The 57,671-nt window shown below is 46.4% G+C and carries 48 protein-coding genes and 1 pseudogene (2 of these 49 running past the window's edge); 40 read left to right on the top strand and 9 right to left on the bottom strand.

Annotated features, from left to right (window positions below; all coding sequences use genetic code 11):
• The 20 genes from MHB49_RS21850 to MHB49_RS21755 form a co-directional block, all read left to right on the top strand.
• A protein-coding gene (locus MHB49_RS21850; protein WP_405152992.1) for an N-acetylmuramoyl-L-alanine amidase crosses the window boundary here: on the top strand, nt 1-459 show its end. 948 nt of this gene lie to the left of the window's left edge; 459 of the gene's 1,407 nt are visible here — the last part of the coding sequence; its start codon lies beyond the left edge, outside the window; its stop codon occupies nt 457-459.
• A 258-nt stretch (nt 460-717) separates the two neighbouring features.
• Nucleotides 718-2,130 (top strand): N-acetylmuramoyl-L-alanine amidase, encoded by a 1,413-nt coding sequence (locus MHB49_RS21845; RefSeq protein WP_405152991.1) that lies wholly within the window; start codon nt 718-720, stop codon nt 2,128-2,130.
• A gap of 35 nt (nt 2,131-2,165) precedes the next feature.
• A complete protein-coding gene (locus tag MHB49_RS21840) occupies nt 2,166-2,849 on the top strand; it encodes a GerMN domain-containing protein (RefSeq protein ID WP_405152990.1) in 684 nt (227 codons plus the stop codon).
• A gap of 72 nt (nt 2,850-2,921) precedes the next feature.
• Nucleotides 2,922-5,660 carry an S-layer homology domain-containing protein gene (locus tag MHB49_RS21835; RefSeq protein ID WP_405152989.1) on the top strand — a complete coding sequence of 913 codons (2,739 nt, stop codon included), beginning with the start codon at nt 2,922-2,924 and terminating at the stop codon, nt 5,658-5,660.
• A gap of 163 nt (nt 5,661-5,823) precedes the next feature.
• Entirely contained in the window at nt 5,824-6,519 is a 696-nt protein-coding gene (gene nth / locus MHB49_RS21830) for an endonuclease III (RefSeq protein WP_405152988.1), read from the top strand.
• 23 nt (nt 6,520-6,542) lie between these two features.
• Nucleotides 6,543-6,815 carry an NAD/NADP transhydrogenase alpha subunit gene (locus MHB49_RS21825; protein WP_090900431.1) on the top strand — a complete coding sequence of 91 codons (273 nt, stop codon included), beginning with the start codon at nt 6,543-6,545 and terminating at the stop codon, nt 6,813-6,815.
• Between the two features lie 257 nt (nt 6,816-7,072).
• Nucleotides 7,073-10,744: a dynamin family protein gene (locus tag MHB49_RS21820; RefSeq protein ID WP_405152987.1), complete on the top strand. Its 3,672-nt coding sequence runs from the start codon at nt 7,073-7,075 to the stop codon at nt 10,742-10,744.
• Nucleotides 10,745-11,065: 321 nt separating this feature from the next.
• Nucleotides 11,066-12,838: an ABC transporter ATP-binding protein gene (locus MHB49_RS21815; protein ID WP_405152986.1), complete on the top strand. Its 1,773-nt coding sequence runs from the start codon at nt 11,066-11,068 to the stop codon at nt 12,836-12,838.
• Entirely contained in the window at nt 12,835-14,685 is a 1,851-nt protein-coding gene (locus tag MHB49_RS21810) for an ABC transporter ATP-binding protein (RefSeq protein WP_405152985.1), read from the top strand. The genes MHB49_RS21815 and MHB49_RS21810 overlap by 4 nt, the downstream gene beginning before the upstream one ends.
• Before the next feature lie 136 nt (nt 14,686-14,821).
• Nucleotides 14,822-16,009 (top strand): formate-dependent phosphoribosylglycinamide formyltransferase, encoded by a 1,188-nt coding sequence (purT, locus tag MHB49_RS21805; protein WP_064636942.1) that lies wholly within the window; start codon nt 14,822-14,824, stop codon nt 16,007-16,009.
• A complete protein-coding gene (locus MHB49_RS21800; protein ID WP_405152984.1) occupies nt 15,999-16,457 on the top strand; it encodes a GNAT family N-acetyltransferase in 459 nt (152 codons plus the stop codon). The genes purT and MHB49_RS21800 overlap by 11 nt, the downstream gene beginning before the upstream one ends.
• 348 nt (nt 16,458-16,805) lie before the next feature.
• A complete protein-coding gene (locus MHB49_RS21795; protein ID WP_405152983.1) occupies nt 16,806-17,591 on the top strand; it encodes a CAP domain-containing protein in 786 nt (261 codons plus the stop codon).
• A gap of 244 nt (nt 17,592-17,835) precedes the next feature.
• Nucleotides 17,836-18,702: a GDSL-type esterase/lipase family protein gene (locus MHB49_RS21790; RefSeq protein WP_405152982.1), complete on the top strand. Its 867-nt coding sequence runs from the start codon at nt 17,836-17,838 to the stop codon at nt 18,700-18,702.
• Nucleotides 18,703-19,680 (top strand): ABC transporter ATP-binding protein, encoded by a 978-nt coding sequence (locus tag MHB49_RS21785; RefSeq protein ID WP_247898153.1) that lies wholly within the window; start codon nt 18,703-18,705, stop codon nt 19,678-19,680.
• Nucleotides 19,673-20,662 (top strand): ABC transporter permease, encoded by a 990-nt coding sequence (locus MHB49_RS21780; RefSeq protein ID WP_091000306.1) that lies wholly within the window; start codon nt 19,673-19,675, stop codon nt 20,660-20,662. The genes MHB49_RS21785 and MHB49_RS21780 overlap by 8 nt, the downstream gene beginning before the upstream one ends.
• A gap of 76 nt (nt 20,663-20,738) precedes the next feature.
• A complete protein-coding gene (parE, locus tag MHB49_RS21775; RefSeq protein ID WP_247898151.1) occupies nt 20,739-22,718 on the top strand; it encodes a DNA topoisomerase IV subunit B in 1,980 nt (659 codons plus the stop codon).
• Between the two features lie 12 nt (nt 22,719-22,730).
• The gene (gene gyrA, locus MHB49_RS21770; RefSeq protein ID WP_247898150.1) at nt 22,731-25,190 is read left to right on the top strand and encodes a DNA gyrase subunit A; all 2,460 of its coding nucleotides are present in this window, start codon (nt 22,731-22,733) and stop codon (nt 25,188-25,190) included.
• A gap of 231 nt (nt 25,191-25,421) precedes the next feature.
• Nucleotides 25,422-25,859, top strand: a complete 438-nt coding sequence (locus MHB49_RS21765) for a MarR family winged helix-turn-helix transcriptional regulator (protein WP_405152981.1) — start codon at nt 25,422-25,424, stop codon at nt 25,857-25,859.
• A 246-nt stretch (nt 25,860-26,105) separates the two neighbouring features.
• The gene (locus tag MHB49_RS21760) at nt 26,106-26,552 is read left to right on the top strand and encodes a MarR family winged helix-turn-helix transcriptional regulator (RefSeq protein ID WP_247898148.1); all 447 of its coding nucleotides are present in this window, start codon (nt 26,106-26,108) and stop codon (nt 26,550-26,552) included.
• Nucleotides 26,549-28,060 (top strand): DHA2 family efflux MFS transporter permease subunit, encoded by a 1,512-nt coding sequence (locus MHB49_RS21755; RefSeq protein ID WP_247898147.1) that lies wholly within the window; start codon nt 26,549-26,551, stop codon nt 28,058-28,060. Before MHB49_RS21760 ends, MHB49_RS21755 begins: the two co-directional genes overlap by 4 nt.
• A gap of 115 nt (nt 28,061-28,175) precedes the next feature.
• Here the strand turns inward: MHB49_RS21755 and MHB49_RS21750 are convergent, their stop codons facing one another.
• The 3 genes from MHB49_RS21750 to MHB49_RS21740 form a co-directional block, all read right to left on the bottom strand.
• Nucleotides 28,176-28,520 (bottom strand): MGMT family protein, encoded by a 345-nt coding sequence (locus MHB49_RS21750; RefSeq protein ID WP_405152980.1) that lies wholly within the window; start codon nt 28,518-28,520, stop codon nt 28,176-28,178.
• 120 nt (nt 28,521-28,640) lie between these two features.
• Nucleotides 28,641-29,375, bottom strand: coding sequence for an RluA family pseudouridine synthase (locus MHB49_RS21745; protein WP_405152979.1), 735 nt, complete (start codon nt 29,373-29,375; stop codon nt 28,641-28,643).
• The gene (locus MHB49_RS21740) at nt 29,375-30,238 is read right to left on the bottom strand and encodes a class I SAM-dependent methyltransferase (protein WP_024630567.1); all 864 of its coding nucleotides are present in this window, start codon (nt 30,236-30,238) and stop codon (nt 29,375-29,377) included. Before MHB49_RS21740 ends, MHB49_RS21745 begins: the two co-directional genes overlap by 1 nt.
• Nucleotides 30,239-30,500: 262 nt before the next feature.
• Here MHB49_RS21740 and MHB49_RS21735 point away from each other — a divergent pair, with 262 nt between their 5' ends.
• From MHB49_RS21735 to MHB49_RS21725, 3 genes are read left to right on the top strand one after another with little or no spacing between them, the layout of a single operon-like run.
• Nucleotides 30,501-30,953 carry a flavodoxin gene (locus MHB49_RS21735; RefSeq protein WP_247898144.1) on the top strand — a complete coding sequence of 151 codons (453 nt, stop codon included), beginning with the start codon at nt 30,501-30,503 and terminating at the stop codon, nt 30,951-30,953.
• A gap of 6 nt (nt 30,954-30,959) precedes the next feature.
• On the top strand, nt 30,960-31,763 hold the full coding sequence (locus MHB49_RS21730) for a hypothetical protein (RefSeq protein ID WP_405152978.1): 804 nt from the start codon (nt 30,960-30,962) through the stop codon (nt 31,761-31,763).
• A 52-nt stretch (nt 31,764-31,815) separates the two neighbouring features.
• Nucleotides 31,816-32,382: a nitroreductase family protein gene (locus MHB49_RS21725; RefSeq protein ID WP_405152977.1), complete on the top strand. Its 567-nt coding sequence runs from the start codon at nt 31,816-31,818 to the stop codon at nt 32,380-32,382.
• 22 nt (nt 32,383-32,404) lie between these two features.
• Here the strand turns inward: MHB49_RS21725 and MHB49_RS21720 are convergent, their stop codons facing one another.
• On the bottom strand, nt 32,405-33,862 hold the full coding sequence (locus MHB49_RS21720; RefSeq protein ID WP_405152976.1) for a 4-hydroxyphenylacetate 3-hydroxylase family protein: 1,458 nt from the start codon (nt 33,860-33,862) through the stop codon (nt 32,405-32,407).
• 193 nt (nt 33,863-34,055) lie between these two features.
• Complete coding sequence (locus MHB49_RS21715) at nt 34,056-34,208, bottom strand: DUF1540 domain-containing protein (RefSeq protein ID WP_090807335.1); 153 nt, start codon at nt 34,206-34,208, stop codon at nt 34,056-34,058.
• Between the two features lie 359 nt (nt 34,209-34,567).
• Between MHB49_RS21715 and MHB49_RS21710 the strand changes: the two genes are divergently transcribed.
• Nucleotides 34,568-35,380 carry an AAA family ATPase gene (locus MHB49_RS21710; RefSeq protein ID WP_405152975.1) on the top strand — a complete coding sequence of 271 codons (813 nt, stop codon included), beginning with the start codon at nt 34,568-34,570 and terminating at the stop codon, nt 35,378-35,380.
• A gap of 166 nt (nt 35,381-35,546) precedes the next feature.
• Here the strand turns inward: MHB49_RS21710 and MHB49_RS21705 are convergent, their stop codons facing one another.
• Nucleotides 35,547-37,007 carry an ATP-binding protein gene (locus tag MHB49_RS21705; protein WP_405152974.1) on the bottom strand — a complete coding sequence of 487 codons (1,461 nt, stop codon included), beginning with the start codon at nt 37,005-37,007 and terminating at the stop codon, nt 35,547-35,549.
• Entirely contained in the window at nt 36,992-37,678 is a 687-nt protein-coding gene (locus tag MHB49_RS21700; protein ID WP_247898138.1) for a response regulator transcription factor, read from the bottom strand. The genes MHB49_RS21705 and MHB49_RS21700 overlap by 16 nt, the downstream gene beginning before the upstream one ends.
• A gap of 192 nt (nt 37,679-37,870) precedes the next feature.
• Between MHB49_RS21700 and MHB49_RS21695 the strand changes: the two genes are divergently transcribed.
• The 9 genes from MHB49_RS21695 to MHB49_RS21655 all read left to right on the top strand — a co-directional run bounded on the left by MHB49_RS21695 (nt 37,871) and on the right by MHB49_RS21655 (nt 51,443).
• Complete coding sequence (locus MHB49_RS21695) at nt 37,871-38,590, top strand: YceI family protein (protein WP_405152973.1); 720 nt, start codon at nt 37,871-37,873, stop codon at nt 38,588-38,590.
• A gap of 246 nt (nt 38,591-38,836) precedes the next feature.
• Nucleotides 38,837-43,198, top strand: a complete 4,362-nt coding sequence (locus MHB49_RS21690) for a glycosyl hydrolase 53 family protein (RefSeq protein WP_405152972.1) — start codon at nt 38,837-38,839, stop codon at nt 43,196-43,198.
• Nucleotides 43,199-43,358: 160 nt separating this feature from the next.
• The gene (locus MHB49_RS21685) at nt 43,359-44,375 is read left to right on the top strand and encodes an iron-hydroxamate ABC transporter substrate-binding protein (RefSeq protein WP_405152971.1); all 1,017 of its coding nucleotides are present in this window, start codon (nt 43,359-43,361) and stop codon (nt 44,373-44,375) included.
• Nucleotides 44,376-44,631: 256 nt separating this feature from the next.
• A complete protein-coding gene (locus MHB49_RS21680; RefSeq protein WP_405152970.1) occupies nt 44,632-45,672 on the top strand; it encodes an SPFH domain-containing protein in 1,041 nt (346 codons plus the stop codon).
• The gene (locus MHB49_RS21675; RefSeq protein WP_405152969.1) at nt 45,669-46,772 is read left to right on the top strand and encodes a sugar kinase; all 1,104 of its coding nucleotides are present in this window, start codon (nt 45,669-45,671) and stop codon (nt 46,770-46,772) included. Before MHB49_RS21680 ends, MHB49_RS21675 begins: the two co-directional genes overlap by 4 nt.
• Before the next feature lie 82 nt (nt 46,773-46,854).
• On the top strand, nt 46,855-47,565 hold the full coding sequence (locus tag MHB49_RS21670; protein ID WP_405152968.1) for a response regulator transcription factor: 711 nt from the start codon (nt 46,855-46,857) through the stop codon (nt 47,563-47,565).
• A complete protein-coding gene (locus tag MHB49_RS21665) occupies nt 47,565-48,557 on the top strand; it encodes a sensor histidine kinase (RefSeq protein WP_405152967.1) in 993 nt (330 codons plus the stop codon). Before MHB49_RS21670 ends, MHB49_RS21665 begins: the two co-directional genes overlap by 1 nt.
• 191 nt (nt 48,558-48,748) lie before the next feature.
• A complete protein-coding gene (locus MHB49_RS21660) occupies nt 48,749-49,519 on the top strand; it encodes an ABC transporter ATP-binding protein (RefSeq protein WP_405152966.1) in 771 nt (256 codons plus the stop codon).
• Nucleotides 49,494-51,443, top strand: a complete 1,950-nt coding sequence (locus MHB49_RS21655; protein ID WP_405152965.1) for an FtsX-like permease family protein — start codon at nt 49,494-49,496, stop codon at nt 51,441-51,443. The genes MHB49_RS21660 and MHB49_RS21655 overlap by 26 nt, the downstream gene beginning before the upstream one ends.
• On the opposite strand, the gene MHB49_RS21650 is transcribed toward MHB49_RS21655, so the two are convergent.
• Together MHB49_RS21650 and MHB49_RS21645 are read right to left on the bottom strand one after the other, a co-directional pair.
• Nucleotides 51,386-51,565 carry a hypothetical protein gene (locus MHB49_RS21650; protein ID WP_405152964.1) on the bottom strand — a complete coding sequence of 60 codons (180 nt, stop codon included), beginning with the start codon at nt 51,563-51,565 and terminating at the stop codon, nt 51,386-51,388. The genes MHB49_RS21655 and MHB49_RS21650 overlap by 58 nt on opposite strands.
• A gap of 108 nt (nt 51,566-51,673) precedes the next feature.
• Nucleotides 51,674-52,375 carry a Crp/Fnr family transcriptional regulator gene (locus tag MHB49_RS21645; RefSeq protein ID WP_405152963.1) on the bottom strand — a complete coding sequence of 234 codons (702 nt, stop codon included), beginning with the start codon at nt 52,373-52,375 and terminating at the stop codon, nt 51,674-51,676.
• Between the two features lie 310 nt (nt 52,376-52,685).
• Between MHB49_RS21645 and MHB49_RS21640 the strand changes: the two are divergent.
• The 7 genes and pseudogenes from MHB49_RS21640 to MHB49_RS21610 all read left to right on the top strand — a co-directional run.
• Nucleotides 52,686-52,784 (top strand): annotated as a pseudogene (locus tag MHB49_RS21640) (ZIP family metal transporter); the annotation flags it as partial.
• A gap of 332 nt (nt 52,785-53,116) precedes the next feature.
• Nucleotides 53,117-53,725 (top strand): hypothetical protein, encoded by a 609-nt coding sequence (locus MHB49_RS21635; RefSeq protein ID WP_405152962.1) that lies wholly within the window; start codon nt 53,117-53,119, stop codon nt 53,723-53,725.
• Nucleotides 53,726-53,758: 33 nt separating this feature from the next.
• On the top strand, nt 53,759-54,409 hold the full coding sequence (locus MHB49_RS21630) for a hypothetical protein (protein ID WP_405152961.1): 651 nt from the start codon (nt 53,759-53,761) through the stop codon (nt 54,407-54,409).
• On the top strand, nt 54,406-54,966 hold the full coding sequence (locus tag MHB49_RS21625; protein WP_405152960.1) for a hypothetical protein: 561 nt from the start codon (nt 54,406-54,408) through the stop codon (nt 54,964-54,966). The genes MHB49_RS21630 and MHB49_RS21625 overlap by 4 nt, the downstream gene beginning before the upstream one ends.
• A gap of 99 nt (nt 54,967-55,065) precedes the next feature.
• Entirely contained in the window at nt 55,066-55,818 is a 753-nt protein-coding gene (locus tag MHB49_RS21620; RefSeq protein ID WP_405152959.1) for an SMI1/KNR4 family protein, read from the top strand.
• A gap of 2 nt (nt 55,819-55,820) precedes the next feature.
• On the top strand, nt 55,821-57,122 hold the full coding sequence (locus MHB49_RS21615; protein WP_405152958.1) for a hypothetical protein: 1,302 nt from the start codon (nt 55,821-55,823) through the stop codon (nt 57,120-57,122).
• Nucleotides 57,123-57,159: 37 nt separating this feature from the next.
• Nucleotides 57,160-57,671 carry the 5' portion of an SMI1/KNR4 family protein gene (locus MHB49_RS21610; protein WP_405152957.1) on the top strand. Its footprint extends 202 nt past the window's final position, so the window shows 512 of its 714 coding nt (coding positions 1-512); the start codon lies at nt 57,160-57,162; the stop codon falls past the right edge of the window.

Raw genomic sequence — 57,671 nt, 5'->3', positions numbered from 1 at the left:
AAGGATTTTAATTTGGCAGTGGGACTCAAAGTTCAGACACTTTTGCAGCAGCATACGGAGATTCAAACGGTAATTACAAGACAGGACGATACGGAACTATCATTGCAGCAGCGTGTGGACATCGCCCAACTGAATCAGGCGGATATTTTTGTGTCGATTCATGGAAACAAGTTTACAACGCCTGTACCTAATGGAATTGAAACGTTGTACAGTCGTAAGGAAAGCAAGGATTTGGCCGACATTTTGCACAAGCATGTGCTGCCAATTACAGGCTTTAAAGATCGGGGAGTCAAAACGGCAAGTCTGCATGTAACTCGTGAAACAACGATGCCCGCGGTTTTACTTGAACTCGGATTTCTGAGTAATCCTGCGGATGAAGCAATGATGCTTACCGAAGATTATCAGAACAAATGTGCACAGGCCATTGTAGACGGAATTGTAGAATATTTGGGTCTTTAATGTGGGTTGTGCGCAAATATGAAGGTCAGGGTAGTGCGTTGTTTCGAGATGCATATTTGATAATTAAGGAAAAATTCAGACAATAAAATGTAGAAAAAGCTTGATTTGACAACGTTTTTTTTCTGTTATGTTGGAATATATTCGCAACTTTTGAGAATACGAGGCGTCTAATAGGTGTCTGGTAATGCCTCAGTGGTCAGTCGGAGCTGAAGCTTCACAACATGCGGCAAAAAAATATGAGAATGGTAGGGGTGAAGGATGAAGAAGTTCGGTTTTTTGGTACTGTTATTTGTCTTTGGGCTCGTTTTCCCGGGCTATAGTCATGCAGCAGCAGATACGCACATTATCCTAGATGGAAAAGAAATTGTGCAGCCTTCGGATGCCAAAGCGGAAATCATCAATAGCAAAGTGATGGTTCCGATTCGGGTTATTTCGGAGAGCCTGGGATATGGTGTGGACTGGAAACAGGCAACAAGCACCGTGACTATTAGCAAAGACAACACTGCCATGCAGATGATTGTTGGACAGAAGACGGCAACGGTGAACGGCAGTAACGTGAACCTGGATGCCCCGCCACTCGTGAAAAACGGAACCACACTTGTACCTTTAAGGTTCATTGGTGAACAAATGGGTCTTAAGGTGGGTTGGAACAATACAACGAAGACGGTAACATTAGTTACCCAGAATTCAGGTTCCGGAAACGGGACAACCACTCCTCCGAACTCTGGCAATGATGGTGGAGGATCGGATCAGGAGGGTCTTGTACTGGTGAACGGCATCAGCTTTAGTGATAACCGCTTTTTGATTGCAACAAGCGGAAACACGAAGCCGAACGTCTTCACGATGACAGGACCGGATCGAATCGTTATAGACTTGCCAAATACCGCTTTCGCTGATTCTTTCAGTGAAGGACAAGCTTTGGACAGTAACCAGAATGGACAGCTGGTAGTAAGTGGGTATCCGGATGTTTCAAAGATCCGTTATTCTCTCTACAGCAATAGTCCTTCGACCCTTCGTTTTGTCATTGACTTGAGTAATGCCAAAGGTTATGACGTGCAAAGTGACTCCGGTCTCGTTATGATTGATTTGAACAAAGAAGGCACTACAACACCGCAACCTCCTGTTGGAAACAACGGCAAAAAAGTAGTTGTTGTAGACGCTGGACACGGTGATCAGGACCCAGGAGCCACCGGTGTAACCGGCAAGAAGGAAAAAGACTTCAATCTGGCAATGGCTCTGAAAGTGGAAGCATTGCTGAAAAAAGAATCTAACATTGACGTTGTGCTGACGCGCAGCGATGATACATTTTTGGCTTTGAGTGAACGAGTAAAGATCGCAGAAAAATTGAAGGCGGATATCTTTATTTCCATTCATGCGAACAGTGGGTCTGCAGCGGCAAACGGTGTGGAGACTTACTACACCCGTTCGAATAGCAAGGCATTGGCTACGGTGATGCACAAGTATCTTCTGCAATCATCTGGCCTGAAGGACCGCGGAGTAAAAACGGCAAGTCTCCACGTAACCCGTGAAACAACGATGCCGGCTGTTTTGCTGGAAGCTGGTTTCCTTAGCAACAAGAGCGATGAAGCTGCATTGTTTACTGAAAGTTTTCAGAACAGTGTAGCCAAAGGAATTGTTGCAGGGATCAAGGAGTATCTGGGAATTAAATAAGGGTTCAACCCTTATGATCAGGAGGCGGAGTTAGAATGAACAAAAAATTATGGATTGCAGCGCTGCTGGTAACGGTTATGACAGTTGCTGCTGGATGTGGAAGCAAGCCAACAGCTGCTCCAGCTCCAAATCAGACTCAAGGTGCGGGAACAGAGAATAATGCGTCTGAAGATCAGAATGAGACGGATATTACTGAACCTGTAACCGTGGACCCGGAGGATACAACGACAATGACACCGGGTACGACAGTAGACAGCACGGAGGGTACAACGACTCCATCGGGTGGAACTACATCGGAGAAACCTGGAACTTCCGAAAGCAATGAGAAGAAAACCATTGATGTGTACTACACAGATCTGGAAGAGTTGGAATTACACAAAGCAACGGCAGATATCACTTACGCTTCGGATGATGCCAAGTACAAGGCTGCATTTGCAGCACTGCAACAAAGCAAGGACGACAAGCTCGTTCCGCTTTGGGCGAAAGAAATTGAATTGAAATCTGTTCAGTTCAAAGACGGTGCGCTTACGCTGGATATCCATATGCCGGACACGGCACGTCTTGGTGCAGGTGGTGAAGTATTTGCCATTGATGCTTTGAAGCAAACGTTCTTCCAGTTTGATGAAGTCAAATCGCTTGATTTGCTGGTAGACGGCCAGAAATCCGAGAGTTTGATGGGACATGTGGATCTTGAGCATCCAATGACACGATCCGAATAGGCTGTACAGCATGTTGTTTTACCGTGAATCTGCGGAATATCGGCCGTTTTACATGAGAGAGGGGAATCACAGGTGACTTTTAAATATAACAATCCATCACACTCTAAAAAAGTAGTTTCAGCCGTGCTTGCAGGCATGATGGCCCTTAGCGCCGGCGGAGCTGCCATGGCAGCAGAATCAACAGATACGGGGCAAGGCCAGACTGCAACTGTAAGCAATACAGCTGCACCAACCGGTTTGTTCAGTGATATCAAGGTCGGATACTGGGCTGAGAAACATGTGTACAAGCTGGCCTATCAAGGCATTCTTCTCGGTAATAACGGCTTGTTCCGTCCGGGAGACGCGGTAACGCAGCAGGAAGCTGTGACGATGGCGATCCGTTTTATGAACAAGGAGGACCAGTTGAACGGCAGCACGGCTACGGCATTACCGACAAATATGGAAGTGGGAAACTATTTCAAGCCATATGTCGCTTTGGCGCTTCAACTGGGACTGATTGATAAAACGGAAGAATCCACTGTGGATGTGTCCAAAACATCCTGGGGACAGAAACAGGCATCACGTGAATGGATTACAAAATTGCTGATCCGTTCGTTGAACAAAGATGCTGAAGCGAAGGCGCAAAACAATCAATCTACCGGATTTGCTGATAATGATAGCATTTCCGAAAGTGGTAAAGGTTACATCAATCTGGCTGTAAGCCTGGATCTGGCCAAAGGCGTAGATGGTAACAAATTTAATCCAACCGGTTCTGTAACGCGTGCCCAACTCGCTACATTCTTCAGCCGTGGCGAAATGTTAACGGATACGAAGTATGCGAACACATTCACGGGTTATGTAACTGGATTAAAGGATGGGCAGATTACGCTTGTTGTGGACGGAAAAGCTGTCAACTTTGCAGTGAACAGTAGTACGCCTTACTTTACAAAAGACAGTGAATCCCGTGCATCGTCTGCGGATGTGAAGCTGTATACAAAAGTTCAGATTGTAGGTACTACCGGTACGGCTTCGTATGTCGAAGTGGTTGATGCTACACCACAGGTAGAAAGCGTTGAAGGTACGTTTGCCCGTTCATTGTCAGGGAATAAAATTGGCTTGTTTGTAGGCGAGAATTATGAAACGTACGGCTATGATGAGGCAACGGCATTTATCGATCAAAACGGAAATGCAATCAAACTGTCTGATATAACAGCAGACAGCACCATTGAAGTACAGCGTGAGACGTTCTCTGCTGACAAAAAGACAGTTGTTATTCGTGTGAAGTCCGGTATTGTCAACAAAAGTGATAGTGGCGTTGTTGCGGAAGTAACGACTGCTGCCAAAACGATCAAGCTTACGAATGCTGCCGGAACTACAGAGCAATATACCTACAACGATAATCTGATGATTCGTTACCAGGACCGAATCCTTTCCCTGGCCGAGCTCAAAGCGGGAAGTGCAGTGAAGTATACGGTGAAAGACAGCATCCTGCAAACGATCGAATTGTCGCAAGGTGTAGAGCAGTCTTTACGCGGTACACTGGTGGAGATCGGTGGTAACCAATCGACACTGACGTTTAAACGTGAAGGTGGATCACTGGAAGCGAAGCTGCTTGCAGAAAAGCCGGAAGTCATTATTAACGGAATCCAGGATGCTGCGCTGAATGATCTGATTACGGACGCAACCAATGGAGATCAGGTTGAACTTACGCTAAACTCTGAAGATCGTGTGACGCGCATTCAAGTGATTGGACGTCAGATGGAGCCAATGAACGGGGTTTCCGTTGTATCCTACAACGGTAAAACAAAAGTATTGACGGTTCTCGACAGCAATAAAAAACCGTTTGTGTTCACGCTCGATGATAAAACGAAGCTGGACTACAACACATCGAAGCCTACACTTGCTGGATTGGAGTCTTTGTTGAATGATGGTCGCAAATTGGATCTGACGTATGTGGGAACTCGTGCGTTATCCGTTAAAGTGATCTACAAATACGAAGGCACAATCAGCAGTATTGATACCTCGGGCAGAAAAATCAGTTTGTTGTCTGGAAACCAAACGATCACGGTACCGTACTCTACAGTTCCAACCATCGAGATCTACAACAAATCTGGAGCAAGTCTTAGTGATCTGAAGATCGGAGATAATGTCACAGTTACGCTGGGTTCGAATCAGGACTATGTGCAAAAAGTGGCTTTGAACACCGTGGCTCAATTTGAAGTAGTTTCTGTAGAGACTAATGGTCGTGTTCGTGTGAAATCGGATTCGCTGACAAGTCAGTTCTACGTTGATCAAGCGGTACTGACAGGAGAAAGCGGTCAGACTATTACCGCTTCACAATTGACAGCCGGCAACCTGATTAACGTTACATTTGAGGGAACGACGCCTAAAGCGGTCCAAGTTGTTAAACGTACGCTTGCGGAGGTTACATCTGTTGATGCTTCGTCCGTTACACTGAAACTGTTTAATGGTCAAAGTGAAACGGTTCCTGTTAGTGGTTCTGTAAAAGTGGTCAAATCGGGATCTACGTTAACCACTCTTGGCAGTCTTACTGTAGGTGACCGTGTTGAGATGACGAAGGACACGGATAATTCCACCCGTTTCAGAGTGTTGACAGTGATGAGCAAACAATTCTGGTCTTATGATGGAGTTGGCAACCAAATTTTGGTTAAACGTGAGTCCACATCGGACACGAATTATCGTTTTGCACTGGGTACAGGCGCATTTGTTCACCAGGGTGACAACACTTTAAGCGTGCAATCTCTCAAAGATAATGATAATATTGTATTGTATCTCCTGAACAATGTTGTACTGGAGATCCAAAAACAGTAATCGTTTCTTTTCGAGGATCAAAAGAATGACCGTCTTGATGCGGGATCTTTCCCGTATCAGGACGTTTTTTTTGCAAGATTTTTGGGGTCCCCGCAAAGTACTCGAAAGAAGCTACGAAGTAAGGCTCCACCGCGTGGAGTCATTTTGTGGGAGGTAGCTCTTCATGAATGCAGCCACTGTTAGGCATATACTCGATACAATGGAAGCAATGTTTCCTGATGCACATTGCGAATTAAATCACAGCAACGCGTTTGAATTGACTGTAGCCGTCCTGTTGTCTGCCCAGTGCACCGACGAAACGGTAAACAAGGTAACTGCAGACTTGTTCAAAAAGTACACCAGTCCTGCCGATTATCTGTCCGTTCCTCTCGAAGAGCTGGAGCAGGATATCCGGCGGATCGGCTTGTACCGAAACAAGGCCAAGCATATTCAGAACATGTGCCGAATTTTAATAGAGCAGTATGGCGGTGATGTACCTCAGGAACATGATCAGCTTGTGACCCTCCCTGGTGTCGGGCGGAAAACTGCAAATGTCGTTGTATCCAATGCATTTGGAGTCCCGGCAATTGCGGTGGATACGCATGTTGAACGAGTATCCAAAAGGTTGGGACTGGCAGGTTGGGATGATTCCGTACTTGAGGTCGAGAAAAAACTAATGAAGCGCGTACCCCGGGATGAGTGGACTTTAACTCATCATCGGATCATATTTTTTGGACGCTACCATTGCAAGGCACAAAACCCGGGGTGTCATGTTTGTCCATTGCTGGACAGATGCAGAGAAGGGAAAAAGCGTATGAAAACGTCCCAAATCAGGAAAGATAAGGAACGTGCCACAACCCCAAAACGAAAAATAAATTAATGAGCAGAAGAGGATGAGTAATTATGAAATGCATTTCCGTGTACACTGACAATTTTGAGGCCTTCTCCGATATTTTCGAACAAATCGTTGAACAGGAAATGGCTGAAAACGAAGAAAAAGAAGTAGAAGGCATCACTGTAAGCCATTCTGGCGATGTGCCGGAACATTATCTGGAGCGTATGTCCACGAAACCAGAAGTGGTTGTTATGAGAGACAAAGGTCGTAACATTACGATTTTGCAGCATGGACAAGTATTTGAAATTTTGCTGCCTTCGATGGAGAACGCTGTTTCTTAAGAGATTCGCAATAATAAGATATGCTGCTTCTATGTCACAGGCTTTACCTTTTGAAGGTGATTCCATGGGGCATGGACGCAGCAAGCTTATGGAATTCAATCGTTTCACAGATAAAACCGACAGCATCGGTTTTATTTTTTTATGTGGAAAATAGCAAACCGTTCAATTTCAAACTTGATAATGGTAAAATAAATGAATTATAAGATAAAGACATCGGAACAGATGTCAAATTAGAGGAGCCAGGGGGAAGGCCAGTCATGTCCAGAACAGATTACCCAGTAGAGATGGCTATACCTCTGCTTCCACTGCGAGAAGCGATGGAGCAGACAGGGGACCATACAGCTGTACAGGCTTTAACGGATTTGATCAGTAAGGCGGAAATGAAACAGTTAACGATTGCGTTTTGTGGACACTTCTCTGCAGGCAAATCGAGTCTAATTAATAGTTTATGTGGCAAGCGTGTTTTGCCTTCGAGTCCTGTACCTACAAGTGCGAATGTTGTATCGATCCGTAACGGTGAGCCGAGAGCACTCATTTATACGTCATCGAACGTAAGCGCTGACAATTCCGCGGGAGTTCTTGAGGTTTCGCCCGAACAATTGGAGGAGTATTGCAAGAATGGTGGGGCATACACCTCCATTGAAGTATGGGATGACATTCCCCTACTGAAAGATGATGCGGTATTACTGGATACGCCAGGCGTGGATTCGACCGATCAGGGCCACAGCCTTGCAACACATTCAGCACTGCATCTTGCCGATGTGGTGTTCTATGTGATGGATTATAATCATGTGCAATCGGAAAGCAATCTTTCCTTTGCCAAAAGTCTATCGGATTGGGGCAAACCGTTGTTTCTGATCGTAAACCAGATTGATAAACATCGGGAACGGGAGCTTTCGTTTGACCAATATGTTGAAGGTGTAGAAGCTATTTTTGCAGCCTGGGAAGTTCGGTATGATGGTCTGCTGTTTACTTCGCTTCGTGACAAGGAGCATCGTTACAGCCAGTGGGCGCAGCTTCCTCAACTGATTGAACATATGATGAAGGAGAAGGAAGGGTTAATCAAGCACAGCCTTGCAAGCTCTGCGAGCCATGTGACGGAGCAGCATCTGACAAGACAGGCAGAAGAACGCGAAGAGGAAGAGACAGTGCTCCTGAAGGAAGTTGGGGGCAAGGAAGGTATCGAACGTCTGGAACGGGAGCTGGGTCTCTTGGATCAAAAGGAAGCAGAACTTCGTTCCAAACCCTCGCGTGAACGTGAAAAGTTCCGGGCAGAGTTGGAACCCCTTTTGGCGAATGCGAACCTGACCCCTGCCGATATTCGTACCTCAGCCGCGGCCTATTTGGAGAGCCGTAAATCTGGTTTCCGTGTAGGCTTATTGTTCTCTGGTGGCAAGACCGAACAGGAGAAACAGCGTCGTGCTGCTGAACTTGTTAGACTTTTGCAGGATCAGGTTTCGGGACAAGTCGAGGTTCATATCCGTACGATGCTCAGACAGCTGGGTGAAGCCCATCAGCTATGGAGCGCTGAGTGGGAGCAGGCGCTGAACGCGGAGCTGCCTGTGATAGATGAAGCACTGCTGGAGATGAAGCGGAGCGCCAGCGCAGAGGTATCTCCCGAGTATGTGCTTCAATTCAGCAAAGATGTACGGGGCGAGATTGAGGCCCGTTACCGCAGGTCGGCCATGATGCTGGCCGACCGCTTGCTTGAGGCGCTTGGCGGGCAGGGCGAAGCCGCGCTCCAGGCGCTGGACGCCAGCCGCGCAGCGCTGCTGGCGCAATCCGCGTCGGCGGCGCGCTACACGGCGCTCCAGCGCGCCGCCGACGCCGAGGCAGCAGGGCTGCGCAGCCTGCTGCCTCCTGCGGGCCCCCTCACCTCCGGGCTGTTGCCGGAGGTGCAGGGCCCGCCCGTGCCCGCGCACGAGCCGGGTGAAACACCCGGCCCGCACACGGGCACGGCAGAGTCTGTGGCTGCGCAACCACAGACTCCAGGGGCACCGCCGCCGCGCACAGCGGCGGTGCACGGGCAGCCGGCGGCTGGCGCACAGCGCCGCCGGCGCCTGGACGCAGCGGCGGCACGGCTGGAAGCCGCTGCTGCGCTGGTAGAGCCGTACCCCGCCATGGGGTCGGCGGTACGGGATCTGCGTGCACGCGCGGCTTCGCTTGCGGGCGGCACGTTTACACTGGCGCTGTTCGGAGCGTTCAGCGCCGGCAAGTCCTCCTTCGCCAACGCGCTGCTGGGCGAAGCTGTGTTACCGGTCTCGCCGCATCCAACGACAGCGGCAATTAACCGGATCATGGCTCCGTCCGGTGGCACGGAGCATGGAACTGCCCGTGTCCGGATGAAGACCCTGGATGCCTTCCAGGAGGATCTCGCGTATTCCTTCCGGTTGCTTGGACTGGGCGAGCCTGGGGCAGACTGGCAAAAACGGGTCAGAGCCCTTTCTCCACAGGATGTGCATCCGGCGGGGCGTCCACATTACAGCTTTTTGCAGGCAGCCGCAGCAGGCTGGGAGAGTACCGCCAATCAACTGGGCCAGGATGTGCTGGTGGATCTGAACGGATATCGTAACTTTGTCGCCAATGAGAAAAAGTCTTGCTTTGTCGACAGTATCGACCTGTACTACAGTTGTGATGTGACAGAACAAGGCATTGTCCTTGTAGATACACCAGGGGCAGACTCCGTGAATGCCCGTCATACGGGCGTAACTTTCAATTATATGAAGAATGCGGATGCACTCATTTTCGTAACGTACTACAACCATGCCTTCTCTCAGGGAGACCGACAGTTCCTGAATCAATTGGGACGGGTGAAAGACAGCTCGGCAATGGATCAGATGTTCTTTGTCGTTAATGCGAGTGACTTGTCTTCCTCTGATGAAGAGTTGGAGCAGGTACTGGACCATGTGAGCACACAACTGCGCAGTAATGGCATTCGGGCACCACGCCTCTTTCCTGTATCGAGCATGCTGGCAATGGAAGGCAAGACAGGCAACGATGCGAAATTGCTGGAGCAATCCGGCTTTATTCAGTTCGAGGAAGAATTTAACCGGTTTGCAGGAAGAGAGCTTGCGGATCTTGCGGTCGGTGGAGCTTCTGAAGAGATCGTACGGGTGATGAAACGTCTTAAGACACGTGCCGAGGATGCAGCCCAGGGAGAAGAGGTACTACAGCGACGTCGGGATGAGCTGGGCTCAATCCAGGAACAGTCTCTTCAGAGGGTACATTTGCTCGCAAAACGGTCCATGAAGGCAGAGTTGGCTCAGGAAACGGCTGAATTGCTGTTCCATGTGCGACAGCGCCTGGGTTATCGTTTTGGCTTGTTTATGGCAGAAGCGTTCCATCCATCCGTTCTTCGTGAGGATCGCGGAAACCTGAAAGCAGCCTTCGCTGCATGCGGTCGCGAACTGCTGCGCATGATTGCCATCGAACTGGAACAGGAACTGCTTGCGACTACACTCCGACTCGAACAGGCGGGTCAGTCTTGGCTGCTCAAGCAAGTGACCGAATGTGTAGATGAATTGAAACGATTATCCGGAGGCATGGATCTGTCGTTGCCGCTGGACGAACGCTGGAGTACACCTGTTTTGGAAGAGGTGCGTTTGGAAGAACCTTCGGGTTGGAAAGCGTATCTGAGTTATTTCCGTAATCCAAAACAGTTCTTTGAAGGAGATGGACGACAGCGGCTGCAGGAGGCACTTGACCCCGTTATTAAACAGATGGTGATCGATGTTCTGCCTGCTGCGGAGAATAAGCTGGTCCAGTTCTATGACAATAAGCTTGGGCAGTCTTTGCAGCATAAATCCCGTCAATTGGAAGAGAGACTCGAGGAGGCTTTGGGTGCCCTTCAGGAGACACTGACCAGTGGAATTCCTGCCGAAGAATGGGAGAGTCTGGCTGTACAACTGGGGCAAATTGGACGTGAATAAAAGGTATTCAAACCCATGTCTGTATGTAAACGGTTGTAAAACGAAATGAGTTATATAGCGATATTCTGAAATGTTGTCGTTGTACCCAAAAAGGCTCCTGCCTCTAAAGGCATACAGGGAGCCTTTTTTGGTCCGAACAACCTGAAAGGAAGAGAATATTCAAACATTTGATTGATAGGAGGGTATCTACCTCCGTTATTGACGCATTAAGGTGAAAGTAGCCTGAATATGGTCGCTTATTCGCTTTGCCGCGAATGGGGGACGGTGATAAACTTCATAAATGTTCATACTGTTTTTGAACGATATAAGAGGAGGAGAGACATGGATGTTCTCAGGCAATTGCAGATCTTTTTCTGGGAGAAACGCGCGTATTTATTTTTATCGATCTTATGCCTCGCCATAGCGACCGCGCTTGGACTGGTGTATCCGAACCTGCTAAGGATACTGATTGATGACGTCATTACTCCGCGTAATTTTGAAGACGTTCCCAAACTGGCTTTGACAGTGTTAGGTGTCGTTATTCTGAAAGCGGGAATGCAATTTTTACACGGTCTTTTTGGAGGTCGCCTCGGAAATTTCCTGGCGTACCGACTTCGTAACGCTTGTTACGAAAAGCTTCAATTTTTGTCCTTCCGGTATTATGATACGGCCAAAACGGGAGATTTGATGTCCCGCCTCACGGGAGATCTCGAAGCGATCCGTAACTTTATCGGATTTGGCTTCGCTCAAATTCTCAACATGGTTCTGATGGTCGTATTCGGCGCAATCATGATGATGACCATGAGTTGGAAGCTTACCTTGCTAACGCTCATATGTATTCCTCTGCTTGCCTTCGTTGCGCTGAGATTCGAATCCCGAATTCACCCCGCGTTCCAGGAAATGCGGCTGGCGCTCAGCTCTCTGACGACAGCAGTACAGGAGAATATTACAGGAGTGCGTACTGTAAAGTCATTTGCACGTGAGCCTCACGAAGTGGAGAAGTTTTCCGTCCGCAACGAGCGCTACAAAACGAACCAGATTCATGCAGCAACATTATGGAGTCACTATTTTCCGATCATGGAGATTCTCGCTTCTGTCAGCGTAGTTCTGCTGCTCCTAATTGGTGGAAACATGGTTATTAACAACTCGCTAACACTTGGTCAACTCGTTGCCTTTTTCAGTTTGATCTGGTACATAATCGGTCCAATGTGGAACCTTGGTTTCCATATCAACAACTATACGCAATCCAAAGCATCGGGTGAACGGGTGTTGGAACTGTTGAATACGCCGGTAGATGTGCAAGAGACAGAAGATCCAGTCATTGTGGAGGCTGATCAAGTCAAAGGGCATGTGACCTTTGAGTCCGTTACCTTTGCTTACGGCAATAAAATGCCGGCCGTAACCGATATTAACTTTGATGCGCCACCAGGCTCCGTTATCGGCTTCCTGGGAGGAACAGGCTCAGGTAAATCAACGATTATCCAGCTCCTGATGCGTGCATATAACGTGAACTCGGGCTCCATCAAGCTGGATGGCAAAAATATTAAGGACATTGGAATTCGCAGCCTTCGGAGTCAGATTGCTTCTGTGTTCCAGGAAACGTTCCTGTTTTCTTCCAGCATTCGTAACAATATTTCTTATGGACTCAAAAATGTAACCATGGACGAAATTATCCGCGCAGCCAAACTGGCTAAAGCTCATGAGTTCATCATGGAATTCCCTGAAGGATACGATACGGTTGTAGGTGAGAGGGGAATGGGCCTGTCGGGAGGACAGAAACAGCGGATTGCAATTGCTAGAGCTCTGCTGAAAAACCCGAAAATTCTCGTTCTGGATGACGCAACCAGTGCAGTCGATATGGAAACCGAGCATGAAATTCAATCCGGATTCCAGGAAGTTATGCGTGGAAGAACGACGTTTATCATTGCGCATCGGATTTCTTCCCTGCGTCACGCAGATGAGATTCTGGTATTGGATGAAGGACGTGTCGTTCAACGTGGCACACATAAAGATCTCATTGAACAGTCTGGGCCTTACCGGGACGTATATGAGATTCAATACGCAGATTATATTGCCCGCGGTAAGCGGGAGGCTGGGGAGCAGGTGAATTCATGAGTGCCGAAACGGTAGCCGATAGGCGCGAGGTCAAAGAGACCTCTGACAAGAAAATGAATGAACGTTTTGTATATCAGGACGACGAAATAATTGAAAAACCGTTTAACTGGCGTGAGTTTGGACGTTTGTTCTCGTACATGAAGCCTTACGCAAGACAACTCTTGCCACTCATTATTCTAATGATGATACTGGGTACCATAACGAAATTATCCGTGCCATTTTTGATCAGTTTGGCGATTGATAAAGCGATTGCACCTGCAACAGGGTTGCCAAGCTTGACGATGCTTTATATTATTGCTGGTTCTGTGCTTGTATTGTACCTGATTCAATGGGCGGCTAATACGTATCGAATCAAATTGACGAACATTATCGGGCAAAGGGTCATTTATGATCTTCGCTCGGATCTGTTCAAACATATTCAGAAGCTGTCCTTTAACTTCTTTGACAAAAGACCTGCAGGCTCGGTGCTGGTGCGTGTCACCAATGATATCAACTCCCTGCAGGATCTGTTCACCAACGGTGCGGTCAATGTCATGATTGACTGTGTGCAGCTGCTCGGGATTATCGTCATTTTGCTGTTGATCAACTGGAAACTGGGCCTTGCGGTCATTATTACCGTTCCGCTCATGTTTATTATTTCGACCAAACTGCGTGTGTTGATCCGCCGTGCCTGGCAGGATGTACGCATGAAGAACTCACGCATCAACTCCCATTTGAATGAATCCATTCAGGGGATTCGTGTGACTCAGGCCTATACGCAGGAAAAAGAAAACATGAAGTATTTTGACAACATGAATCTGTCTAGCAAAAAATCATGGGACAGAGCATCGGCCATGAACCAAGGCTTTGGTCCTCTGATTGAAATTACGGGCGGCTTCGGAACGTTAATCCTGTTCTGGTTTGGTGCTTACCTGATTCAACAGGATCAACTTACAATTGGATTGCTCGTAGCTTTTGCCAACTATGTCGGGAACTTCTGGGACCCGATTAACCGACTGGGACAGATGTATAATCAGTTGCTCGTTGCCATGGCTTCCTCTGAACGGATCTTCGAGTTTATGGATGAGGAGCCAAGTATTGCTGATAAACCTGGAGCCAAGCCACTTTCTTCAATTAAAGGAGATATTGTATTCGACAATGTCGTGTTTGAATATGAGAAGGGCAGACAGGCGCTGAAGGGAATCAGTTTCGCTGCAGCTGCCGGACAATCGATTGCACTTGTAGGACATACGGGTTCAGGTAAAAGTACCATTATCAATCTCATCAGCCGTTTCTATGACATTTCTGGCGGACGTCTCACCATTGATGGTCATGATGTAAGAGATGTCACGGTTGAAAGTTTGCGCAGCCAGATCAGTATTGTGCTGCAGGATACGTTTATCTTCTCTGGTACGATCAGAGATAATATTCGTTTTGGACGGCTCGATGCAACCGATGAAGAAGTGGAAGAAGCTGCGAAGGCTGTTAACGCCCATGAATTTATTATGAAGCTGCCGGGTGGATACGATACGGAAGTCGAAGAACGCGGGAATGTATTATCCATGGGACAACGTCAACTGTTATCCTTTGCCCGTGCCTTGCTGGCCGATCCACGAATCTTGATTTTGGATGAAGCAACTGCCAGTATCGACACCGAAACCGAGCTCAAAATTCAGGAGGCTTTGAAAGTGCTGTTAAAAGGAAGAACTTCCTTTATGGTGGCCCACCGTCTCTCCACGATCCGAAATGCGGATAATATTATCGTGCTGGATCATGGCGAAATCAAGGAAGAAGGAAACCATGAGCAACTTATCCAGAAACAAGGAGTTTATAATGGATTAATAGAAGCTCAATACAGATTTTTGTAAAAATTGATCGAAAAAACACAAAAAATCTTGTAAAATTCACAAGAAAAATAGGGAGCACTCTTGCATTCTTTAACCAAAACCCCGAAAATAGAGAGATAGATATAGAAGATTTCTCTTTGGGAGGATTGGAAAGAACATGTGGGGTGCTCCATTTTCGGCTCAAGCCAAAAAAATGCTGCTATTGGGCAGCGGAGAATTGGGAAAAGAGGTCGTTATTGAGGCCCAGCGACTGGGAGTAGAAACGATCGCTGTTGATCGTTACGAAAACGCACCTGCCATGCAGGTTGCGCATCGGTCTTACTGCATCGACATGTTAAATGCCGAAGCTCTGAAACAATTGATCCGAAAGGAACAACCTCATTACATCGTACCTGAGATTGAAGCAATCGCAACAGAAGCTTTACTCGAGCTTGAGGAAGAAGGATTTTGTGTCGTTCCTACGGCCCGTGCTGCCCGTTTAACGATGGATCGCGAAGGCATCCGCCGTCTGGCAGCCGAACAATTGAACCTTCCGACAGCGGCCTATCTTTTTGCGGACAACCTGGAACAACTTCAGGAAGCTGTTCGTGAATTGGGTACACCATGCGTCATCAAACCACTAATGAGTTCTTCCGGTAAAGGGCAGAGTGTATGCCGTACATCCGATGACGTAGAGGATTGCTGGAACATTGCTCTTTCGGGAGCGCGCGGCAAATCCGTACGAGTCATTGTGGAAAGCTTTGTGAAGTTTGACAGCGAAATTACGCTGCTCACGGTTAGATCTGTCTCAGGGACAGTATTTTGTCCTCCGATCGGTCACATTCAGAAAGATGGGGATTATGTCGAATCATGGCAGCCTCATGCGATGACACCCGAGCAATGGGAGCAAGCTTGTCATATTGCCAAGTCTGTTACCGATGAACTTGGTGGTTATGGACTGTTCGGGGTTGAATTATTCCTGACTTCAGATGGAGTCGTGTTCAGCGAGGTATCGCCTCGTCCGCATGATACAGGCATGGTTACTATGGTAACGCAAGATAGTTCCGAGTTTGCACTGCATGTGCGTGCAATTCTTGGTTTTCCGGTTACGGGTGTACATTTACTGACACCGGGAGCTTCAGCAACGCTGAAGGCTAATGATGAAACATCTGACTTTACTGTAGGCGGGATTGAAGAAGCACTGGCGCTTCCTCGTACTCAGGTTCGTGTATTTGGCAAACCTGAGACCAAAGTGGGACGCCGAATGGCTGTAGCATTAAGTGCTGGCCAAGATGTGGAAGAAGCTCGTAAAACAGCGGTACAAGCCGCTAATATGCTGAAAGTGGAGGTAAATCATGTCCAATAATGTTGAGGCCCCTGTACTGATGATCCGAGAGTGTGAACTGCGAGATGCTGAAGCGGTAACGGGACTGATGCGAGAGGTCAGCTATCCCACAACAGCCAATGTCATGAAAGAGCGCATTGAATGTTTGGAAAGCAATCCAAACGCATGCATGCTTGTTGCCGAAGTGGATGAACAAATTATTGGTGTGATTGGCTTGCAATGTGTGCAAAGTCATGCCTATCCGGAACCTGCTGCACAAATTACGTCCTTGATTGTAGGGCAAGAACATCGTGGGGGCGGAATTGGCCGTCGTCTGATGGCTCATGCCGAGGATTGGAGCAGACAGCAAGGTGGTAAACAATTGTTTGTCACTGGAGCGAACCGTGAAGTGACTTCAACAACCTATTCTTTCTACGAGCATATTGGTTTCCAGAAGAAAGGCTATCGTTTCAGTAAAGTCCTTCTATAGAAAAAGAGTTTTATTTTATCGCAATCTTCACGTTTTTAGTGTGGTGAATGATGAATAAAAGATAAGTGGCATTCGGTAAGCATTTTTTGTCCGGATGCCCTTTTTTTATGCCGCAATTTAAGGTTGATGGTTGCGATTTTGGCTGATATGCCAGCGTTTTAAGATCAGCTTGCAGGATATGGTGCAATGTAGTATAAACCGTCCACACCCATTTGAAACAGGATCTAAAAATGACAAAAAAGTAACTTTTCCATAATTTATGGGTTCACAATCTACTATTGAATTGATATACTCCTAGAGTATTAATTACAAAGTTGTCATAACTAATTTCTAAGGAGATGAATGAATTTGAAGAAGAAATGGATGAAAACCGTCGTAACCAGCAGTCTGACAGCCGTACTTGCCGTAGGGGTTATGCTCCCTGCTTCCGCTTCTGCTGCAGATGCATCATATAAAACAACTACTAAAATTGCAACGTATAAAATTACGAATGCAGAAAGCATAAGAGCGTATATTGAACAATGGCTGAAAGATAATGGTTACACTGTATCCAATGGCGAAGGGCAAACAACAGTAGAAAAGCCTGCAACACAGCCTGATCAAACTACTAAACCTGCTCAACCGACAACACCTGCTAAACCGGTAACACCTGCAAAACCAGCTCAAGAAGATAAACCGGCAACTACACCTGCCAAAGATCCTTCGAATAGTGGAACTGGGACGACTACAGGAAATACAGGCAACACTGGCAGCGAGAGCACACAATCGGATTTTGCAGCTCAGGTCGTAAAACTTGTGAACGCTGAACGTGCGAAAGCAGGCTTGAGCGCATTGGCTTCCGATGCTCTTTTGGACAAAGTGGCTGTAGCCAAAGTTAAGGATATGAGCAACAACAATTATTTTGATCACCAATCACCGACCTATGGTTCTCCATTTGACATGATGAAACAATTCGGAGTGACTTACAGCTATGCTGGTGAGAATATCGCAAAAGGGCAAAAAACACCTCAAGAGGTTGTAACAGCCTGGATGAATAGCGAAGGCCACCGTGCAAATATCATGAGCAAAAACTTTACGAAAATCGGTGTTGGATACTACAACGGTTACTGGGCTCAAGAATTTATCGGCAATTAATGAATTGTATTAAAGAATAATCTAACTTTTAGTTCAAAAGGTTATGTCATCACAGCTTAAAGCTGTGCGTGGCATAACTTTTTTTTGTAAAAGATTATTGGATATTGAATTCCACTTATATGTCGGCAAAATTTGCAAATTAACGACAGAACATTTATGTTATTTAGAAAAAGCGTCATCTTAATATGAAATCATTTTAAATTTTAGGTACCCGACCAGGTGTACATGAGCGGAGATGTGATGAATGAAAAAAAGAAATCTTGATTCAGCGCCATGGATCTGGAGAACCATTAGCACAGTATCCATCTTGACAACATTGCTGCTGTTATTTGGATTTGGATACGCCATTAAAGATGTCATTTTTCCTGAAGGAGATGCCCAATTAGGTACAGGACAACAGACAACGACACCTGCGAAGGATAATGAGCAATCAAAGCCTGCCGTGAAAGATGGCAAAATTCGAATGGCTGTGATCGGTGATTCCCTGGCAAGAGGTACGGGAGACGATGAAGGGCTTGGCTTTGTAAGACGGGCCGGTAACTTGCTCAAAAATCAGGGATATGATGTGCAGGTGCTGAACAATATGGGTGTGAATGGTTTGAGAACAGATGCATTGTTGAGCAAGCTGGATGAACAGGGTGTACGTTATGTTTTACAGCAATCCAACTTTATTCTGTTGTCGATCGGAGCCAATGATCTATTCCAGGGTGGGCAAGTTCTTCAGGGAGAGGATGCGCCAACAGCAGAGTCATTAACTGCGGCATTGCCGGAGACGTCGAAGCGTTTGCAGGAGATTTTGAAGAAAGTAAAAGAAATTAACCCTGACGCACAGATTGCCTACATAGGGCTTTACAATCCGTTTGGAGATGTGAAGGAACTCAAAGAGCCGGGAAATGCGGTTGTAGCTGCATGGAACGATGCTGCAATGAAGGTTCTGAACAACGAGGACAAGATGACACTTGTGCCAACCTTTGATCTGTTTGAAAATCATCTCGGACAATATCTGTCGTCAGATCATTTTCATCCTAATGGAGAAGGCTACGAGCAAATTGCGGTTCGGATTGCACAGGAATATCAGGCAGAGACTCCAGCAGAAGGGAGCGGGAAATAGATGGTACAAGATTTGACTCAAGAACAGTTGGATTCCGTATTGTCCGTGCAACATCTGAAGAAAAAGATTGGACGCAAGTGGATCATTAAGGATGTTACGTTTGACGTCAAACCAGGCGAAATTTTTGGTTTTCTGGGACCCAATGGTGCCGGAAAAACAACAACCATTCGGATGTTAGTCGATCTGATTAAACCAACAGAAGGTAAAATCCAAGTCTGTGGTTATGATGTCAATCGTGATCCTGAACGAGCTCTGAAATACGTCGGTTCCATAGTTGAAAACCCTGAAGTGTACACCTATTTGACCGGATGGGAGAATCTTGAGCATTTTGCCCGCATGCAGCCAGGGGTGGATAATGACCGTATTCAGGAAGTTGTGGATATTGTACGCCTCGATCAGCGGATTCATGATAAAGTAAGAACTTACTCCCTGGGGATGCGTCAACGGCTTGGCATTGCACAGGCATTGCTTGGACGTCCGCGACTGTTGATTCTGGATGAGCCAACGAACGGACTTGATCCCAAAGGGATTAAGGAACTTCGCGTCTTTATTAAGCAGCTTGCAAGCGAAGGCATGGCTGTCTTTGTTAGCAGTCATTTGCTTAGCGAGATTCAGCTTCTCTGTGACAGAGTGGCAATTATCAGTGCAGGGCGTGTGCTGGCAGTTGGCGGCGTGAATGAACTGATTGAAGACCATTCCAAATTGGCGATATGGCATGTTACTCCACTGGAAGAAGGTAAACAAATGCTGCTGAATGCAGGGGTTTCCCTCGTGGATCGGCCTGCTGATGTTATGGATGATACCATTGTTGCAGGACTTGGTCCAAATGCTGTTGTTGCTGAAATGCACGAAGATCGGATTCCGGCTCTGGTGCAGCAAATGGTGCAAGCAGGCATTCAGGTTGAAGGCGTGCAGCGGATTCAGCCTACGCTGGAACAGCTATTCTTAAAAATGACAGAAGGTGAATCCATTGAGTAACATTATGCCGCTGATTCGAAACGAAACGATCAAGATGGTAAAGAAAAAACGTCTTTATATTATTTTTATCGTCCTCGCGGTTCTGGTTCCGATGTTTACGTATGCTCAGATGAAATCTGCGGAAAATAATCGTGACAAGTTTGGCGGCGACTGGCGTCTTGAACTGCAACAGGCCATCACGGATAATCAAAACTCTCTTGGCAGTGACCGGGTACCTGAAGAATACAAAAAGTACAGGACTGTGTACATCCAGCAAATGCAATACTATCTGGAGAATGACATCAATCCGAAGGAGCCTGGCGGTGTAACTTTTACGCGGGAATTCATGAATAATGCCGTTGGACTGTTTATCCCACTGCTCATTATGGCAATTGCTTCGGATCTGGTATCCGGTGAGCGGACCACAGGTACGATTAAAATGCTTCTGACCCGTCCCGTCAAACGTTGGAAAGTGCTGCTGAGTAAACTTATCACGTTAATTATGTTCGTCTCGATTATTGTGGTGTCGGCGTACATTATCTGTTATGTCATCTCGGGAGCGGTGTTCGGATATAAAGGTTTCGGCATGCCGATCTTTACCGGATTCAAGGTTGTGGGTACGGATGTCGATATGTCAGCCGTACATGCTGTGGACCAGTGGCTATATATGCTGATGCAGGCAGGACTGATCTGGTTTGTCAGTATAATTGTGGCGATGCTCGCCTTCATGGTCTCTGTTTTAGTGCGAAGTACAGCTGCAAGTATTGTTATCATGATGGCAGCACTCATCGCAGGAACCATTCTCACCAGTATGGCCGCATCTTGGCAATCAGCCAAGTATTTATTCATGGTTAACCTCGAACTTCCGGATTATTTGTCGGGCGGATTGCCACCAATCGAAGGAATGAATTTGGGTTTTTCCCTTATTGTGCTTAGTGTTTGGGGCATTGCTTCACTCTTTGTGTCATTCATTGTCTTTACGAAACGGGATATCTTGAATTAAAATGGACAAGGATAAGAAAACATCTGTTTGCATTTCAGGCATTTTTTTAGTTGCAAGTTAAGAAGGGGGAGCATGAATGGTCGAGCAAATCGATATGTCGGCAGGTTCGACAGGCGGAGGACAAGGGTCTTCAGGCTACGACGCGGACGACATTCAAGTACTTGAAGGACTGGTTGCGGTACGGAAACGGCCGGGGATGTACATCGGCAGCACCAGTACTTCGGGTCTACATCATTTGGTATGGGAAATCGTGGACAACGCTGTCGACGAACATCTCGCCAAATTCTGCTCCAAAATCGATATCACGCTGCATAAGGACGGTTCTGTTACGGTTCAGGATAACGGAAGGGGAATTCCGACAGGTATACATAAAACAGGGATTCCTACTCCCCAGGTCGTGTTTACGATTTTGCACGCAGGCGGAAAGTTCGGTGGATCAGGTTATAAAAAATCCGGCGGTTTGCACGGTGTAGGTGCGTCAGTTACGAACGCATTGTCCGAATGGCTTGAAGTCGAGATTTTCCGTGATGGCAAGATACATCGTCAACGATTCGAGTATTGGCAGGACAAAAAAGGCATTGAGCATGTCGGAGAACCGGTATCAGGTCTCGAAGTATTGGGCAATACCAATCGGACGGGGACCAAAGTTACGTTTAAACCGGATATTCGCGTTTTCCAGAACGGCATTCAATTGAATTATGATACACTGGCAGAGCGTCTTCAGGAGATTGCTTTTCTGAATTCGGGTCTGAGAATTGTGCTCAAGGACGAACGGTCAGGCAATCAGGATGAGTATATGTATGAGGGCGGAGCAAGTCAGTTTGTTGCTTTTCTTAACGAAAATAAAGATGTGCTGCATGATGTCATTCACTTCTATGCGGAGAAGGATGATATTGAGGTCGAAGTGGCGATTCAGTATAACGCCGGTTATACGGAAACGTTGGCATCGTTCGTGAACTCGATTCCCACTAGGGGCGGCGGTACGCATGAGACCGGATTCAAAACGGCTTACACTCGGGTGATGAACGAGTATGCGAGACGCACCAGCATGATTAAGGAAAAAGATAAAAACCTCGAAGGTAATGATTTGCGTGAAGGCATGATGGCGGTCATCAGTGTCAAAATGTCGGAGGTTGAATTCGTTGGACAAACGAAGGATCAACTCGGTAGCGCTTCCGCGCGTAGTGCAGTGGATTCTGTCGTGTCCGAGAACATCCAACGGTTTTTGGAAGAAAATCCGCAGGTAGCGCAAACCTTGATTCGCAAAGCAGTTCAGGCCTCCAGAGCCAGAGAAGCTGCACGGAAAGCTCGGGATGAGATGCGGACCGGCAAAAAACGCAGTGAGAGTTCCAACCTGAACGGCAAACTGACTCCGGCACAATCCAAGGATTTTACCCGGAATGAACTGTTTATTGTCGAAGGGGATTCCGCAGGTGGTTCAGCCAAACAGGGACGTGACTCCAAGATCCAGGCGATACTCCCGCTTAAGGGTAAACCGCTCAATCCGGAAAAAGCAAAATTGGCCGATATCCTCAAAAATGAAGAATACCGTGCCATTACATCCGCGATCGGAGCAGGCATTGGAACCGAATTTGCAGTTGAAGACAGCAATTATTCCAAAATCATAATTATGACGGATGCCGACACAGATGGTGCACATATACAGGTATTGTTGCTGACTTTCTTCTACCGCTATATGAAACCACTCATTGATGCAGGCAAAATATATATCGCTCAGCCGCCATTATACAAACTTACACGCAAATCAGGCAAAATGGCTAGTGTGCGTTATGCGTGGACTGATGAAGAGCTGGCGAACTACATGAAAGAATTTGGAAACAATGTGGAGCTTCAACGTTATAAAGGGCTTGGTGAGATGAATCCGGATCAACTGTGGGAGACAACGATGAACCCGGAAACGCGGGCATTGCTCAAGGTGGAAATTGTCGATGCAGCTAAAGCGGAACGTCGTGTATCTACACTTATGGGTGATAAGGTTGACCCGCGCAAACGCTGGATTGTAGAGAACGTTGACTTTACAGAGTACGAAGAATAGAAGGTGCTTGGAATGAGTCTATCAGAACAATTTATGCCGGCCTTTCTCGAAGAGGTCGTAGGTGACCGTTTCGGTCGCTACTCCAAATACATTATTCAGGACCGGGCCATTCCCGATGTACGGGATGGATTGAAACCGGTGCAGCGGCGTATTCTTTACGCCATGTACGATTCTGGTAATACTCCGGAGAAACCATACCGGAAGTCCGCAAAAACGGTTGGGGATGTTATGGGTAACTACCATCCTCACGGGGATTCCTCCATCTATGATGGTATGGTGCGGATGGCACAGCCATGGAAAATGGGGCATATGCTTGTGGACGGTCATGGAAACTGGGGGTCGCAGGATGATGACCCGGCAGCGGCCATGCGGTATACGGAGGCCCGTTTGTCGCCCATCGCAATGGAGATGCTTCGCGATATCGAGAAACGGACTGTTCTGTTTAAGGATAATTTTGATAATACGGCCAAAGAACCGGTTGTATTACCATCCCGTTATCCGAACCTGCTGGTCAATGGTGTAAGTGGGATATCTTCTGGATTTGCAACGGAGATCCCTCCACATAATTTGCGAGAAACCATTGATGCTTGTATTGCCGTGATGGAGAAGCCTTCGATAGAACTGGACGAGATCATGATGTTCATGAAAGGTCCGGATTTTCCGACAGGCGGATTAATTATGGGTGGCGATGGAATTCTCGATGCTTATCGTACAGGTAAGGGGCGGATCTATCTTCGCTCCAAAACCGATATCGAGAATATGCGTGGCGGCAAACAGCAAATCGTGATTACCGAGATTCCTTATCAGGTTGTAAAATCCCGTCTGGTTACCGCGATGGAGAACATTCGGCTTGAGAAAAAGGTTGAGGGAATTGCCGAAGTGCGGGATGAAAGTGGACGTGAAGGCCTGCGAATCGTGGTTGAACTGAAAAAAGAGGCAGATGCACAAGGCATCTTGGCCTATTTGCTGAAGAAAACCGACTTGCAGGTCACTTACAACTTCAACATGGTTGCGATTGTAAACAAAGCCCCTCAACAATTGGGATTGAAATCAATCCTCGAGGCTTATATTGCCCATCAGCGTGAAGTGGTGACGTTCCGTACCCGCTTTGAGCTGGAGAAGGCAGAAGACCGTGCACATGTCCTGGAAGGTCTGGTCAAAGCTCTTAACATCCTTGATGAAGTTATTGCGGCTATTAAAGCCTCGAAGAACCGTCAGGATGCTCAAAATAATCTAATGTGGATGTTTGGTTTCTCCGAACGTCAGGCGGATTCCATTCTGACTTTGCAATTATACCGTTTAACGAACCTGGAGATTACTTCTCTGGAAAAGGAACTCGGCGATCTGATGAAGAAGATCGCGCAATTACGCTCCATTCTGGATAGTGACCGCAAACTGATCGGAGTCATCCGCAAAGAGCTGATGGAGATTCGTGAGAAATACGGAATTGATCGTCGCTCAGCCATTCAGGGCGAAGTGGAAGAACTTAAGGTTAACCTTGAGGTGCTGGTGAATGCGGAAGATGTGTTTGTCACATTGTCCAAAGAGGGATATATCAAGCGTACAGGCATGCAGTCATTCACACGATCCGGCGGTGAACGTAACGCAAGTGGTGTGAAGGAAGGTGATTATATCGCTCAGGTCCTTGAAGTTAACACGCTTGAGAACCTGCTGGTATTTACGAAGAAAGGCCAGTATTTTCTGTTACCTGTGCATCAGGTGCCGGAATTCAAGTGGAAAGATCCGGGGACAGCGATCGTGAATGTTATTCCTCTGGCAAAAGATGATCGGATCTCAAGTGTGCTTGCTGTTAAATCCTTTGAAGAACCGGACCACAGTCTGGTCTTTGTCACCCGCAGAGGGCAGGTTAAACGTACCGAACTGAAGGAGTATGTCACCAAGCGTTCCGGCGCTGTAGCTGCATGCAAAGTCGGCAAGGACGATGAGGTGTTATCCGTTCATCTAAGTACAGGTGGCAAGGACATCATGCTGATCACCAAAGAAGCCATGGCGATCCGTTTCCGTGAGGATGAGGTGAATCCGATGGGACGTGTGTCTGGAGGCGTACGTGGTATTCAGTTAAAAGAAACGGATGAAGTCGTCTCTGTGCTGTGGGTGGAAGGTGACGAAGGCGAGATTGCTATATTGTCTGACCTGGGTTATGGTAAGCGCTCGCTGCTGCTGGATTATGCTCTGCAGAGCCGTGGCGGCAAGGGACTGGCAACATTTGAGTTCAAGGAAGGCAAACGGGTGAAACCGAATGGGAGCCGAATTGCCGGAGCGTTCTACTGCAGGGAACAACGGAATGTAACGGTGATGACCAAGGAAGGTCAATCACATCACATTTCTTCCGAAGCTGTACCTATTACTGAACGGAAGCATATCGGTAAATTGCTTGTGCATGTGGACAAACAGGATGAAATTGTGGAGCTTATCATGGATCTCGCAGAGAATCAGACAGCTTCTTCCTGATATAAGGATTCAAGAAAGACTCTTTGCAGAGCAGGGAAACCTGTCATGTGAAGAGTCTTATTTTGTTGTTCGAACGCGGATTAAAAGAGGGTCTCCATGCGAAGTTTAACAACCTTCGTCGATTACGGTCGATCGCTGGGAAATTGAAAAAAGGCAGCAGGAATGCGGCTTTGAAGGGCGAAAACTTAAGCAGGTGAAGTGATAACCCGTTGCAGAGAGGAGCGATTCAAGATGTATAATTCCGATTTTGCCAAGTGCTGGTCGAAGCTGACCAAGGACTACAAGCTGCATATGGATCATGAGCTGGCACCGTCGTTAACAGAGGCGCAGCTGGCCGTACTGGAGGTTCTTGAGGATCACGAGAAGATGAAACCATCCGATCTGATTCCTTTTCTGGCTACAACACCCGCAGCAGTAACGATGTTGTTGGATCGTATGGAGAAAAACGGTCTGATTCGCCGGGATCGGGATGATCAGGATCGACGAATTGTATGGGTATCCTTATCTGATAAGGGACGTATGGAGACTGAACGAGGAATCACAATTCGCAATGAATTTATGAATTCGGTCCTCAGCAACATATCAATGCATAACCAGCAATTACTGGTATATCTACTAGGCAAAATGACGACGCAAAAAACAAAAGAGCATGCCTTATCCACATCTTAATTGACGAGGGATGTGCGAATAATAATAACCATGGAACTCTTGCTAAAACATTGCAGGAGGACTGTGGTTATTTTTTATTTATAGTGTAATTTGAAGATTTTTGCCTTCTCTAGAGGACTGAGAATAAATTCTAAAATTTTATATGTAAAGAGTTGACTATGTAAATATTTTTGTTATAATAAGTAATTGTTCCCCTGATATTTCGTGTACGAAATATTATATTCCATAAGTAAAAAGGGTGAATTAATGTCTGACACATACGAAGTATTTTACATTATTAATTCGTTTCGGCAGGTCAATCAAATGCTCTTTCGGGCATTCTGGAATGAAAACAAGGAAATTGAGCTCACTTCGATTCAATTTATGGTGTTATCTATTTTGAGAGAGCGCCCCTCGATTGGTATCAATGAAGTGGCTGAGCTATGTCATATGGGCAGCAGCTCGATGAGCGCTGTGGTGGAGCGTTTGGTCAAGGGTGAGTACATTGTTCGAACACGTTCCGACTCAGACCGCCGATCCGTAAAGCTTCAGATTACGGACAAAGGGGAACAGGCCCAGCAGGAAACACACCGTTTGTGGATGGAGCGTGTGTCACCCATTCTGGAGATCCCGAAGGAAGACCTTGAGCACCTGCTAAGAATTCATAATCAAATGATTGAAAAGTTAGAAGGAAGAGAGATGAACAACCAATGAGTACTACTGCAGCAGCAGCGCCATCCTCAGCGATGGACAACATTAAGAAAGGCCCGATTGTGGCCGCATTGTTAATCGGTGCATTCGTCGCCTTCCTGAACCAAACGTTGATGAACGTAGCTCTTCCTAAAATTATGGAGGACCTGGGCATCGGAGCGAATAAAGCACAATGGTTAACTACGGGTTATATGCTCGTCAATGGTGTCTTGATCCCCGTTACGGCATATCTGATTGCCAAATTCTCGACACGTCAAATTTTTATTACAGCCATGACGCTATTTACATTAGGAACCTTGGTATGTGGTTTAAGTCCGAACTTTGGTATTCTGATGGTAGGTCGTGTTATTCAAGCAGCAGGTGCAGGTATTCTGATGCCTCTGATGACGGTTGTATTCTTGACGATCTTCCCGATTGAGAAGCGTGGTCAGGCTATGGGTACGATGGGGATCGCGATGATTCTCGCTCCGGCCATAGGGCCAACACTGTCAGGTTATGTGGTTGAACATTATTCCTGGAGACTGTTGTTCTATATCATTTTGCCATTCTCCGTTATTGCCACTGCCATCGGTATTGCTTTTGTCAAAAATGTAACACGTCAATCCAAACCTAAATTGGACTATCCAGGTGTTATTTTATCCACACTCGGTTTTGGTAGCTTGTTGTACGGCTTCAGTGATGCGGGTACAGACGGATGGGGCAGTGCAATTGTTATTGCATGTCTGGTCGTAGGGGCCATTTCCCTGGTTCTGTTTGTTATTAGACAGATGACAACTGATCATCCGCTTTTGGAGTTCCGTATTTTCAAATACAATATGTATACATTAACAACGATCATTAACATGCTTGTTACGATGGCGATGTTCGCCGGTATGATTTTGCTTCCAATTTTCTTGCAAAATATTCGCCATTTCACACCGATTGAATCTGGTTTGCTGATGATGCCGGGCGCCATCCTGATGGGGATTATGTCTCCAATTACAGGTCGCATCTTCGATAAAGTTGGAGCACGCTGGTTGTCCGTTGCGGGTCTTGCCATTACCGCTATTACAACTTGGGGGCTCAGCCGCCTGACGATCGACACTACATATGGCTACATGATGTTTATCTACACAGCCCGTATGTTCGGTATGTCGATGTTGATGATGCCAATTCAAACAGCAGGTCTGAATCAGCTTCCACAGCGCCTGAATGCGCATGGTACAGCGATGTCCAACACATTGCGTACGGTTGCTGGGGCGATTGGTACTGCGATTCTCGTTACGATTATGAGTAGCAAACTAAAATCCCATTTGGCAGATACTTTAGCAGCAGGCCAAATCTCTCCGGATGATAAGGCTGCGATGCTGAATGCTACCGCTGATGCAACAATCTATGGTGTAAACTATGCGTTTGTCGTAGCAACTGCGATGACTGTAGTTGCTCTCCTGCTGGCGTTCTTTATCCGTAAAACAAAACCGGCTACTGAACCAGTAACAACGGAGCAACAAAAAGTGAATGCAACAGCTTAAGTCAAACTAGATTTCTGTTATTATCAATGAATTAATATAGGTCTTATATAACCAAAAGAGAGTTCAGGCAGATCACACTGCTTGAACTCTCTTTTGGTTATGCCTTGTGTTGACTTTATTTTTCATCGGTCGATGGACCAAGGAGAAAGTCAGGACCCGGATCATGACCGAAGAGTCTGAGGTTGATGCTTCCATCCATTTGAAATTCAACGCCCTCGCTAATGAGCTCCGTCTCCTGCATCAAACGGTAATGTTCGTCGGGAATGGATATCAGTCCTTTGGCGTTGACGACGCGGTGCCAGGGAAGGCGCTTCTTCCGGCTCATGGAGTGCAGAATGCGTACAACCTGTCTGGCAGCTCTTGGGCTGCCTGCATGAGCGGCGATCTGTCCATACGTCATGACTTTTCCTTCAGGGATTGCTGCGATGATAGCGACGACCTGTTTCGTAAAGGGTGTCATAAGAGTGAATCTTCCTTTCCATTGGAGTAAAAAACCGTGCCATTCAGATACGGAATCTGGATGACACGGTTTATGGTCAGATTGATCTGATCCTGGGAATGATTATTTTAAATATATCGATTAGTGTTCTGTTTTAAATGCTTGATCATACACAGCAGCCGGCCACTCTGCCCATGGGAATTCACGGGGAGGCAGGGATTGAAGGATAATTTCTTCCTTCGTTACCGGGTGAGGAAAAGCTGCGATGGCAGACCAGAGAGCAATCTGTTGTCCGGGTTTATTCACACCTGCACCGTACTTCTGATCTCCGAACAGTGGGCAGCCGATTTCTTTCATTTGCACCCGAATCTGATGAGATCTGCCAGTGTGCAGCTCAATATGAACCAGACTATAACGGTCGGTCTCGCCGATGACACGGTAATCCAAAACGGCATCTTTACCGCCAGCTGTACCCTTGGGCACAACGGAGACGGTATTGGTACTTCCGTCTTTCAGCAGCGTGTGTTTTAACGTCCCATGCTGTGCAGGCAATTTTCCATGTACAACTGCCGCATATATTTTGCGGAAATGACGTCCCCGAACCGTCTCGGATAATCGTGATGCAGCTTTTGATGTTTTGGCAAAAATCATCGCACCACCAACGGGGCGGTCAAGTCGATGCACCAGTCCGAGATAAACGTTGCCAGGTTTGTTATACCGCTCTTTTAAATCCTGTTTGAGCAGTGTAAGCAAATCCGGATCTCCTGATGCATCTTCCTGTGTAGGTACATTGACCGGCTTTGTAATGCCTAACAGATGATTGTCTTCAAACAGAATCGGGATATTACCGGTTCCTTGCGAAAATTCGGACATCATCAAGACTCCCAGCGACCCAAAATGCCGCATGGCAGATCCAGACCACTGCGGGTAATTGGAAGACCAATTTCGCCTGCCGTAATTTGACCCCCGTATTGGGCAGACATCGTCATTGTCAGCATGTTGCGCAGAACGGTAGAGGAAATCCCGGTTGTATAGGAATTGACCAGCATGAATAGTGGGTTATCCGACAAAATTTCCATACATGATTTCAGGAAAGGGTAGAGGTTCTCTTCCAGCTTCCATGTCTCTCCGTTAGGGCCTCGGCCATAGGAAGGCGGGTCCATAATAATCGCGTCATACCGATTGCCGCGACGCTGTTCGCGCTGTACAAATTTGAATACATCATCTGTAATGAAACGAACAGGGCGATCCGCAAGGCCGGATAATTGAACATTCTCTTTGGCCCACTGTACCATGCCCTTAGCGGCATCCACGTGAACAACTGAAGCTCCGGCATAAGCAGCAGCAACCGTTGCACCGCCTGTATAAGCAAACAGGTTTAGTACAGAGATGGGACGACCTGCCCCTGCGATTTTATCCATCATCCAGCTCCAGTTAGCCGCTTGTTCAGGGAACAGACCGGTATGTTTGAAGCTGGTTGGTTTAATATGAAATTTCAGGTTCTCGTATCCGATGGTCCAGCGTTCCGGGATCGGTTTTTTCATATCCCAGCTGCCGCCGCCCGAAGAACTGCGGTGATAATGACCGTGAACCTGGCGCCATTCATTGGTTTCTTTTTCAAGGGGCCAAATAATCTGTGGATCGGGTCTGCGCAAGATAACATCGCCCCAACGCTCCAGCTTTTCGCCGCCTCCTGTATCGATTACTTCATAGTCCTTCCAGTTCTTTGCTACGTACATAATGATTTATCCATCCTTCAAAAGTCATTTGGATACTATTGTACAACAAAAAAGGGCCTGTACGCCAGTTGTGGTAGGCCCCTGAAAGGGTACAGTGCCTAATATGGTGTTGAATTTGCTCCATCACCATATACTGAAGTGGAAACCGATTGAAAATTTAATTTGACAATGATAATCATTATCACATATGATTTTGATAAATTCTAATGTTACTTCTTCAGGAAAAGTATGACATGAACAATAAAAAGTGAGGGAAAAATAGATGGCTAAATTGTTAGTGGCTTATGCAAGTATGACAGGAAATACGGAAGAAATTGCGGAGCTGATCGTAGAAGGGATTAAACAAGGTGGGCATGAAGTGGATCTCAAGTCCGTAACGGATTGCAATGCATCTGATGTACTTGATTATGACGGGTTTCTCATTGGTGTATATACGTGGGGAGACGGTGAGCTGCCAGATGAATTCCTCGATTTTTATGAAGAGCTGGATGAACTTGATCTTAGTGGCAAAAGGGCTGCAGTGTTCGGAAGCGGGGATACTTCTTACGAGCAATACTGCGGGGCCGTTGATCTTGCGGCTGCAAAGCTGCTGGAACGTGGGGCGGAGGTATCTCCAGAGATGCTGAAAATTGAATATAGTCCGATGGAGCAGGAGAAGGATACGTGCCGTGACTTTGGTAAACGTTTCGCTGCTGCTGGATTACAGGTGTCCTAAGAACGCATGTTAAGACATAATATTCAGGCAGTTATTCAGCCGGGAATGCCAGACGAACCGGTACGGCTGCTTGAAGATTACAAATTGGAAGAGATGCTGCGCAGTCCGCATCGGTTCATCCGCCCGGAACCAGAGGCTGAACAGCGCTCTCCGCTGCAATGGAGACACCGTGTACAATATGCGGTCAGCCATGCAGTCAATGCTTTTTACAGTTTGGACCCGGATGTGCGCAAAGAAGTGCCTGTACAGTATTTACTCGAAAAGTGGTGGCCTAGAAAGGCAGCCGGCTTCGAATCGGTACTTCATTATTGGGATGTAAAAAACAAAATTACGGATGAAATGTCCCTTGCCATTGCCATGAACGATGATCTGAAGCATCCGACCATTTTGTTTGAACAATGGCGAACAGAACTTCCTGCCCTGTCGATGCAACTGTCTATGATCTTCCAGGCAGCTTGGCAGCCAGAAGGTTGGGATTCACTGCTCATTCAAAAATATATGGTTGTCCATGATCCAAACGTTGTTGAGGCGTTCCAGCATATGGTGAGCGCTTTCTGCTGGGAAGCCTTTGGCAAGTTGCCAGGCATGATCGAAATCTACTGTTTACTCGAAGGTCGCAAGATTCGATATATCCCTGGACGTCAATCGCTTATTCGTTCAATGGATTATATTCGACTGATACGGGATAGTGTTCCGAGTGCAGAGATAATGGAATCTGATCAATTTACGGTAAGGGACAAAGCCAGAGTGCATGAAGAGGTGGATCGGTGGAGAAGTGAGACGGAACCGAAAAAAAACTGGCTGATGTAAAGAAAGACAAGGGATGATGTGAACTATCGTGCAGATTAAGGGGGGATGAGCCATGTCTACCGGTTTGAGACAAGGTGCAGCAAGCGGCAAGAAACGAACAGGAACTTGTGAATTCAGCCCGTTGCCTGTGCCACAGTCGGTTATAAGACGGTTGCTGGATGAAGCAGATCCATCTTTGTATGTGATGAGTTCAGAGCCTTGGCGATTTATGTTGTTCGCCAGTGAAGGACGCCAGCTGTATCTGGAGGCGGTCAGACAGAGTTACCCGCCACATTTGGCAGATCGCTACGGGGATTGGGCTACATATCAATATACTGAAGCTATTCCGGCCCATCTGGTTGTTGTCGCCCCTTCAAGTGCGAGGGAGGACCATTTATTGCCTGCAAAAGCCTGGAGCAAACGTTTTTGCATCCTGGCAGCGGAGCAAGGCTTAAATGCCGTCTGGAAGATCAATGATTATCAACAGCATCCCGTATTTATGAATTTAATGGGTTTAACAAGTGAGGAAAAGGTATTGGGGGTATTTCATATCGGTTACGGAGACCAGTCTGCACTTCGGGACACCGACGCAGGCAGACCAGCCTCTGAACTGATGACGGTCTATGATCATCTCGTTTAAACGAGATGATCATTACTCATTCTTATTTGCCAGTCTTGGTAATAAAATTACGAACGAGCTGACGATACGATTGATCTGCGGAATATGCAGAGTACATCCGGTTCGACACGGTGATTGTGTTGCCAAAAAAGAACCGTTCGAACTGGGTCTGTCTGCCTCCGAATGATCCCGCTCCAAGCTCCCAGATTAGTCGGAACAATGCGGTGCGTTCCTTGGATTCCATGTCGGTTCCTCTCAGATACGTATTCAGGTAAGGTGCGATATCCGAGCGGAATTCTTCTTCCTGAGGTACCATAATTACGCCGCTGGAACCCAAGAGCTGCAAAATTTCAATCATCTCAGGATACAACTTGGGGTACAGCAGGTTGGCTGCCATTAATGGTTTGGGAGCGGGTAATACAAACCCCCGTTCATCCGTTATGGCACCTGCTTCTGCTGCCACTGCCAAAGCTTTTAATGATTCAAGGCCGGCAAGTATACGGGCTGTTTTCTCCACTACGTGAGTTTCCCCAGCTTGATCGAGCGTATCTGCAAGTAACTGGATTGTGCCGAGGACAAATTCCGTTTTGGCAATATATCGGGATATGACCTGATGTCCTGCGTGAATGTGGAAATGGCTTCCGCTAAAGAGGCGGCCAGACATTTCCTCATTACCAGCAAAAAATATCCGTTCATGAGGAACAAGCACATGATCGAAAATAACGATATTGTCCATCTCTTCATATCTGGAACTGAGCGGATAGTTGAAATTGGATTCGGCTGCATAGGTATCCCGGCAGATCAGACTGATACCAGGCAGGTCATTCGGAACAGCGAAGGCAAAAGCGAACGGATTTTCATCTTCGAACGGTGCCGGTGAAGGGGAGGGATACACCAGTATCTCGTCTGACGTAGCGGCCTGAGTAGCCATCATAAATGCACCATTAATGATCAGACCTTCTTCAGTCCGATCAACCACTTTGGCGGCAATGGCATCTTCGATCTCATCCAACTGTCCGGAAATTTTACTGGCATGAGGCTGGATGAAGGCGTGGGAGAGGGTGATATCATTATCCCGGCAGTAGGCATAGTAGTTTCTCAAATTTTCGGCATATTGTGGCGATACTTCTTCAAGAATATATGCCCCAGTATAAAAGGCCATAATTGCTGTGTTCATATAATCGGGTGATCGTCCCAAAAAACCATGATGAGTCCCTGACCAAATATTCATTGCTTCGCGGCGTCTTCGCAAGTCATCCACACTGGTTGGAGGCAGAAAGGACATACCTACTGGTTTTCCGTCAGAAGGAGATGCATAAGTCATCGTATCGATTAAATGTGGATCGGACTGAAGATCGTACAACTTCGCTTGTGTTTCCATCAAACCTGCAAACGCAAAATGTTCAGAACGTTTTCCGGAAACAAGCTCTCCTTTGTACCAACACGGGACTGTCTGGGCATCGATACGTTCGATGTACTGTTTGCCACTTTTTACTGGCATCGTTACTCACCTCTACGATCTATTCGTTCATGGGCAGTTTGACTGCTCTCGTAGTGTACGTTAATAGGCAGTCAAATGTGCATGAAGAGAGGGGAGTTCAGATTTTTGCAGAAAAGAGCTTGATAATAATTATCATTCTTGTTACAATAGGAAAAGAAAAAAGGAACCGCAAGGGCTCCTCAACTTGTACAATTTATTTTACTTCAAATGTTTTGCAATCCGTTTCAGCGGATTCACTTACTTTTTTGGAACTGTGACTCACGATGTAGATTGAAGATGCGTTGCATTTGTTCTCTTCAGCCCAGTGACGACAGGAGTTAACCTCGCATAATACGTCTTTTGCCATGATTGATAACCTCACTTTAATTGGATTACAGTCGTTGGTATAAAAGAACATCCAGAAATGGCAAGTTGCCGCTTGCAAATCTGAAAAAATTTGTGCTCTCTCGAGTGAATAGAGGGCTTTTTTGCGTTATACACAACGATGCACATTTAGAATAGCAAATTTTACTGTGGCTTGCAACAAATTGGAAGCGACTCACGATAAATGATGGACAAGTCACATAAACTTTGCAAAGAGGCCGTCTTATGTTATGATTTAATAGTAATAATTACGAATAAAATCATTAATTATGAACGAGAATGAATCGATACGATATAACTTGGATGACTTCCTTAAACATAGAAGAAGGAGAACGAACAACAATGAGCAAAACCAACCATATAAACCGGATACCTCGAGCGAAAGGCATCGATATGGCCGCTTTTTATTCACCAAAAGAGTGTGGAAGAAAGGCAAAGCATATTGTATTTTCCGCAGATAATGAGCGAGTTGTGGAGGAGTTTATTACCATTCTCGGCATGAAAGAGCAGTTTGCAGAGCACGATGTACCGATGCCGAACAAAATGGTGATGTTTGGTCCTCCGGGTACAGGCAAAACGTTAACTGCCTTCCATCTTGCCCACCGACTTCAGCTTCCACTGGTCCTTGTAAGGCTCGATGCCATCATTCACAGCCACCTTGGGGAGACGGGAAGCAATGTCCGTAAATTATTCGAATATGCACGGGCTAACCCCTGTGTGCTGTTTCTTGATGAATTTGATGCCGTAGGTCGTACACGTGAAAGTAATGATGAGGTCAAAGAAATGGCTCGTGTCGTCAATACATTATTGCAATGTCTGGACGAATTCGAAGGAGACAGCATTTTGGTTGCCGCTACCAATCTGGAGACCCAGTTGGATCAAGCGATATGGCGACGATTTGATACCAAAATGACCTACGGAATGCCGGATGAATCCAGCCGAAGATTGTACATTAGCAAGCTGATGGGGCAGTTTGAGCAGGAAAGCCGACTGGAAGAATTCACCTGTGAACGCCTCGCGGGATGCAGTTATGCGGATGTAGAACAGATTGTCTTAAAAGCGAAACGGAAAGCCATTATTGCAAGTAGTCCACTGCATAAGCAATTCATTAATGATGCATATGCAGAATATATGCCTCGTGTACTGAGCACATAGTGTACCGATAAACATCAGCAACCACGGTCACATATTGAAATAGCCCGGTTCCCATGAAGGAATGCCGGGCTTTTTGTTGTTTACGCACGTAATTGCTTGTTGCATGAGCTTGTCTTCAATCCTTTGGCATATGGAGAAAGCTCGCTAATACCATACAGTCATTTCGCTATGCGTTAGCTGTTGTGCGGTACGATGGCTCTACTTGTGGTTTTTCAGGCCCAGACCAGCGTGGCAAATTTAAGCTAAAAAGGCTCCCCTCGGGACCGCTGGAGGTCAGGGTTAAATCCCCTCCCTGAGCTCGAGCAAGCAAGCGACTATAGGTAAGTCCCAGTCCTAGTCCACGGGTGCGGCGTTTTTTGATCTCGCCACGATAGAACCGTTCGAAGATCTTGGGTTGATCTTCTATGGTGATTCCAGTACCGTTGTCCTGTACATCAACAAACAGGCTGTCTGCCTCCTCACGCAAACGGATATGAAAGACAGTAGCTTGGTCGGAAGCTGCTTGGAGCCCGTTATTGAGCAGATTGACGATGATCTGCTGAATTCGAAGAGCATCACCGATGGTATAAAGCGTACCCGAAGGCGTATGCAATTCAATCTCGGGAGACTTATCCTCGTACGCGATTTTCCACTGATAGATAATCTCACCCACCAGCAAATTCAGATCTATGCGTTCCCGACGAACCGCAACACCTCCAGCGCTCATGGCATTATAATCAAGCAGATCAGCGACCATGCGTTCCATTCGTTCGGATTCTTTGAGTGCGATGTCCAGAAATTCTTTCGCTTCCTCTGGACTAACGATGTCGTCCCGTACAGCCATCACGAGTCCTTTAATGGACGTTACGGGTGTTTTCAATTCGTGGGTTACCCCTGCAAGCGACAGGGCACGCCATTCCTCCAATTGCTGCAAACGGATGGACATCTCGCGAAAAGATTCAACGAGTTCATTCATCTCCCGTTCCCGTGTGTTCAGATCCAAATTGACTTCATAGTTTCCGTTTCGAATCTGCTCTGCGGCGTGGGCAACCTGGCGAATAGGTCTGGAGAGCTTACGGGACAGGAGGTAGATCGTAAACCAGCCACACAGAATTAAGGCAACAAACAGGATGCAGACCACCAGCATCGTTTCCGGATTGTATGCAATGGATTTTTTGGATTGCATGACCCACACTTTACCCAGCATCTGATCGTCATCTGTCACGTTAACCGTCACCCCAGCGAATTTTTTGTTTCTTGGTTCGCTTAGGTCGTCAGACAACCTGTAATACACATCCTGCTGCGTCATTTTCGGTTTCGAATAGATCAATTGATTATTGTTGTCGAGCACCATAATACAAAAGTAATTATCTGTATTGAAAAGCTTGGTACGCTTGTCCACCAGCCTGTCAAGATCCGGGGGAATATACAGGTTGTCTTCTGTTCCTGTTACCTTCTCGGCGATTTCCAACCCTAGCAGCTGGGCCGTTTTGAGACCTTTCTCAATGGAAGTGGTTCTGATCCAGTAGAGTGCCCCTGCAACAATAATGGTGAAACCGATACAGAGGATTAAAAAATATCGAAGCGTCCAGTAGGACAGAATGGATGTTTTACGTTTCGGTGTATTTCGTTTTAGTTGGCGATCCAAAATTGATACCCCATTCCCCGTAAAGTCCGGATTTCTCCCGTTTCCGGCAGCCAGTGGGAGAGCGCCTGACGCAGCCGCTTGATTGACAGGTCCACAGCCCGGTCACTTCCGTCATAGTCCATGCCCCATACCTGTTCAATCAGATGGTCCCGAGTAAATGTACGGTTGGGGTATTCCGATAGAAACAGGAGCAATGACAAATCACGTGGTGTCAGTGCAACCTCGGCTCCGTTTAAAAGCACCTGTTTGGCGGCCAGGTCGATGACCAGATTGCCGAAATGGCGTTTGCCTTCGCCCTCAGCTGTCCAGTGTGGATTGCGGCGAAGCACAGCATTGACCCTGGCGACTACTTCCTCGGGCACAAAGGGTTTGCTCATATAATCGTCGGCACCGGCATTCAGCCCGTTCAGACGATCCTGAATATCATCCAGTGCGGTTAGCATGATGACGGGACAAGCACTTTTTTCACGGATGATTCGCAGCAGATCCCAGCCGTCCATTCCAGGCAGCATGACATCCAGCAAGACCAGGGAAGGCACATCCGAATCAAATTGGGATAGGGCAGTGGGGCCATCCGCTGCATGACGAACATCGAATCCCGCTTTTCGAAGATAGGCAGCCAGCACTCGGGCAATGGCTTGTTCATCTTCGACGATGAGTATGGATTTCAAAAAGGTGTCTCCTTTCACATTGAGAAGCTTGTGTACTGATTTTACATGAGTGGAAGCACAATGCCAATGAGGCAATTATTTTCAGAAAGAAATGCGTTATACGTCATCTCTTGACGTCATCCTGACACATTGGGCTGTTAAAATGCTGATAAATAACTAACTTATACCGTTACCCATTGGAGGAGAATAGAGATGAACAAAAAGACAAAAAGATGGATGATTTCAGGTGCGGCAGCAATCGTCATTCTTGGGGGTGGAGGTTATTATTTCGCGAACAGTTACCTAGGCAATAACGTCGAGATTGAGCAGGTGCTTCCTGCCAGCACCGCAGCGTCCACAACGGAAGCCGGATCGGACAGCGGCACAAGTGTATCCAACGAAGCAGCGGAAGCAGACCAATTGAACGGAGACTGGAGCATTAGCGAAGGTTCGAAAGTATATTTTTCGGTAACAACATCCCGGGAAACGGTTAATTTTGCGGACGAGCAGGTCAGCGGTAGCCTAACCCTTAATGTAGACGATGCTTCCAAGATGAAAGCGGATGGACAGATTGAGATGAGTGCCATTGATTCAGGCAATAGCCAGCGGGATGGACATGTGAAAGAAGCCGATTTCTTCGATGTTTCCACCTACCCACAAGCTACATTTACGGCTAGCTCCTTTGAAGGTGTACCGACGGAATGGCCGGCAGGGCAGACCGTAGACTTTAAAATGAATGGAACCCTTACGGTAAAAGGGATTGAGAAAGAGGCTGCGTTTGACGTAAAAGCCGCTTATGAGAATGATCAGGTCTTGTTGTCCGCTACAACAATGGTTACCTTTGAAGACTTTGGTATGGAAAATCCGCATTCCGTGGTCCTCTCTACTGAAAATGACATTCAGGTTCAACTGGAGCTGAAGCTCAGCAAGTAAGCATTTAAACACACATGATCAAAATCTGTTCCATTCTGCCTAGTGAGGCCGAGGGACAGATTTTTTTGTTAGGAATGGGAATCGATCCACAGTGAGCAAGGAATTACCAATCATTCAGTTAAAATAACTGCTGTTTCCTTGGCATAATACCGTGTCTTCGTTTGTTATAAAGCGCTTACAATGATAATGATTTACAACATTCATTGTTCACTTTGAAACAAACAAATGATAAGGGGGAAATCAAGCGTGCACAAAAGATACATAAGCGGCTGTCTCGTATTACTGATGTTATTCTGTGAACTGGGTCTGGTGGTTCGACCCGCAGCGGCAGCAGCAAAAGTAAACGTTGCACTGGGCAAGACGGTAACAGTCAGCGCTGAGGATTTGAAGTGGGGAGGCAATAAGGAACATGCAGTTGATGGCAAAGGGGATACGTATTGGAGTGCGGACAGTGCAACCTCAGTAAATAATCCGCATCAGCTGACCGTAGACCTGGGAGCTCCACATCAGCTTTCGGGTGCTGAGTTGACGTGGAAGGACAAGGATAATGTCGTAAAGTTTGTCGTTGAAGTTTCTGTCGACGGGAGTACCTGGACTCCGGTAGCAGATCAGTCGAAAAACGAAACTGCCCAGAGCGTTGCCCATATGGAGTTCCAGGCTGATGAAATTCAGTATGTAAAGGTCACCATTTCTTACTATGCAGGGGATGGCTGGTGGCCAGCCATTTCCGAGTTGAATATCTGGGGCGAAGAGGAAGGTCGTGACCCGTTAGATATCACAAGTTATGATCCAGTCAACGTGTCTACCGTAAGTCGTACTGCTCCTGTTCTGCCTGCAAAAGTCACGGCGCATTACCAGAACGGGAAATCGGGTGTTGTCCCGGTTGAGTGGGAGGAAGTAGATCCTTCTCTGTATGCATCAGCAGGCAGCTTTACTGTGACAGGCGCCGTCTATGGGGCTCTCATTCAACCTGTAGCTACCGTTACGGTGGAAGGATATCGCAGTGATTTTGTCAGAGGGGTTGATATTTCCACGTTAACAGCCATTGAGGATAATGGAGGTTATTATCTGGACAGTAATGGAGCTGAGCGCGATCTGCTCGATATTCTCAAAGACCGTGGCGTGAACTATGTGCGGCTTCGTCTGTGGAATGATCCACAGAAATCGAATGGATACAACGACAAGGAAGATGTAATTCGTCTGGCCCAGCGGGTAAAAGAGAAAGGCATGAAGGTTTTGCTCGACTTTCATTATTCCGATGAATGGGCGCATCCTGGTCAGCAGCTTCGTCCCAAGGCCTGGGAGAACCTTTCATTCGAAGATCTGAAAACTGCGGTGTATGATTACACGCGTGGAGTAGTAGGCGAGATGAAAGATGCGGGCGCAATGCCCGATATGGTACAGATCGGTAACGAAATTAACAGCGGTGTGTTAAACGGATTGAAGAGCAACGTGAATTTTGATGAAAATGCGGCCTTACTTCAGCGTGGAGTGGACGGCGTGCGCGCTGTCCCAGGAGGGGATCAGGTTCAGATTATGATCCATCTCGCTGAGGGCGGCAAGGCAAGCACATTTGACTGGTATTTCGGCGAATTGGAGAAACGGAATTTGGAATACGATATCATCGGCCTGTCTTATTATCCTTTCTGGCACGGAACATTCGCAGATGTGCGCAAAACGATGAATGAAGTATCCGCTAAATATGGAAAAGAAGTCATTATTGCTGAGACGTCATATCCATTCTCATATAAAAACGGGGATGCCCACGGTAATATTATTGGCAACCCAGAAACGCTGAATGTGGGAGGAGCTACCTTCCCGGCAACCGTACAGGGGCAATATGATGCGATTGCAGGAATCATGGACATGATCTCACAAGTTCCGAATCAGAAGGGAGCGGGATTCTTCTATTGGGAACCTGCATGGATTGCAGCCAATGTTGGCTGGATTGCTTCCGAGGGAGACGCGTGGGAGAATCACGCCATGTTCGATTATGACGAATATCCGGCGAATGGCGGTTACTCGTATGAAGGACGTGCTCTGCCATCGCTGGATGTGTACAAACGTGGCCTGGAGATTCTGCCCGCAGATCGGAAAGAACTGTCGGCAGCGATCACACGTGCAAAGGCGCTTGAATCCAGTGATTTTACACCTGAAAGCTGGCTGACACTCGGTCCAGCCATATCGGCAGCCGAGAATACTTACAAACTCGCCTATTCAACTGGTGGTGTGACACAACAGGAGACTGACGCTGAAACGACTGCTCTTAATGAGGTTATGCAGCACCTTGATGTTATAGCGGCGAATCGGAATGCTCTCGAGGCAATCATTGCCGATGCCAAAACGTATAAACAAGCAGACTGGTCTGCTGCAACATGGGCTGTTCTGACCAAGGCTCTTGCTCGTGCAGAACAAATCATGGCTGATTCAAGGGCAACACAAACCGAGGTAAATACATCAGCAAAACAAGTCGAAGCAGCCATCCATGGTTTATCCAATGTGGACAAAACCGAGCTGACACAATTCATCGGTGAAACACAGCAGCTGACCGAATCGTCATATACACAGCGAAGCTGGGCAAACCTGAAAGCGGCATTGTTATCGGCAATCACGGTCAGAGACAAGCAGGATGCCATTCAATCCGAAGTGCAGGGGGCTCTGACAACACTTCAAAAAGCCAATAACAACCTTGTTTTGCTGGAGGCACTAACAACAAGTAAAACAGCTACCGCATCAAGCAGTGCCGGTACAGGTGGTGGAAAAGACAACTCGCCTGGGGGAGCGATTGACGGTGACCCCACTACTTCATGGGGAACAGACCAAAGTGTGGGTAGCTGGTGGCAGGTTGATCTGGGAGCGACAGCCGTGATTCGCAAGCTGGAGATGTCCATGTGGAGTGGAGGAATTAAATACAAGATCGAGGTATCCAACGATAACGAGAATTTTGTCAAAGTGGTGGATACAACGAGTGATGTCGTTGTATCCACCAGTCCAAGACATATCCTGCCCGCAGGCACGGAGGCGCGTTATATTCGTCTTACCGTAACAGCAGGTTCCGAGTGGGTAGGCTTTATGGATTTTGAAGCTTACGGGGTGTTCCCGGCGGACAAATATGCCCTGGAGACTACAGTGAATTCCGCTGCGAAGCTGCGTCAAAGTGATTACACGGCCGCAAGCTGGAATGTGTTCGTAGAGGCACTGTCATTTGCTCGTGTGCTTATGGAAGATGCAGAAGCCAGTGCACAGGAAATCAGTGCTGCGGATAACGCATTGAAACAGGCGGTGAGTCAACTTGAACGGCAAGAGTCGACCCCGGTTCAGCCATCACAGCCCGGTCAACCTGCACAGCCTTCCACGCCTGGATCATCGCAGAATCCTGGCAATTCTCCTGTAACGCCGCCTGTTGAATCCGGTAATCCAGGAGAAAATGGTTCCATTACATTCAAAGGGAAACGTACGGGAGCAGACACGTATGTGATTCAGCCTGATATGAAGCAGGTGTCTCAAATGATCCAAGGAATGGCAGCAGGGAGCAAAAAGCTAACCATGATTGCAGATGTTCCTAAGGATACTAAGGCTGTGACCTTTCAGCTCAACTCAAATCAACTTCAGGAATGGGCACGTAATCAGGCATTAGAGTCGCTGGAGCTGACCATAAAACAAACATCTGTCCGTATCCCCTTAAATTTATTGAAGGATGTTGGTAACGAAGACGGGGCTACAATGGATGTCATTGTGGCCGAAGATTCCATAGCTAATCTGTCTGAAGCGCAAAAGAAAATCATCGGTAACCACAACGTGTTCAGTGTGAATCTGCGGTTAAACGGGCAGCCGTTACAGTGGACAGATCGATCCATTGAAATTGCAATGTCGGATGTGCAAAATTCAAATGCAGCAGACGTAGTGATGGTTGTATACTCACTCCTGCCAAATGGTGAAATGAAACCAGTAACCTTTACTCAATATGATGAATCGACCCAGAGTCTTGCTTTCAAGCCGCTTCAATCTGGCCGTTTCGTGATTACTGAAGTGCAGGTGCCGTTGAATGATTTGCAATCGTACTCTTGGGCCATCAAAGAAGTACATGATTTGTATGGCAAAGGAATCATTTCAGGCATGACAGATACTCGATTCAGTCCGCAAGGAGAATTGACACGAGCACAATTTTTGCAAATGATCATGAAGGGGATTGGCGGATCACACTCCCCGGATACATCTACTTTAGCTTTAATAGATGTGAAGAGTGATCAATGGTATTCAGATTCCGTACGTCTTGGTTTGGAAATGGGAATTGTACAAGGTCGGGCAGATGGCACGTTTGGAGCGAATGATCGTATTTCTCGTGAAGATATGGCGGTGATGTTATACCGTGCCATACAGGTTATGAAGCAGAACGCCAGTGAAGTTAATGATTCATCATCCAGCAGTAACGGATTTAATGACAGCTCAGATATTGCTGAATATGCAAAACAAGCAGTTGCAGCCATGCAGGAGCAAGGCCTGCTTCAAGGAATGGCAAATGGCTCGTTTGCGCCTAAACAGCAAGCTAATCGTGCACAGGGTGCAGTAGCTGTAGCCCGAATGATGGAGCAGATCTATAAATTCTAAGTGTATATCTGATATAGGGATCGGGTCTTTCTGGCTCGATCCCTATGTTTATGGATTTCAATTAAAATTGTAGACAGGTAGTAACCATTTCTGCTATGATTCCAATGATAATGATAACCATTATCATAAAAAGTGTTGAATTTTAGGGGGCATCATGTTTATGTTTAAATCCAAATCAATTCTTTCCATTTGCACATTATTCATTGTGTTTACGCTAGTTCTTGCGGGCTGCGGAAATGCAGGAAAGACAACGGATGAAACGGGGAGCGGCTCAGGACAGACAACTGAGAATCAGGAATCCACTGGAAGCGATACAGCTCAGAATGAATCAGCGGATAGTGAAACACGCGAGTATGAGACGGATAAAGGAACAATTACCATTCCTGCGCATCCGAAACGCATCGTGACTGATTACTACGGGGGCGAAATTCTGTCTGTAGGTGGTAATCTGATTGGTGTGGAGCCCAGTGCTTTTGATAATCCGTTTATTAAGGACAAGCTAAAAGACACTACAGACGTGGGCTATCCCGTTAACGTGGAGAAGACGCTGGAATTACAGCCTGACTTAATCGTTGTGATGTATGATGATAACTACGAGGAACTTTCCAAAATTGCACCAACTGTGCATATCCCATATGGTACAGCGACAGATATCTACAAGACCGTGGAGCTGTTTGGTGATTTGATTGGTCAACCGGAGCAGGCGAAGTCGTTCATTGCCGATTATGAGCAAAAGGCGGCAGAGGGACGCGAGAAGCTGAAAGGCATCGTGGACGAAAATACGACCGTAGGATTATACGAGTTGACGGACAAAGGAGACCTGTGGATCTTTGGCGACAACGCAGGCCGGGGCGGACAAGTTGTATACAACGCTTTGAAGCTGAAAATGCCGAGCAAGGTGAGCAAAGACAATCAGACCGTGCAGCTATCACTAGAAGTACTGCCTGAATATGCAACAGATTATATGTTCATGACGGTGTACGATCCTGAGAAAAAAGGTGAAGCACTGAAGGAATTCAAACAGTCCAAAGTGTGGAACGGTCTGGATGCGGTGAAGAATCACCGATTCTTCGAGAATGATTTTGACACATTCTATCGATATGATCCAATCGCCATCACAGCCCAAATTGATTTGTTTGTTGATCTGATCTTAAAGAGCGCTGAGCAAAATAAATAAATGCTTAACGTTGATTAACAACGAGATGAATCCTAATGTTAGGCTAGCGCCTCGCATAACCTAACCCATAATGAGTTGTCATTACTGACTATAATTATAGAAAATCGACCTATCTCAAGGCTTTTGCCTAAGGTAGGTCTTTTTTTTGATGTCAAAAGCAAAAAAAAGTTGTTAATGTCATATTGACAATATCGAATTCGTTTGTTATCATTTCGATAATATCATAATGACATTATTAAGAAATGGGGAATGAACGATGTTTGGATTCCGATTCGTGAAGTTTCAACCCAGTGAGTACGTAATGAAAGTGAAGAATGGGCAGGTACAGCGTCAAGGTGTAGGTTTATCCTTTTATTATTATGAGCCGACGACTTCGGTGGTGGTGCTGCCTGTATCTTCCGTGGATGTTCCCTTTATGTTCGAAGAAATCACAGCCGATTATCAAACGGTTACCGTTCAGGGTCAACTGAGCTATCGTATCGTTGATTATATGAAAATCACCCAAAGCTTGAACTACACGTACAATTTGCGCAAAAACAGATATATCTCCGACGATCCTGGCAAGTTGGATCAACGTGTAATTACGACCGCCAAGGTGCTGACCAAAAAACATCTGGAGCAAATGCCGCTGAAGGAAGCCATTCAATCGAGTGAACGGCTGGCCAGCAGCATGAAACGGGAAGTGGTGCAAAGTGAGGAACTGGAGAAATTGGGCGTAGAACTGATGAGTTTGTCCATTCTGGCTATTTTGCCCAATAAAGAGACGATGCGTGCACTGGAAGCACAAGCGCGGGAAGAGATTTTGCGTCAAGCCGACGAAGCACTGTATGTACGTCGCAATGCATCCATTGAACAGGAGCGAAAAGTGAAGGAGAATGAGCTAAACACGGAAATTGCCGTGGAGACAAAGAAACAGCAGATTCGAGAAACGCAATTACATGCGGAGCGATCAGTGAAACAGAAACAAAATGAGATGGAGCAGGAACAGCTGCAATTCAATACGGCGATGGAGGAACGGAAACAGCAGCTTATTGAATTGACGATTGCCAATCAGAATGCAGAGGCTGATGCCAAAGCTTATGAAATTGCAGCCGTGATGAACTCGTTACAAAAGGTGGAACCTAGTGTGCTACAGGCGATGGCTAACATGGGTATGAATTCGGATAAACTGATTGCCCTTGCATTCCAGGAGCTGGCTGAGAATGCCGGGAAAATTGGACAGCTTAACATTTCGCCTGATCTGCTGCAAGGATTGATAAATCCACCGACAAGAGAGCAGGGAGGTCGTGCACGATGAGACTTGGGAAGGCAAGTCAGACTCTAGCTGCACACACTGCGGGAAGTGAACCCATGACTGAATACAAACTGATACTGGTCAAACGCAGAACAAGGCTGGAAGAATTGGTAGTTCGTTATAATACGGTCCAACAAGCCCAGTTCTATATTGAACGTTTGGGGGCGGACTTCAGTGATTACCTGGAGGAGGACAGACGTTATCATCATGCCGTGCAGCAGGCCCAGCAGCAGCTCAGCCAACTGGGCCGGGTTCAGACGATTGATCGGGAACATGTGCCCAACTTTATTTTTGGAGCAGAGGACATTGTAGTCGTCGTCGGACAGGACGGTCTGGTTGCCAATACGCTCAAGTATGTAACCGAGCAGCCGCTTATTGGCGTAAATCCTGATCCAATGCGTTGGGATGGGGTGCTGCTGCCATTTACGGTGGAGGATTTGAGCTTAATAATACCTGATGTGATTCGTAAACGCCGTTCCCTGAAAGAAGTGACTTTGGCCAAAGTGGAGCTAAATGATGGGCAGTATCTCTATGGCGTCAACGATCTGTTCATTGGCCGAAAGACGCATGTATCTGCTCGTTATGAAGTTCGGATGGGTTCATCGGTAGAACAACAATCCTCCAGCGGGGTGATTGTATCCACGGGAATGGGATCGACGGGCTGGTTCAAAAGTGTGCTGGCAGGTGCTGCTGGAGTCGTGGGCTCGGAAGCGTGGCAGCACATCCAATCGGGTGAAGTGTTCATCCCCGATAGAGACAGCAGAAGCTCCCATTTAAACTCGAACCCTAGAGGGAAAGGTTATTCAGAAGCACCTATCGCTGCCACAGCATCTGCACAGGGAAGTACGAGCGACATGAATCACTTTGGCTGGGATGCGCCTTATCTGTATTTTACAGTTCGTGAACCTTTCCCCAGCAGGACGACTGCAGCCAATCTGGTGTTTGGACAGATTCATCCGAAACAGCCTTTGCAGATTGTTTCCCAGATGCCGGAGGACGGCGTTATTTTCAGTGACGGGGTAGAACAGGACTTTCTCGAATTTAATTCTGGTGTGGAAGCAACCATTGGCTTGGCAGAGAAACGTGGTCGACTGGTGATCTAGCTCTTTATTTCCACCCCTTTTTTGACTAGAATGGTAAACTAGATGTTAGAAGCCATGTTTAGGAACGGAAAGAGGGTTGACAATGCAATCAATATTGCTGGTTGAAGATGATGCAAAGCTCGCCGGACTGCTGGCGGCATATCTGATCCGAAACGGTTTTCAAGTGCAGATTGTGACAGATTTCCGTCATGTACTGGATGAGTTTGTGCAGCTCGGTCCGGATTTGGTATTAATGGATGTGAATCTGCCTCAGTTTGATGGCTACTACTGGTGCAGACAGATCCGTTCGCATTCCATCTGCCCTATTTTATTTATTTCGGCTCGTGACAGTGGCATGGACCAGGTTATGGCGCTGGAACATGGGGCGGATGATTATATTACGAAGCCTTTCCAGTATGAGGTCGTTCTTGCTAAAGTTCGTAGTCACCTGCGTAGGGCATATGGGGTGTATGCAGCTGTACAACCAGAAATGAAAGTGAAAAATGGCTCTATGTTACTGTACCCTGAAAGATATGTACTCGAGTTCGATGGTCGTTCCGTGGAACTGACACAGAAGGAATCCGTGTTGGTCGAAGCGCTGATGGCCAAGGCAGGTCGGGTCGTTGGGCGGGAACGTTTGCTCGAACTGATGTGGGAAGATCAGCATTTTATTGATGATAATACGCTGAATGTGTACATTACACGTGTTCGCCGTAAGCTGAAGGATCTTGGGGCTGAAGAAATTTTGGAAACCGTTCGTGGAGCGGGTTATCGGTTGCTTGCTCTGGAGCCGACTGTCCAAGAGGAGCGATAATGAAACTGTTCTTAAGAGATCAGCGACCCCTCATTGGATTTTATCTTCTGCAAATGCTGCTTGTCCCATGTGTATATTGGCTGTCAGGTGAGGAACGCCCCATGAGAATTGTTCTTTATGGCATGTTGCTAAGTACAGTGGTATTAATCGTGTATCTTACCGTTCGTTATTTCCAGCTTCATCCATATTACCGTGTGCTGCAGCAGCCACAAAGGCTGGTACAGGAGCCGTTTCAATCGCTTGGCAATGCTCCTCTGGCTGATTCATTACAGGAATTGATGCACGAATTGGAGCGTAAGCGTCAGAATGAGATTGGTCAATTGCGCAGTCATAATGAGCAGCAGGGTGTGTTCATGAATCGTTGGGTTCATCAGATGAAGACCCCCCTGTCCATTATTCAGTTGACCCTGGAAGATGTGGATGATGATAAAACAGCAGGCAGCATACAGGATGAACTGGATAAAATGCGCAAAGGGTTGGAAATGGTACTTCATTCTTCACGTCTGGAACAATTCGAAGGGGATTTTCGGGTAGAGCTTCTGTCTCTACTCGAGGTGGTTCGAAGCAGCGTAGCTGAGAATCGACGTTTGTTTATTCGTAGAGGAATTACGCCTGATATCCACATGGACAGCGACCTTCGAGTCTACAGTGACTCCAAATGGCTGCGGTTCATGTTTACCCAGATTTTGACCAATGCCGTCAATTACTCGGATAGCAAAGCAGGTAAAAAAGTTACGATTACTGCCTATATGAAGGAAGAACGAATCGTATTAGATATTCAGGATCAGGGTATCGGCATATCTGCTGAAGATATTCAACGTGTGTTTAATCCTTACTTCACCGGAGAACGGGGAAGACAGTATCATGAATCTACGGGCATGGGATTGTATCTGGTTCGTGAGATCAGTGCGCGTTTGGGTAACCAGATAGAATTGTTCTCCAAACCGGATGAAGGAACATTGGTCCGACTCAGCTGGATGAATCGAAATTAGAGGCGCTTTGCTCATGGGCAAGGTGCTTTTTTTATGAATGTAGGTGATTCCTGATTTCCTCATAGAAGGGAGAACATAACCTTAAACGCTGTGTAAGGAAAGTTTAAGGTAAATCGATAGCAGGGTTGTAGGAGGTCGTTTAGGATAAGGATATGAAAACAAAGCATAGTTTAGTTGGAGGGGAAACACCTATGGAAATGCTGCAAGTTTCGGCACTAAACAAAGTGTATCAGGGCAAAGTGCAGACTCAGGCCCTTAGTGATATTCATCTGACCATCAAGCAGGGGGAATTTGTAGGGATTATGGGACCATCGGGAAGTGGAAAAACGACGTTGCTCAATATGGTCTCGACCATTGATGAACCAAGTTCAGGCAAGGTGCTGATTAATGGCATGAATCCGTTTGATATGAAAAAGAAAGAACTTGCCATGTTTCGACGCCGGGAACTCGGGTTTGTATTTCAGGATTTTAATCTGCTCGATACCTTGACCGTTGCTGAAAATATAGTTCTTCCGTTGACACTGGACAAGGTAAAGTACAAAGAGATGGAGAGCAGACTCGGTCGGATTACCACTCAGCTTGGAATTGATCACATTCTGGATAAACGCGTCTATGAAATCTCGGGCGGACAGCGGCAGCGTACAGCCATTGCCAGAGCCATGATAAATATGCCATCGATTGTACTTGCCGATGAACCGACTGGTGCATTGGACTCCACCTCATCTCAAGCGGTAATGGAATCGCTTGAACAGATCAACCAGCAAGAGAAAACAACCATTATGCTGGTCACACATGATCCGCTTGCCGCAAGTTATTGCCATCGGATTGTGTTTATCAAGGATGGCAAGCTCGCAGCCGAAGTGCATCGTGGAGATAACCGCCAGACGTTCTTTCAACGGATTATTGATACATTATCCTTCTGGGGAGGGAATTCGCATGAGCTTTCCTCAGTTCGCCTTTAACAACATTCGCCGAAACGGGCGAGCGTACATCGCCTTTTTCCTAAGTAGTGCATTCATGGTCATGATATTCTTCGCGTATGCGATGTTTATCTATCATCCGTTTGTTGAGAAATTGCCGATTGGCAAGACTACAGCAGCGGGAATGCAGGTTGCCTCCGTCATCGTATATGTTTTCGCGATCTTCTTCGTTATGTATTCCATTAGTGCATTTCTGAAATCACGGAACAAGGAATTCGGGATTCTAACCCTTTTGGGCGCGGAGCCGGGACAGATTCGAAGACTGGTCATTCTGGAAAATATGTTTATTGGATTTCTTTCCATTATAGCCGGGATAGGCGGGGGCATGTTGTTGTCCAAGCTGTTCCTGATGTTAACCACCCGATTTATCGGTATGGACGATCTGCCTTTTTATTTTCCTTTGAAGGCCATGTTGATTACGGTAATTGCTTTTTTCGTACTGTTCTTTTGCATTTCCCTGTTTACATTGGTTTTTATCGGAAATAAGCGAGCATTGGAGCTGCTAACGGGTTCGAGCAAACCCAAAAAAGAGCCAAAAGCATCATGGATATTCTCTATTCTCGGGCTTGCGTTTCTGGCTGCGGGATTCATTGCACTTTACGGCAGTTTGTCGAGTGAGAGTATTCTGATCGCTGCTGTGACAGGCATTGCAGGTACGTATTTTTTCTACTCGCAGCTTTCTGTGCTGGCCATTCGTCTGTTAAAACGTAACCGCAAACGGGTGTGGCATGGTACACGCTTGCTATGGATTTCCGAGATGAGTTACAAAATAAAAGATAACTCACGCATGCTGTTTATGGTGACAGTGGTTATTGCGATTGCTTCCATGAGTGCAGTGGTCATTTTGTCGCTGGATCAACAGAATCGACAAGTGTTTAAGGACAATCCTTTTCCGATTCGTTATAACGTGTACAGTGCATCGGAAGAGCCCAACATGGCACCCGTCAATGAGGTTCTTGATGCTGCGGGTCTTCAATATCAGAATGCTTATCTGGAATATTTTTGGGCTAGTACGGAGGATAGCGGCATCAGTGTGATGTCTCTAAGTGATTTCAACCAGTTTAACGTAATCCAAAACAAACCTACTTATACGCTCGCATCCCATACCGGCATATTCGTTGATTCACGCAATGTAGAGAAGCCGCTTCGTCAGGAAAGATTTCGTGCTTATGCCAAGGGGGATCAGTTAACACTGGCTATGAATTCAGGGCTTGTTACACTCGATATTAAATATATTGAAAAAGAACCGGAATTCAACGGGCTTCTTTATACATCAGCCCTGGTTATTGTAAGTGATGAAGAGTTTAAGGCTCTTGCCGGACAATTGGACAAAGATGCTATTTCCGGTAAATATCTTTATCATATCCCTTCATGGGGGGAGTCGGTGCCGGATCGGCAATCATCCGAAGTGATGGTAAGCGATCGGCTGGAGGGCATGGATGAGATCATTAGAAACAACTCGAACGATAAAGACTTTTCCGGCTTTTTCACGACGCGATATGCTGACTTCGAAGAATTCAGACAGACAACGGCACTATTTACCTTTTTGGGGATATTCATTGGACTGATCTTCTCAATCTCTTCAGCCAGTTTTCTGTACTTCAGACTGCACACGGATTTGGAGGCAGATGGGAAAATGGTGCATTCCTTGTCTAAAATGGGGCTCAGTTTTCAGGAGATGAAACGATCATCCACAATTCAGATTGCGGTTCTCTTTTTCTTCCCAATCCTGATCTCTATTGTTGAAACGCTCGTTGTTGTGAAACCGTTTTTGACTGAATTCGGTATTACGAATTATACTGTTCCGGTATTAACCGTATTTGGTGCATTTCTGCTTGCACAGACCTTCTATTTCTTCGTCATTCGTTCAAGATATATATCTTCACTACGCAAAATGATGGTGTAATCAGTTTCGTAACGCCAATGGGAGTACCCCTTCAGTTTGAGAATACCAAGCAGGGGTGCAGGCTTAAATGGAGTATGGAGTACAAACACATCCTCGGGTCGTAACCCTTTCACCGTATCCATAATTAACTGGAAATGGCTCCAGCTTTTTATGTTTCAAGTGCGGTGGATACTCCTCAAAAGAGACCTTAACAACGATGAACTGGTGTTAAGGTCTCTTAAATATGCAGACTATATATCTCTTTGTTCTTTCAATGCTTGCAAATCATGAATGATAATCCGATTGCGATCCACCTCAAGCAGACGTTCCTTTGTTAGCTGGTTTAGTAGTCGATTGGCCGTTTCCCGGGTTGTTCCAATGGAATTGGCGAATTCCTGATGTGTCATGGGCAGGTTGATAATGATCTGGTTACCATTGACTTGCCCGTGCTGCTCTGCCAGCATCAACAGGAAGGAAAGTACACGGTTACGGACGTCCTGACCGGAGAGTACTTGTAATTTATCCTGTAATTCACGTATTTTATCACCGAGTACACGCATGATTTTGATCGCAATGGATGGTTTGTTCAGCATTAGGCGTTCAAATAGTCGCACAGGGATGGCAAGCAGTTCAGTTGGTGTGATTGCTTCGGCCGTTGCTGGATACGGGTGGGAGTTGAAGAATCCGGTATGCGGAAACATGTCTCCCATTTTCAGAAAAGAAACAATCTGTTCATGTCCATTCTCATCGGTTTTATATGCTTTGACAATGCCGGTACGGATGAAAAAAACAGCCTCTTTTTCACTGCCTTCGGTAAAAATGACTGATTTTTTGTGAATCGTTCTGGAAATGGCGATATCTTCGACCTGTTTTAATTCCTCGGGACTTAGGTCCTGGAAGATGGGGAATTGCTGTAGAAACTCAGCAGCTGTATCTTTGTTTTCCCTGCTCATTACGATTCTTCCTCTCTGTGAAATGATAACGGTGTAATGGCCAGTAGTCCGATATTCTGCATCACTCCATCATATCGTAATTTCGAAGGGAGGCAAGTGACATGGGTCACAGGATTTACTTTTGTCACTTGGAATATTCAGCGACGATGAGAGATAAGCTGCACTCGCTCGATTTGGCTTGCTATTTTTTGGAGTGATTGTTCGGGTTAAAGGAGGGATAGATCACAAATGAATAATAGAGGGGTCGGCCCGAATGTGGACTGCACTTATGTGGGGCGGCTGGGGAAGGTGAAATCATTGCCCATGATCTGCCTCAACCATGATGCCTGAAGCCTTTGAAGCAGGCGGACCTGTTATGGGATTCATTGCATCCATGGGCTTGCTCGTGTCACTGTTGCTCGATCTGTAACAACGCTGGATGAGAATATACGCCAAAAGAGTATCCGCTCAGATCATCATCTGATGCATGGATACTCTTTGGTATGCTACGGACTTGCCCACATCGGAACCGAGGCCCCACAGCCGCAGGATTCTTTAAGTTGTTCAAGTTGTCACAAATCTTTTTTTTGGTGCATACCATGAACTTTCGAATAGGTTTCTTGTGATAAACAATAGAGTTTCATATAATTTTAGATAGAACAAATGGAAAATGTTGATTGTTTCGATTCGCCCAAACGTGGTGTGGGTAATGAAATGCGGCATTAGAGAGCAAGAAATTTCAGTGGAAAAGGGGGACTCGAAATGAAACGTTTCGAAGATGAAGGGGCATATAAATACAGCTTCTATGATGTTCTTCGGCGGGGAGAGCAGGTTGATGTTAAATGTAAAAGTTGTGGCGGACACGCATTTATTGTAAAGGAAGATGATCATCTGGCATGGAAATGTTCGCAATGTTACGCTCATGGAATTCATGAAACGGAATACAAGTACAGTGCCAAGAGCAATTGCGTCAGATGTGAGCGCTGGTTCAATGTTGAAGTGAAGGATGAGAAAAAGACGCCTCATAAATCATCACATATTGAATGTCCGCACTGCGGGACTGTTAATCATGTCGAATTACATAAAATGCCAGCGTACCGAGGGTGTTATCCCGAAATTCGGAATGGGCGAGATCCTGTGTTTGATATGGAATTGTATTTTCTCGACTATGTTAGAGGAAAAGTGATATGGGCTGTTAATCGTGAGCATCTAAACTATTTGATTGCGTATATTTCAGCTGATTTGCGCGTAAAGCCTGGAAATGTACTATTAAAGACGGCTTCGCACACTATTCCTGCGTATATCAAGAACGCCAAGAACAGGGAGCTGGTTGTTCACACATTGACCAAACTTCAACACAAGTCAGGATAAACTGGCAGATCGAGAGTTATTAAGGAGGAAATCATGAATTTTCGTTTAAAAATGACTATATTTGCAGTGATTATAGGCACGCTGCTCATTCCGGCGTTTTTTATTTTACAGACGTATGGTGTATTTCAAAAAGAGAAGGTAATCTCTGACTATGCTCTTGCCATAGATGTAAATGGAAAATCCTATGAAGCGTGGCCGCTCATCAACAGTTTCGCTGCCATGGATAAGAAGGAAGACAATCGCCAGTTATATTATCGGGTCGATATGAATCATATCCAATACCTTTTTCACATCGCTTATCAGGAGTACGATATTCAAAGCAGTGAAGACAATCCCTATCTGGCAGGTAAGGTAAACTATCATTCCACGGAGAACGAATATGTGAAATCCGAAAAGCAATATACCAATGCCAAAGATTTTACAACGGTATTGAATTTTTATAATAAAGATCAAGAGGTGATCTATAGTTATAAAAATACTGGAAAAGGGGATGGACAACTGGTCCAATCCATTATTCATCAGGGGATGAGTCGTTCTAGCAATGGAGGCAGTGAAGCTGCTCGTGATCCTTATATCAACGTTACGGCATTGTTCCATGATAAGTTGAAAATTGATGTGAAGCTGAACGTTGATGAAGAACATAAAGTCGTTACGATTCGAATGAATAAATCGGAGGCGAGATGATGAATTTGTTTGGTGTACATAGAGGACCTTCCTATTTGGAAGGTATGGTTGAGAAGATTTCGAATGTTCAGACCCATGAAGTGGAATGGAAAGGCAAGCTGCAAACGAGGGATGGTCATGACAAGTTCCATATTTTTTATTATGGTGACTTAACCGATGATGATCTGATAACCTGGCATGATTCGACACCACTTATCGTATATGCGGAGCATACCGTAACAGGTGAACGTTACTTACTCATTGATTCTGCCAAACACGGGTATGATGCCATGCTGTGTGAGACATATCCGGAGGAAGACTTGAATAACAGGCAACTACGGCCCTATTTGGACGTTGAAGGAGAAGACATTTTTGAGGTACAGCTATCAGCTTTTTACAACGTGCCGTGGGATGATGAGTTCGGAGAAGATGTGGGTGAAGATGGAACCTACGAATTAATTACCGGAGAGCACATGGATTTTGAGCAGGTGAAACGTGACGGCTATGATGCATTTGCTATTAGCGTTGTAAACCGCAAGGGAGTAACAACCGAAATTGTGCAGGAAGAACTGGCTTAAATGAAGTAGGATAACCGAACCGACACTGCCGGATATGGAGTGTATGTTTATCTTGAACGGAATGAGTTTGAACAAAATGATCGTAGGGAGATGTCGTGAATGTATATTGTAACTCGTGCGTTGAAGCCTGTACCGGCTAAGGAACTGAATCATTTTGAAGAACAGCATTCCATCTCCTTACCTACATCATATCGCCAATGGCTGGAGCAATACGGTGAAGGGACGTACACTGGCTGGATGAATGTGCAGCGACCGGATCAAGAGGTACTGAAACCTTTTGCTGAATATGATTTTTGGATGCATACGGAGGATACACCGGTTACTCAGAATCAGCTTCAGGAATGCATCAGTATCGGTAGTTCGGTAGACGGTGATTTTCTGGCGATTCATCCAGATGTGAAGGGGCTTCTATGGCTTCCGCGTCATGATGAGCATATTGTGCTGTGGTCGTGCCATGAAGCTGACTTTGGAGAGACACTGGACCGGATCTATTGCGGGTATTACCATCAGGATAAACCACTGACCCCTGCATACTTTGAACCATGGAATGAACTGCGGAACCATACGTTTTACCACTTGGTTAACGTCGAGCGTGAAGATTTCATGAAAGAACTGGCCGATTTGTGTAAGACAAGATTCAAGTGGGATGCAGTGATGGAAAATGAGTACACATGTAAGCTTTTTATGGTTTCTATGGGTGGTTATTTGCGTTTTAATTATGCGAACGGCAGGGAAATTGCTCTTTTCTATGAAGAGATGCACGGGACGGAAGGTACAAGGGAACACGATCTGGATCAATTTTTGCTGGAACATCACTGTACAGTTATTAATAGAGGTGGAGTGGAGGAATAACTTTGAGTTGGTTGAAGGAGAAAATTGCAGAAACGTGGCGGATTGAAGGCAAACGATATGCTAAGGATGTCAATGCATTTGTACGAAGAAGCATGACAGGAGAGCGAGTGGACGAATCGGAGCTGGAGGCGGACGGCAGAACCTCGATTAGTACTGAAGTCTGGAATATGGTGAAGCAAGCCAATCTTCAAGGGGATTTGGAACGGCTTCGGCTTGAACTGCCTGCTGCAACATGGCCTATGAATGAACATTTTCAGTCTTCCATGCAAGCCGTCCGGGTGGTAGGTTATCTGAACGCGGAAGCAGTTGTATTCACAACCGGCACCTTCACAGAGAATGCCTGTGTGTATACCGCTGATCCAAGCGGGTTGGTGCCTTTATCTAAGTATACTTTTGCAGGTTGTTCGCCAGACGGTGTAGACTATGCGCTGGCCGGATCAGAAGGTATTCGCATCATCAGGCGACCAGATCGTCAACTGGAAGGACAAGAACTTGAGGTGTATCGCTGGGAAGATATCCAATCCAGCATTCAAAAGGTTTTGCCGCGCATCGAATCCCTTGCTGACTGTGAGCATCCGGAACGCACACTTGAAGGACTTATTCCATTTAATGACGGGAAATCTGTTCTTGTCTTCTCCAATTATGGAATCTACCTGGTAGAGCAGGATCATGTATCCCTACTTCACCCGGATCTTGCAGAGATCGAAGAATATGAGTTGGAAGATACACAGATTGATATGGGTCATGCAGCAGTCTCACGTGACGGTCGCTGGATTGCCTACGGCAGCCAGGTAAGTAACCATATGGTTTTGGATCGCGAACAGAATAAGACATACTCGCTTTATCCTGTATCCAGCTATCCTCATTATGCGGTATTCACCGCAGACAGCTTGAAGGTATGGTTTAATGCCTGTCACTTTTATAACGGTGCTACAATACAAGTTCAACTGGAAACGATTGATGGTAATGAGAGTAATGAAAATTGGCCTGTAATGGATGAGAATGCCCGTGTATACGCTGCAGTGGAATTGGATGCAGGCATGGTGATTGGTGACGCCTATGGATATTTATACTGTGTGAATGGTGATGGGCAGGAAGTGTGGAGACATTTTGTAGGCAGCACCATCTATTCCTTGGCGAGCTCTCCTGACCAGTCCAAGCTTGCAGTGGGTACGTTCGGTGGTATGCTGCATATTCTTGATATGCACTCTGATCAGATGGATGAGTATGGCATAGGCACAGGCACCCTCCGTGAAATTGAGCGCTACGTATTATGGCGTGGAGAAGAACCTTTACGTTGGTGAACACCAATGATTGAAGATCAAGACTGAAGATATTTTCATGGAACTCTTGCAAATCTTGGCTCCTGAACTGAAAAGACCTACGCTGAATCGTGAAGTTATGGTGCTGATCAAAGATGGTGGAGAAGAGGAGGGGTGCAGTATGTCACCTGAGACTAATGCAAAATGGAATGAATTATTTGATACGCTGAATGAGCTTCTGAACGAAAAAATCCAAGATGATGAAATAAGGCAGCTATACGAGGAATACCAGCATCGGGAGGGTGCCTCTGAGCAAAGTCTAAATGCAATTGAAACGGAGTATGACGTCCGGTTGCCGGAGGATTTTCGTGCCTTCTATAAGCGAAAGGATGGCAGTGGTTATGCATTTCATATCTTGTATCCGGGCGATGCGGAGGCAGAGGAATGTAATCCGTTTTATCTGATGTCATTGAAAGAAATTCGGGAAACCAAACAATACTTCTGTGAAGTAGATGAGAAATTGGACGAGTACTATTCTGACGAAGAGATCAGCAAATTGGACCCGAAGATTAAGCCTTATTTATTCCATAA

Source organism: Paenibacillus sp. FSL K6-0108 (genome assembly GCF_045040695.1).
Lineage (GTDB): Bacteria > Bacillota > Bacilli > Paenibacillales > Paenibacillaceae > Paenibacillus > Paenibacillus pabuli_B.
This window is presented reverse-complemented; position numbering and strand designations above follow the sequence as displayed.

Excerpts from the sequence above, each read along its gene's own strand:
- MHB49_RS21845 (WP_405152991.1), top strand. The coding sequence starts at position 718 with ATGAAGAAGTTCGGTTTTTTGGTACTGTTATTTGTCTTTGGGCTCGTT.
- MHB49_RS21840 (WP_405152990.1), top strand. The coding sequence starts at position 2,166 with ATGAACAAAAAATTATGGATTGCAGCGCTGCTGGTAACGGTTATGACA.
- nth (WP_405152988.1), top strand. The coding sequence starts at position 5,824 with ATGAATGCAGCCACTGTTAGGCATATACTCGATACAATGGAAGCAATG.
- MHB49_RS21825 (WP_090900431.1), top strand. The coding sequence starts at position 6,543 with ATGAAATGCATTTCCGTGTACACTGACAATTTTGAGGCCTTCTCCGAT.
- MHB49_RS21820 (WP_405152987.1), top strand. The coding sequence starts at position 7,073 with ATGTCCAGAACAGATTACCCAGTAGAGATGGCTATACCTCTGCTTCCA.
- MHB49_RS21815 (WP_405152986.1), top strand. The coding sequence starts at position 11,066 with ATGGATGTTCTCAGGCAATTGCAGATCTTTTTCTGGGAGAAACGCGCG.
- MHB49_RS21810 (WP_405152985.1), top strand. The coding sequence starts at position 12,835 with ATGAGTGCCGAAACGGTAGCCGATAGGCGCGAGGTCAAAGAGACCTCT.
- purT (WP_064636942.1), top strand. The coding sequence starts at position 14,822 with ATGTGGGGTGCTCCATTTTCGGCTCAAGCCAAAAAAATGCTGCTATTG.
- MHB49_RS21800 (WP_405152984.1), top strand. The coding sequence starts at position 15,999 with ATGTCCAATAATGTTGAGGCCCCTGTACTGATGATCCGAGAGTGTGAA.
- MHB49_RS21790 (WP_405152982.1), top strand. The coding sequence starts at position 17,836 with ATGAAAAAAAGAAATCTTGATTCAGCGCCATGGATCTGGAGAACCATT.
- MHB49_RS21785 (WP_247898153.1), top strand. The coding sequence starts at position 18,703 with ATGGTACAAGATTTGACTCAAGAACAGTTGGATTCCGTATTGTCCGTG.
- parE (WP_247898151.1), top strand. The coding sequence starts at position 20,739 with ATGGTCGAGCAAATCGATATGTCGGCAGGTTCGACAGGCGGAGGACAA.
- gyrA (WP_247898150.1), top strand. The coding sequence starts at position 22,731 with ATGAGTCTATCAGAACAATTTATGCCGGCCTTTCTCGAAGAGGTCGTA.
- MHB49_RS21765 (WP_405152981.1), top strand. The coding sequence starts at position 25,422 with ATGTATAATTCCGATTTTGCCAAGTGCTGGTCGAAGCTGACCAAGGAC.
- MHB49_RS21760 (WP_247898148.1), top strand. The coding sequence starts at position 26,106 with ATGTCTGACACATACGAAGTATTTTACATTATTAATTCGTTTCGGCAG.
- MHB49_RS21755 (WP_247898147.1), top strand. The coding sequence starts at position 26,549 with ATGAGTACTACTGCAGCAGCAGCGCCATCCTCAGCGATGGACAACATT.
- MHB49_RS21750 (WP_405152980.1), bottom strand. The coding sequence starts at position 28,520 with ATGACACCCTTTACGAAACAGGTCGTCGCTATCATCGCAGCAATCCCT.
- MHB49_RS21745 (WP_405152979.1), bottom strand. The coding sequence starts at position 29,375 with ATGATGTCCGAATTTTCGCAAGGAACCGGTAATATCCCGATTCTGTTT.
- MHB49_RS21740 (WP_024630567.1), bottom strand. The coding sequence starts at position 30,238 with ATGTACGTAGCAAAGAACTGGAAGGACTATGAAGTAATCGATACAGGA.
- MHB49_RS21735 (WP_247898144.1), top strand. The coding sequence starts at position 30,501 with ATGGCTAAATTGTTAGTGGCTTATGCAAGTATGACAGGAAATACGGAA.
- MHB49_RS21730 (WP_405152978.1), top strand. The coding sequence starts at position 30,960 with ATGTTAAGACATAATATTCAGGCAGTTATTCAGCCGGGAATGCCAGAC.
- MHB49_RS21725 (WP_405152977.1), top strand. The coding sequence starts at position 31,816 with ATGTCTACCGGTTTGAGACAAGGTGCAGCAAGCGGCAAGAAACGAACA.
- MHB49_RS21720 (WP_405152976.1), bottom strand. The coding sequence starts at position 33,862 with ATGCCAGTAAAAAGTGGCAAACAGTACATCGAACGTATCGATGCCCAG.
- MHB49_RS21715 (WP_090807335.1), bottom strand. The coding sequence starts at position 34,208 with ATGGCAAAAGACGTATTATGCGAGGTTAACTCCTGTCGTCACTGGGCT.
- MHB49_RS21710 (WP_405152975.1), top strand. The coding sequence starts at position 34,568 with ATGAGCAAAACCAACCATATAAACCGGATACCTCGAGCGAAAGGCATC.
- MHB49_RS21695 (WP_405152973.1), top strand. The coding sequence starts at position 37,871 with ATGAACAAAAAGACAAAAAGATGGATGATTTCAGGTGCGGCAGCAATC.
- MHB49_RS21685 (WP_405152971.1), top strand. The coding sequence starts at position 43,359 with ATGTTTAAATCCAAATCAATTCTTTCCATTTGCACATTATTCATTGTG.
- MHB49_RS21680 (WP_405152970.1), top strand. The coding sequence starts at position 44,632 with ATGTTTGGATTCCGATTCGTGAAGTTTCAACCCAGTGAGTACGTAATG.
- MHB49_RS21675 (WP_405152969.1), top strand. The coding sequence starts at position 45,669 with ATGAGACTTGGGAAGGCAAGTCAGACTCTAGCTGCACACACTGCGGGA.
- MHB49_RS21670 (WP_405152968.1), top strand. The coding sequence starts at position 46,855 with ATGCAATCAATATTGCTGGTTGAAGATGATGCAAAGCTCGCCGGACTG.
- MHB49_RS21665 (WP_405152967.1), top strand. The coding sequence starts at position 47,565 with ATGAAACTGTTCTTAAGAGATCAGCGACCCCTCATTGGATTTTATCTT.
- MHB49_RS21660 (WP_405152966.1), top strand. The coding sequence starts at position 48,749 with ATGGAAATGCTGCAAGTTTCGGCACTAAACAAAGTGTATCAGGGCAAA.
- MHB49_RS21655 (WP_405152965.1), top strand. The coding sequence starts at position 49,494 with ATGAGCTTTCCTCAGTTCGCCTTTAACAACATTCGCCGAAACGGGCGA.
- MHB49_RS21650 (WP_405152964.1), bottom strand. The coding sequence starts at position 51,565 with ATGGATACGGTGAAAGGGTTACGACCCGAGGATGTGTTTGTACTCCAT.
- MHB49_RS21645 (WP_405152963.1), bottom strand. The coding sequence starts at position 52,375 with ATGAGCAGGGAAAACAAAGATACAGCTGCTGAGTTTCTACAGCAATTC.
- MHB49_RS21635 (WP_405152962.1), top strand. The coding sequence starts at position 53,117 with ATGAAACGTTTCGAAGATGAAGGGGCATATAAATACAGCTTCTATGAT.
- MHB49_RS21630 (WP_405152961.1), top strand. The coding sequence starts at position 53,759 with ATGAATTTTCGTTTAAAAATGACTATATTTGCAGTGATTATAGGCACG.
- MHB49_RS21625 (WP_405152960.1), top strand. The coding sequence starts at position 54,406 with ATGATGAATTTGTTTGGTGTACATAGAGGACCTTCCTATTTGGAAGGT.
- MHB49_RS21620 (WP_405152959.1), top strand. The coding sequence starts at position 55,066 with ATGTATATTGTAACTCGTGCGTTGAAGCCTGTACCGGCTAAGGAACTG.